Below are 57,671 nucleotides of genomic sequence, written 5' to 3'. Positions count from 1 at the left end.
GGTTTCAGCCAAGAAGAAACCAATGGTTCACCTGCTTCCTCACTGGAACTGGGAAGATCAAGACTTGGCAGACAATGTTGCAGATGCTGAAAATAAAATACCAGTCCGTGCATACTCCAATGCAGCTAGCGTCGAATTGTACTTGAACAACCAATCTTTGGGAGTTAAGAAATTTAATAAAAAAGAAACCAGCGATGGTCGTAGCTATCAAGAGGGAGCTAATCCTCAAGAACTCTACCTTGAGTGGAAAGTGGCTTATCAGCCGGGAACTTTGGAAGCTGTAGCTCGTGACGAGCAAGGTAAAGAAATTGCCCGCGACAAGATTGTCACAGCAGGTCAGCCAGCAGGTGTACGCTTGGTCAAGGAAGAACATGCTATCGCAGCAGATGGAAAAGACTTGACCTATATCTACTATGAAATCGTCGATCGTGACGGCAATGTCGTGCCAACTGCTAATAACCTTGTTCGCTTCAAGTTGCATGGACAAGGCCAGCTTGTCGGTGTAGACAATGGTGAGCAAGCCAGTCGTGAACGTTACAAGGAACAAGCAGACGGTTCTTGGATCCGCAAAGCCTTTAACGGTAAAGGAGTTGCCATTGTCAAATCAACAGACCAAGCAGGTAAATTCACGCTGACTGCCCATTCTGGTTTATTAAAATCAGACCAAGTGACGGTCTTTACTGGCAAAGACGATCAGAAAGAAAAGACTGTTTTGGGTACAGAAGTGCCAAAAGTTCGTACAGTTTTGGGACAAGCTCCAAGCTTGCCAGCGACAGTTCCTTTTGTTTACAGTGACGGTAGTCGTGCAGAACGCCCTGTAACTTGGTCACAAGCAGACGTTAGCCACTCAGGCATTGTAACCGTTAAAGGAGATGCAGACGGTCGCCAAGTAGAAGCACGTGTGGAAGTTTTAGCCGTTGAAAGAGAATTGCCAGTCATCAAACGAGTAGCTCCTGGAACGGACTTGAACAGTGTAGACAAGTCGATCCCTCTTGCTCTAACTGACGGCAGTGTCGAACATTATGATGTAGATAGATGGGAAATCGTGCCAGAAGATCAAGCTAAATTGTCTGTGGCAGGTTCTCGTATTCCAATGACAGGTCATCTAGCAGGCGATACCATTTCTGCTACCTTGCTCGTTGAAGAAGGGCAAGCAGCTGGACCTGTGACGCCACTAGTGACTGTGGGTGGTGAGGCAGTATCGGACCTGACTAGTCAAAAACCAGTCCATTATCAAAGCCTTGCCTATGGAGCGCAACTCCCTTCAGTGGCAGCTACATCTGAAAATGCGGATGTGACAGTGGTTCAAGCTAGTGCTTCAAACGGTATGCGCGCAAATATTTATGTCCAGCCAAAAGATGGTGGGGCCCTGCAAACTTATGCAGTGCAATTCTTAGAAGAAGCTCCTAAAATTGACCATTTGAGTCTCCAAGTTGAGCAAGCTGACGGTCTCAAAGAAGACCAGACTGCCCAATTAACTGTTTTGGCTCACTATCAAGATGGCACTCAGGCAATTTTGCAGGCAGATAAGGTGGCCTTCTCTACGAAAGGTGAAGGAGAAGTTGCCGTTCGTAAAGGAACTTTAGAACTGCACAAGCCAGGAAATGTGACTTTGAAAGCAGAGTATGATGGTGCTGAAGGGCAAGTGGAACTAGCGATTCAAGCCAATACGGAGAAAAAAGTGGTTCAAGCAGTCCGCCCAGTTCATGTGGTAACAGACTTGCATCAAGAACCAAAACTGCCAACAACCGTGACGGTTGAGTACGACAAAGGTTTCCCTAAAGTTCATAAGGTTACTTGGCAGGCTGTCGAAAAAGAAAAACTTAATCGCTACCACACTTTTGAAGTGGTCGGAAAAGTTGAAGGTATTGAGCAGGAAGCGCGTGCTAAGGTGTCTGTGGAAGGCATTGTCGCAGTAGAGGAAGTCAGCGTGACAACCCCACTTGCGGAAGCACCACACCTGCCAGAGAGTGTCCGGACTTACCATTCAAATGGGCAAGTTTCTTCAGCAAAAGTTGCTTGGGACGCTATTTCGCCAAGTCAATATCAAAAAGAAGGCGTCTTCACGGTCACTGGTCAGGTAGAAGGCACTCAGTTGCCAACCAAACTCTATGTCCGTGTCTCTGATAAGACCGAAAATGGAGCCAATATTTCGGACCAATGGACAGGTTCAGAATTGCCGCTGGCCTTTGCTTCGGACTCTAATCCAAGTGACCCAGTATCTTATGTTAATGATAAGGTGATTTCTTACAATGACCAACCAGCCAATCGTTGGACAAACTGGAACCGTCAAGATGAGGCTTCAGTTGGCGTTCTCTTTGGAGATTCTGGTATTATGACTAAGCGGGCAGTAGACAATCTGAACGTAGCCTTCCACGAAGATCACGGCGTTGGGGCTCCGAAATCCTACGTGATCGAGTATTATGCTGGCAAGGCCGTGCCGACCGCGCCTAAAAATCCTAGCTTTGTCGAAAGTGAGGAGCATGTCTTCAACGATGCTGCCAACTGGAAACCGGTGACCAACCTCAAAGCTCCAGATCAACTCAAAGCTGGGGAAATGAATCACTTCAACTTTGATAAAGTCGATACTTATGCCCTTCGGATTCGTATGGTAAGAGCGGATGACAAGTGGGGAACCTCTATCACAGAAGTCCAAATCTTCTCGAAACAAGTGGCTGCAGCGAAAGAGGCGGAAACCCGCATCCAAGTGGCTGGTCAAGACTTGCCAAACTTTAACCCAAGCTTGACTGACTATTATCTCCCAGCTAATGACGGAAAAGTACCAGCAGTAACTGCTAGTGTCAGCAATAATGGTCTGGCAACAGTCGTGCCAAGTGCCCATGAGGGAGATCCTGTCCGTGTTGTCGTGAAGGCTGAAAATGGGGATATCCTTGGAGAATACCGTCTCCACTTTACAAATGATAAAGACTTGCTGGCTCGTAGGCCAGTAGCAGCGGTGAAACAGTCTCGCTTGCTTCACCTAGGTCAAAGTCTAGACTTGCCAAACAAAGTTCCTGTTTACTTCACTGGTAAATCAGACTATGAAGTCAAAGACCTGACTGTTGAGTGGGAGCTAGTTCCAGCTGAAAATCTGGCAAAAGCTGGTGAATTTACTGTTCGAGGTCGCCTGCTAGGTAGTGGACTACCTGTCGAGCTCTCTGTCCGAGTGACCGACAAGCAGGGCGCGTCTGTGTCAGACAATCCATATTATGATGAAAATGGTAATCAAGCCTTTGCTTCAGCAACCAATGATATTGACCCAGGTTCTCATGACCGTGTGGACTATGTCAATGATGGGGATCATGATGACAGTCGTCGTTGGACCAACTGGTCTGCTACTCCGTCAGCGAATCCAGAAGTTTCAGCAGGTGTCATCTTCAAGAACCAAGGCAAGATTGTCAAGCGGACGGTCGTTCAAGCCAAACTGCGCTTCTTTGCCGATAGCGGAACAGACGCACCATCTAAACTTGTTTTAGAGCGCTATGTGGGACCGGATTTTGATGCTCCTGTCTATTACTCAAACTATCAAGCCTACGAGCCAAATCATCCGTTTAACAACCCTGACAACTGGGAAGTTGTTCCATATAACATCAACCAAGAAATCCAGGCAGGTACTGAACTTACAGCAAGCTTTAAGGCTGTCAAGTCGAAAGCAATGAGATGGCGAATGGAAAGAAAAGATAACAAGAATGGAGTTGCTCTGACGGAGATGACCTTCTTGGCACCAAGCGAATTGGCTAAGGAAAGTACAAATTCTAAGATTTTGGTAGATGGAAAAGAACTGCCAGACTTCTCTCATGAGCGTCAGAATTACCAAGTGACTTATATCGGTCAACGTCCGAAGATCACAGTAGCAGAAAGCGACCAAGTAGCTTCAACGGTTGTGGATAGTGGAGATGATTATTTGCCAGTCTTGGTGCGCCTTGTTTCAGAAAATGGTAAGCAGGTTAAGGAATACCGCATCCAATTGACCAAGGAAAAACCAGTGACTGGGAAAACTGCAGCCGCTGTCCAAGAGGAGCTTCCAAGTCTAGAAGTCCTCGAACAAGAGCTCAACTTCCAAACAGTTGAAAAAGAGGATCCGACGCTCAAACTAGGAGAAAGTCGTGTAGTTCAAGAAGGCCAAAATGGTCAGGAACGAGTTCTCACAGAAGTTTATCCAGATGGTAAGCGAGAAGAGAAGCTACGAGAAGTTCTCCAAGCTCCGACAGATAGAATCGTACTCGTCGGAACGAAGGAAGAGACTCCACAGAAATCACCTGAACATCATCATGTGACTCCTCAAAAATCAGAAGAGACTGGTAAGGGCGAAACTCGGATTGTAGAAGTTGAGAAAGGTCAAAGTCCGACTCAGTCAGCTGCAGAAAGACCTGCTCAAGCATCGGAAAAATCCGAAGAAGAACCAAAGGCTGAAGAAGCAAAACAAAAGACTGAAGAAACAAAATCGGAAGCTAGAAAAGCAAGTCAAACAGACAGTGATCGTTTGCCAAACACAGGAAACCGTTCTGCACAGCTAGCAGCGCTGGCAGGAATGGGACTGTTAGGCTTAGTAGCTAGTCTTGTAGCAAAACTAAAGAAAAAAGAAGATTAAGTCTCTAGAAGATTAATCTTGACAACTAAAGCTGTCGCATGAAAGACCAAGGTAGATGCCTTGGTCTTTTTTGCTGTTTTTCTAGGGAATTGTAGAAAATAGAGCAACTGAACTATCAATCGTCAAATTTTCTATTTAAGATGACAAAAATGTAAGTTTAAACACCAAAATGAAAGGTTATTCGATGGTAGCGGGACGAGGAATTTTATATCATATAGGTGTAAGGAAAAACAAATCACAAATAATATCCAAATAAAAGGAGGCCCACTATGAAAACAAATCTCTTCAACCATAAACAAAAAACACAAATGGCGCAAAAGATTTCTAAGGAAGAAATCGAAAAAACTAGATTGGGCTGTGCATCAAGCCAGTATTATTTCTGGTTACAATATAGTCATTAAGAAGCAGATGCAGTGAAGGGGCTGGAGAGTGGGACAGAAATCGGTCATTCGTTAGAATTCGATTTCGTCGTCCCACCTCCGCACAGTTGAGTAGGGCTGTAAAAGCTGATGAAATCAGCGTAGTAGAGCCCACTCAACCACTGCGTCTTGCTCGACAATCCAAAGACAATTGAGAGGCTAGGCCTTTTTTCCCAGTCCTACCACCTTTTTGTCCAAATGGAATTGAAAGTTTGGAGAGGCAAACTGGGAAGCAGCCTAAATCATACAGCCCTTTCCCTCTAATGGAAGTCAGGTATTTCCATAACGGGAAAATCGCTAAGTGACAAAAATGTAAGATTAGAGTCCAAAATGAAAGATTAGCTTATGGAAACTTATCGGACTTTTCGGTATGATAATAGTATCGTTTTTAGTTTGCTTTCAGTAGGGAGCAGTAGCTCAGGTAATCTTGGAGCAGAGCCAGCTAATAAAGCATTGGAAGCTAAGTTAAATAACTATTTTACACATAAATAAAAAAAGAGGTTCAAGTATGACATTATTAGATGTACAACACGTGAAAAAGATTTATAAAACTCGCTTTCAGGGTAGCCAAGTAGAGGCCTTGAAAGACATTCACTTTACAGTGGAGAAAGGCGAATATGTCGCCATCATGGGTGAGTCAGGATCTGGGAAGTCTACCTTGCTCAACATCTTAGCTATGTTGGACAAGCCAACTGAGGGCCGCGTCTTTCTAAATGGAACTGACACAGCAACCATCAAGAACAGCCAGGCTTCCAGCTTCCGCCGAGAAAAATTAGGCTTTGTCTTTCAGGACTTCAACCTGCTGGATACCCTGTCGGTCAAGGATAATATCCTCCTACCTCTGGTCCTTTCTCGCCGTCCCATTACTGAGATGATGCAAAAGCTGGTTACGACTTGCAACGAGCTGGGGATAAATAAACTGCAAGAGAAGTTTCCTTATGAAATATCCGGTGGTCAGAAGCAACGGGTGGCAGTAGCCCGCGCTATTATCACTGAGCCTGAGATTTTGTTGGCGGATGAGCCGACAGGAGCCTTGGATTCCAAGTCTTCGGCTGCTCTTTTGGATGTCTTTGATGACATCAATGACCGCGGCCAGACCATTCTCATGGTAACTCACTCGACTTCAGCGGCTAGCCGCGCCAAGCGGGTGCTCTTTATCAAGGACGGGATTCTCTACAATCAAATCTTCCGTGGCAACAAGACCGAGCGGCAGATGTTCCAAGAGATTTCCGATACTCTGACGGTCATGGCAAGTGAGGTGGAAGCTCATGCTTAGATTAACTAGTAAGCTTGCGCTTTCTAACTTAATCAAAAATCGTAAGCTTTATTATCCGTTCGCTCTGGCGACCTGTCTGGCTATCGCCATCTCCTACATCTTTTTCTCCCTGACTTTTAATCCCAATCTAGTAAAAATGACGGGGGCAAGCGCCGTTTCTATGGTGCTATCTTTTGGGATGGTGATTGTCAGCATCACGACCAGCATTATCGTCTTTTATGCTAATAGCTTTGTTTTCAAGAATCGCTCCAAAGAGCTGGGGCTCTACAGTGTGCTAGGGCTCAATAAATTCCACCTCTTTGTCATGGTGGTAATTGAATTACTGGTATTTGGTCTGGTCACTCTTATCCTTGGACTAGGGATTGGACTCTTATTTGACCAGTTGATCTATGCTCTCCTGCTGAAAATCATGGCGATAAAGGTCGTCTTGGTGTCAACTTTTCAGCCTACGGTAGTTATCGCAGTTGCTGTTTTCTACGCCTTTGTCTTTTTCTGCCTGATGATTAGCAATGGTCTGCGCCTGAGAAAGCTTGATGCGTTGCAATTGGTCAAAGAGAAGAATAGTGGAGAAAAGAAAAGTCGCTTTTTATTCCTACAAACGCTACTTGGGCTTGCAGCCTTGGCATATGGTTATTTCCTTGCACTAGGAGTGACCAATCCCTTGTCAGCAGTCGTTACCTTCTTTGTCGCAGTGCTCTTTGTGATTCTGGGAACCTATCTGCTCTTTAATGCTGGAATTACAGTCTTTCTGCAATTTTTGAAAAAGAGGAAGTCCTATTATTACCAACCCAATAACATGATTTCCGTTTCCAACCTGATTTTCCGCATGAAAAAAAATGCGGTGGGCTTGGCAACAATTGCCATCCTATCAACCATGGTTTTGGTAACCTTATCTGGCGGAGCTAATATCTATGCTGGTGGTGACTACATGCAAAAGGCTATGTTTCCTCATGATTTTAGCATTCAAGGAAAAGGAACCACAGGTGAGCAGATGGACCAAGTGCTGACAGAGTTTGTGAATGAGCAGCAGTTACCAGTCACAAAGAAAGGCGTCTATCCATACTATACGATGGGAGTGACAAGTCGTGCTGGCAACCAGCTCGATATCAATGCTGCCGCTCAAAAATTTGTCACACCGAAAACGTATATTTTGGTTATTTCAGAAGCGGATTATCAGAATATGACGGGGAAAACTCTGAATCTTGGGGATGACGAGGTGGCACTCTACCAGCAAGGAGTGAAACTGGATCCCAAGCAAGACTTGCAGCTGGCTGGTCAAACCTTTAAAATAAAAGAAGAACTCAAAGAAGACTTTATCTTTGGTCATTTACCCGATCAGATGAACATGATCGTTCCAGAGAAAATCTACATGGTTCTTAAAAATCCTGACCAAATTTTCTCTGCAATGATGGATAAATATGCTGTAAACCTTAATTATTATGGCTGGCTTGATACAAAGCTGTCAACGGAAGAACAGCGCAATCTGAGGGATGCTTACCAAGAAAAATTGCAGCAGTTTAATCAGACCTTGCCTGAAAATCAAGCGGTCTATGGTTCGGTAACAGCTTTTGATAAGCAAGAAATCAAAGGCATGCTGGGTGGCATGTTCTTCATCGGCATCTTCTTGTCAATCGTCTTTATGCTGGGAACCATCCTCATCATCTACTACAAGCAGATTTCAGAAGGGTACGAGGATCGGGATCGCTTTGTGATTCTACAAAAGGTTGGTCTGGATGAGAAGCAAATCAGACAAACCATTCGGAAACAGATCTTGATTGTTTTCTTCCTGCCGCTGGCCTTTGCCTTTATCCATCTGACCTTTGCCTATCATATGCTGAGCTTGATCTTGTCTGCTCTTGGTGTTCTTAACTCAGCTCTCATGCTGGCTGTGACACTGGGTGTCTGTGCAATCTTCTTTATCAGCTATGTGATTGTCTTCATGATTACTTCTCGCAGTTATCGTAAAATTGTCTCTATGTAAGAAGTTGGGATTTCCCAGCTTCTTATTTTGCATTTCTTTGCCAAACGATAAAGTGGCATTTTAAAAGAGACTTTGGTAAATCCAATAATCTATGATATAATAAACCATCTATGCTTTGGAGGGAGATTTTATGAATATTTTTCGAAAAAAAGATGCCAGTAAAAACAGGACGGGAATGCGGCGGCACCTGAAACTGATGGATTTGATTCTTTTAGGGATCGGTGCCATGGTTGGTACAGGGATTTTCACGGTTACAGGAATTGGAGCGGCGACTTATGCTGGTCCAGCTCTGATTGTGTCGATCGTGATTTCTGCCCTATGTGTCAGCATCTCTGCCCTATTTTATGCGGAATTTGCCTCTCGAGTTCCAGCTAATGGCGGAGCTTACAGCTATATTTACGCTGTTTTAGGGGAATTTCCGGCTTGGCTGGCTGGTTGGCTGACCATCATGGAATTTATGACAGCTATATCAGGTGTGGCTTCTGGCTGGGGTTCTTACTTGAAAGGGCTTTTGAGCGGCTTTCATATCCAGCTACCGACAGCCTTGAATGGCACATTCAATCCAAAAGCAGGTACTTATGTGGATCTGTTGCCTATTCTGGTTTTGGTCTTTGTGACAGGCGTAGTACTTCTAAACTCAAAAGCAGCCCTGCGCTTTAACTCAGCCTTGGTCGTCCTAAAATTCTCAGCTTTGGCTCTCTTTATTCTCGTTGGGCTTTTCCATCTTCGACCTGAGAATTGGTCTAATTTTGCGCCTTTCGGTTTTGGCCAGATCTATGGCGGACAGACGGGGATTATGGCTGGAGCTTCTCTGATGTTCTTTGCTTTTCTGGGCTTTGAGTCGATTTCTATGTCTGTGGATGAGATCAAAGAGCCTCAAAAAAATGTGCCGCGCGGCATTGTTCTTTCCCTTGGGATTGTGACCATACTCTATACCTTAGTAACCTTGGTCTTGACAGGCTTGGTCCACTATACCAAGCTAAATGTTCCAGATGCAGTAGCTTTCTCACTTCGCAGTATTGGGTTGGATTGGGCGGCCAATTATGTTTCTATCGTAGCGATTTTAACCTTGATTACCGTCTGCATCTCCATGACCTATGCCTTGTCTCGGATGATTTACAGTATAGCGCGCGACGGACTTTTACCGCGATCTTTCAAGGAATTAACTGCTACTAGCCGTGTGCCTCAAAATGCTACCATCTTAGTGGGGATTGCCTCAGCTATTTGTGCGGGTATCTTTCCTCTTGCTAGCATCGCCTCTTTCCTCAATATCTGTACCTTGACTTATCTGATTATGCTGGCCTTTGCCATTTTGAAGTTGCGGAAGGAAAAGGGACAGCCCAAGGCAGGAGAGTTTAAAACTCCGCTGGTGCCTCTAACTCCGATTTTATCTATTATCATCTGCCTTTCCTTTATGACTCAGTACACGTGGGATACTTGGTTGGCCTTTGGAATCGCTCTTCTTTTGGGAATTTTGATTTACTTTGGTTATGGTTACCGCCATTCAGAAATAGAAGTGAAAGAAAAATAGTGTAAAAAAGTTGTTCTGAACAGAACGTAGAGGGAGAAAAGAATGAAGAGTTTTAACCTAACGAAAAAGAAGAAAGTTTGGCTGTTTACGCTTGCTTTGCTTGCTCTTATCTTACTAGCGATTGTAATCAATATCCAGCTGAATCAACCTGAACATATGAGCGCTGACTATGTTGGTCTTTGGAAGTCAAGATGGCATGAGGAAAATAAAGACTGGCTCTATCCTCTGAAAAATATTTGTCTTCTTATTCTGGCAGTTCTAGCTGGTTCTGGTCTCATGATTGCATTTTCCAAGAGTGAAAGATGGAAATAAGCTTTTGAAAATATGGCATCCAGCCCGATGTCCTAACAGACCAGCCTTTAGAAGAGGCGGAGTCTTGGTTGAAGGGATAGATAGGAGAATAGTTTATTGAAAGCAGTCAAAGAGACTGCTTTTCTGCTATAATAAAGAGAAGAATGAGGTGACAGATGATTCGTAAAGTAAAACTAAGAGACGCCGCAGCCATTCAGCGGCTCAATGCTGAGTGCTTGGGTTATGATTTCGATAGGGACGCTACGGAGGCTCAACTGAAGAGGCTGCTAGAGAATGACCAGCATTTGATTTTGGTTGCTGAAGAAGACGGACAGGTCATAGGCTACGCCCATGCGGCTAGCTACGACTGTCTCTATTTCCCGTCCTTGCTCAATCTCTTGGCTTTGGCCGTCGCTCAGGATTTTCAAGGGCGGGGACACGGCAGAGCGATGATGCAAGCTTTGCGTGAAGAGGCAAAAGCGGCAGGCTACACAGGGATTCGCATTAATTCAGGCATTTCCCGCTCCGCAGCCCATGAATTTTACCGCAGCCTCGGCTGCAGCGAAAAAGCAGACCAGAAACGATTTTATTGGGGATTTTAGAGAAAAGAGGAGTAGATGATGATTGAACCACTAAGCCAGCAGCATGCTTTAGAAATTGCTAACGACTGGCATTACGAGACGCCTTATGACTTTTATGATATGGAAAATGATCTGGAGGATTATGAAGAAATAGTCTCCCCTGAAGCGCGTGGGGACCGTTATTATCAAGTCCTGAGAGAAGGGAAACTCTATGGATTTTTCTGCTTAGAGCAGAAAGGAGAGCGAACTTTGGAGCTTGGTTTGGGGATGAAGCCGGAGCACTGCGGAAAAGGTCAGGGCGCTGCATTTCTGAAGGAAATTTTAGACTTTATCATGGAAAATTTTGCGCCCCAAGTCCTAAGTCTATCCGTGGCTGACTTCAATCACCGAGCCCAGCAGCTTTATCTCAACATGGGCTTTGAAATGGTGAGGCGTATTCCGCAGGAAAGCAATGGCGATATTCATCTCTTTGTGGAGATGGAGAAAAAGGTCTAAAATACCTATGGCTACTAGTAGCAAATTTTGATAAGAGTATTAATAAACAAAAGGAGAAAACCATGACATTTGAAGAAATTTTACCAGGCCTTAAGGTCAAGAAAAAATATGTACGGACAGGCTGGGGTGGGGCAGAGAACTATGTCCAGCTCTTTGACACGATTGAGCAGAATGGAGTGGCTCTCGAGGTGACACCTTATTTCCTCATCAATGTTTCAGGCGAAGGGGAGGGATTCTCTATGTGGAGTCCGACTCCTTGTGATGTCCTCGCGACAGATTGGGTAGAAGTGGATGACTAAGACAGTACTGGTGACGGGAGCTAGCTCTGGCATCGGCCGAGCTCAGGCTCTGACCTTTTTAGAAAATGGCTACCGCGTTTATGGGGTAGATAAGGGTGAAAATCCGGGGTTTCTAAATGAATTACGTTTTTTTAAAATGGATTTGACAGGGGATTTGACACCGCTCTTTACTAGCTTGCCTGAGGTGGACATTCTCTGCAATACAGCAGGCATCTTGGACGATTATCGTCCCCTGCACGAGACCAGTGACGAGGACTGGGAGCAGATTTTCGCACTAAATCTGACCGCCACCATGAAAATCACCCGCTTTTACCTGCAGAAAATGCTGGAGAAAAAGTCCGGTATCATCATTAACATGTGCTCGATTGCTAGCTTTCTGGCTGGTGGCGGCGGTGCTGCCTATACAGCCTCTAAGCATGCTCTGGCTGGTCTGACCAAGCAGATAGCCCTGGACTATGCGGATCAAAATATCCAAGTCTTTGGCCTAGCGCCAGGTGCTGTCAAGACAGCTATGACTGCTGCGGATTTTGAGCCAGGCGGGCTGGCAGACTGGGTTGCTGAGGAAACGCCGATCAAGCGCTGGTTGGATCCTCAGGAAGTAGCTGATGTCAGCCTCTTTCTAGCCAGTGGCAAGACAGCTGCTATGCAGGGCGAGATTATCAAAATCGACGGTGGTTGGAGCTTGAAGTAGGGGATTTGCCGATTTTGAAATTCCTTCAGCGGCCAAATCTAAAAGAGGGAAGACGATTTTAAGAGCGTGGGCTGGAGACTAGAGAAGTTGACCATTGTTTAATAGATGAAAAATTTTTCTAACTTTTCTTGATAAAAATAAAAGAATTTCTAGCAGAATTGTCTGAATTGTGATACAATAAAGCGATTTGTGAAAGGAAATGATTGAATGAGTGAAAATGAGTTGAAAAATAATGAAAAAACAGAAAAGAATGGGATGGAACGTGGTTTACAAAATCGACATGTTCAGATTATAGCCATTGCTGGAACCATCGGCACGGGTCTTTTCTTGGGGGCGGGGCGTTCGATTAGTCTGACGGGTCCGTCCATTATCTTGATTTACATGCTGACGGGTCTTTTCATGTATCTGATGATGCGGGCGATTGGGGAAATGCTTTACTACGACCCTGACCAGCATACTTTTATCAACTTTATTACCAAATATTTGGGAACTGGCTGGGGGTATTTTTCCGGCTGGTCCTACTGGATTTCTCTGATTTTTATCGGAATGGCTGAGATTACGGCTGTTGCCCAGTATGTGCAGTACTGGTTTCCTGACTGGCCAGCTTGGCTGATTCAGCTCGTCTTTCTAGCCCTTCTTAGCTTGGTCAATCTGATAGCGGTTCGAGTTTTCGGCGAGGTCGAATTTTGGTTTGCCATGATAAAAATTGTGGCTATCATCGCCTTGATTGCAACGGCTGTCTTTATGATATTGACAGGCTTTGAAACGCCTCACGGAGTAGCCAGTCTTGGGAATATTGGTCGCGGTTTTCAGCTTTTCCCTAATGGCTTTGTAAGTTTTGTTATGGCTTTTCAGATGGTTTTCTTTGCCTATCAAGCCATTGAATTTATCGGAATTACTACTTCTGAAACGGCTAATCCACGAGCGGTATTGCCAAAGGCCATCAAAGAAATTCCTTTGCGGATTGTCTTGTTCTACGGGGGTTCTCTCCTTGCCATTATGGCTATCATTCCTTGGAAAGAGCTGGCAACGGCTGACTCTCCCTTTGTTATCGTTTTTCAGTTAGCTGGTCTCAAATGGGCGGCGGCCTTGATTAACTTTGTGGTTCTGACCTCAGCGGCTTCAGCACTGAACTCGACCCTTTACTCAACAGGTCGCCATTTGTATCAGATTGCCCACGATACGCCAAATCGTTTTCTAAAGAAAATAGGAGCTGGGAAGCTGTCTCGGCAAAACGTTCCGCAGAATGCGATTTTGGCGTCAGCGGCTGTTATTGCCTTTGCGGCCTTTATCAAGATTCTGCCGGGAGTATCGGATTCCTTTGCTCTAATTACGGCTTCCTCGTCTGGTGTCTACATCGCCATCTATGGTTTGACCATGCTGGCCCACCTCAAATATCGCAAGTCACCAGATTTTATGGCGGATGGTTACCTCATGCCAGCTTACAAGTTTCTCAATCCTTTGACCATGCTCTTCTTTGCCTTTGTCTTTGTCACTCTTTTCTTACAAGAGTCAACGGTAGTGGGAGCAATCGGATCAGCTGTCTGGATTGTCGTCTTTGGTCTTTACAGCCAGTTCAAATTCCGAAAATAATCCCTTTTTAGGAAAAACGTGTTTTCTCTCAGCCTAACTTGCTGAGAGATTTTGTTTTTAGTTACTCTATTCACTTTTTAGGGTATAGGTATTTGGTCGAGAAAATGTTATAATGAAGAAAGAAATAATGTAAAACGAGGCTGAAATGTTAAATATTCAAGAAATTAAGAAGAATGCTGGCGGCTTGCAGTTCGACCAAGACTTTGATTTGGCGCAAGAGCTACAAGAGCGTAATCGGGAAGTGTTAGATATCCAGAAGATCGTGGCCAGAGGTCAGGCTCAGTATGAAAATGGGCTTTATTTTTTGGATTACACCTTGACCTACAAGATTACCCTCGCTTCTAGTCGCAGTATGGCTCCAGTTGATAGGGAGGAAGCCTACGCGGTTCATGAAGTCTTTGCTTCTCTCGAAGATGGCTCTGTGCAAAAAGATTTGCTGGAAGATGATTTGGTTCTACCATTTGAGGGGGATTCGATCGATCTGGCAGCCAGTGTGGCGGACAATATTTTACTTCATATTCCGCTGAAAGTTTTGACTCCTGAAGAGGAGGCTGGTGCGAGTATGCCTACGGGAAATAACTGGCAGGTGTTGACGGAGGAAGACTACCAAAAGCAGCAAATGGAGAAGAAAGAAGCCAATAGTCCTTTCGCCAGTCTTCAAGGCTTATTTGATGAATAAAAGCGTCTAAAATCTAGCAGAATTCTGGAGGATTATCAGGGAAATCTCTTTGAATCTTCTTGAAATATGAGCGCAATTTTGTTACACTAGATAGAAAGATTGTGAAGGAGATATGATGACAGAACGAGGCTTGTTAATTGTCTTTTCTGGTCCCTCAGGCGTTGGAAAAGGAACAGTAAGACGGGAAATTTTTGAGAGTACGGAAAATCAGTTTCAGTATTCTGTATCTATGACGACTCGTCCGCAGCGTCCTGGAGAAGTTGATGGTGTTGATTATTTCTTTCGCACTCGTGAAGAGTTTGAGGAGTTGATCCGTCAAGGGCAGATGCTCGAGTATGCAGAGTATGTCGGCAATTATTACGGGACTCCGCTCACTTATGTCAATGAGACCTTGGATAAGGGGATAGATGTTTTCTTGGAAATCGAAGTCCAAGGAGCTCTCCAAGTCAAGAAAAAAGTGCCCGATGCTGTGTTTATCTTTCTGACTCCGCCAGACTTGGAAGAGTTGAAAGACCGTTTGGTTGGCCGTGGTACAGACAGTGCAGATGTTATTGCTCAGCGGATTGAGAAAGCAAAAGAAGAAATTGCCTTGATGCGGGAATATGACTACGCTATTGTCAATGACCAAGTGCCTTTGGCAGCTGAACGTGTAAAACGTGTGATTGAAGCCGAGCATTTTCGTGTGGACCGGGTCATCGGTCACTACCAAGACATGCTTCCTAAGGATGAAGCAGTCGTCCGTTAATAAAGTTAGAAATTAGGTAAATAGTTATGATGTTAAAACCGTCTATTGATACCTTGCTAGACAAGGTACCATCAAAATATTCTTTGGTTATTTTAGAAGCTAAGCGTGCCCATGAGCTAGAGGCTGGTGCTAAGCCAACTCAGGATTTCAAGTCAGTGAAATCAACGCTACGCGCTTTGGAAGAAATTGAATCTGGTAATGTTGTGATTCACCCAGATCCAGAAGGAAAACGCGAAGCAGTTCGCCGACGTGCGGAAGAAGAACGTTTGCGTAAAGAAGAAGAAGAGCGCAAGATCAAAGAACAAATTGCCAAAGAAAAAGAAGAGGGTGAGAAAATTTAAGGTTGGGGTTACTCAATCTTATTTTTCGTTTAGGGAAAGCGGGGTGAGAGTGTGAAAGTTGCCAAGATTATTGTCGATGTTCCTCTGATGCAGACGGATAAACCATACAGCTATGCGGTTCCAGAGGAGTTTTCTGGGATGCTAGAAGCTGGGATGAGGGTACATGTGCCTTTTGGTAAGGGCGGTCGGTTGATTCAGGGGCTGATTGTTGGCTTGGTTGATGAGGAAGCTGAAGATTTGGCGGTGCATATTGGAGAATTGAAAGATATTGCTGAAGTTCTTGACTTTAGGCCGGTTCTCAATGCGGAGCAGCTCTGGCTAGCTGACCAATTGCGCCAGTCTGTCTTTTCCTATAAAATTTCCATTCTGAAGGCCATGTTGCCGAGTCTTCTTAATTCCAGCTATGACAAGTTGCTTTATCCAACGGAGCAGCTTTCTTCCGAAGAGCGGCAGGCCATTTTTGGCCAGGAAGCTAGTCTTCGCTTTTCTGATTTGGACAAGAAAAGTCAGTCCAAGCTCATGCGCTTGACTCAGGCTGGTAAGATTCGCTTGGAATACCAAGCGACGGACCGTAAGCATATCAAGACAGAAACTTGGTATCAGGTGGATAGAGAGAAATTGACTCAGCTCCTGCCTTCTGCCCGAGCGAAAAAGCAGCAGGAACTTCAGACTTATCTGCTGGAAAATCCGCAATCAGGTCTCCTCAAAGACCTACGCAAACTGTTTTCGCCAGCAGTGGTCAGCATTTTCTTAGAAAAGGAGCTTCTTCACACAGAGGAGAGAGAGGTCAGCCGGTCTGCAGCGCATTTCCAAAAGGAGCGACAGGATAAAAAGCTGGTTCTCAATGAGGAGCAGGCAGCCGCGGTCACTGCGATTTGTGAAAAAATCGGTAAAGAAAAGGCTCAACCCGTTTTGCTAGAAGGAGTGACGGGGAGCGGCAAGACCGAAGTTTATCTCAAGGTGATTGAGGAGGCTCTAATCCAAGGAAAGACCGCGATTATGCTGGTGCCGGAAATTTCTCTGACTCCTCAGGTGACCGATCGCTTTATTTCGCGCTTTGGTGACAAGGTGGCTATTTTGCATTCTGGTCTATCTGACGGTGAGAAGTACGATGAGTGGCGCAAGGTGGAGCGGGGAGAAGCTCAGGTCGTTGTTGGTGCGCGCTCAGCCATCTTTGCTCCTCTGACAAATATCGGAGCCATCATCATTGATGAGGAGCATGAGTCCTCTTACAAGCAGGATTCCAACCCTCGCTACCATGCCAGAGATGTGGCTCTCCTGCGAGCTCGTTACAATCAGGCTGTCTTGGTTCTGGGTTCGGCGACTCCGAGTTTGGAAAGCAGGGCCAGAGCTAGTCGTGGCGTTTATGACTTTTTGCAGTTGACCAAGCGGGCCAATCCGCTGGCGCAGATTCCTCAGGTCCAAGTGGTGGATTTTCGAGATTACATTGGGCAAAATGAAGCTAGTAATTTCACTCCAGTCCTGCTAGAAGCTATTCAGGATCGTCTGAATAAGGGCGAGCAGACGGTTCTCATGCTCAACAGGCGAGGTTATTCCAGTTTTGTCATGTGTCGGGAATGCGGCACGGTGGACACCTGTCCCAACTGTGATATTTCTCTGACCCTGCATATGGATACCAAGACCATGAACTGCCACTACTGTGGCTTTGCCAAGGATATTCCGCAAACCTGCCCTAATTGTGCCAGTCGCAGCATTCGCTACTATGGTACGGGTACGCAGAAGGCCTATGATGAGCTGGCGACTCTCTTTCCAGAGGCTCGCATTCTGCGGATGGATGTGGATACGACCCGAAAAAAAGGCAGTCACGAAGAAATCCTAGAGGCTTTTGGTCAGGGGCGGGCAGATATTCTGCTGGGAACTCAGATGATTGCCAAAGGCTTGGATTTTCCTAATGTGACCTTGGTCGGTGTCCTTAATGCAGACACAGCGTTGAATTTGCCAGATTTTCGCTCTTCTGAGCGGACTTTTCAACTGCTGACTCAAGTAGCAGGTCGGGCAGGTCGGGCTGAAAAAGCTGGACAAGTCTTTATCCAGTCTTACAACCCGCATCACTATGCCATTGACTTTGCCAGAAAGCAGGATTACGAAGGCTTCTACGCTTATGAAATGGGAATACGTCGGCAGTTGGGCTATCCTCCTTATTACTATACAGTCGGGCTGACCCTATCACACAAGGATGAGGAAACGGTAGTCAAGAAATCTTATCAAGTTATGGATATTTTACGGAGTGGCTTGTCGGACAAGGTGCAAATTTTGGGTCCCACACCTAAACCCATTGCCCGAACCCACAATCTCTACCACTATCAAATTTTACTGAAGTATCGCTTTGAGGATGATCTGCAAGCTACACTCGATCGGGTCTTGGAACTAACGCAGCAAACGGAAAACAAGGACCTGCGGCTCAGTATTGATAATGAACCCCAGAATTTTATCTGATGGCAAAAGTGAGCGAGAGCTGTCAGCTTTGCTCGCTTTTTTGATATAATAGAAAGAAAAACAGTCGCAGGTGACGGGATTCTGCGACAGATTTGAGGAAATGACAGTGAAATTAATTTTTATGGGAACGCCTGACTTTTCAGCAACGGTTTTAAAAGGCCTGCTGGAGAGTGAACAGTATGAAATTTTAGCGGTAGTCACTCAGCCAGACCGAGCGGTGGGCCGCAAAAAGGAAATCCGCATGACACCGGTCAAGGAAGTGGCTTTAGCTAACGGCTTGCCAGTTTATCAGCCAGAAAAGTTAGCTAAAAGCGCTGACTTGGAACAGATTATGAACTTGGGAGCTGACGGCATCGTGACAGCAGCCTTTGGTCAATTTCTGCCTAGCCGCTTGCTGGACAGCGTTAACTTCGCAGTGAATGTCCATGCCTCTCTCTTGCCCAAATACCGTGGCGGAGCGCCTATTCATTATGCCTTGATAAATGGTGACCAAGAAGCGGGTGTGACCATTATGGAGATGGTCAAGGAGATGGACGCTGGTGATATGATTGCCAGTCGAGCGACAGCTATTGAAGAGTCTGATAATGTAGGAACTCTCTTTGAAAAATTAGCTGTAATTGGCCGCGACCTTCTTTTAGAAGTCTTGCCAGCCTATGTAGCGGGAGAAATTCAAGCTCAGCCTCAAGATCCAGAGCTGGTAACTTTTTCACCCAATATCAGCCCAGAACAAGAGCGGATTGATTGGACAAAGACCAGTCGTCAGATTTTCAATCAGGTTCGGGGCATGAATCCTTGGCCTGTGGCCCACACCTTGCTAGCTGGCCAGCGCTTCAAGATTTACGAACTTAGCCAAGTAGAAGGCAGCGGTCGTCCAGGTGAAATCTTGACAATCAGCAAGAAAGAATTAGTGGTCGCAGCGGGGGAGGGAGCTCTTTCTCTAAAGACGGTGCAGCCATTCGGCAAGCCTAAGATGGACATCAAGGACTTTCTTAACGGTCTGGGCCGGAACTTAGCGGTAGGTGATGAATTTGGAAAGTAAGCAAAAAAGAGCCCGAGAGCTTGCTCTTGAAATTCTAGAAGAAGTCTTTGAAGAGGGAGCTTATTCCAATATTGCCCTTAATAAGGCTCTGAAACAGAGTGCCCTCAGCTCAGCTGATAAAAGCTTGGTTACGGAGTTGGTCTATGGAACGGTCGCTCGCAAAATCACTCTGGAATGGCAACTGGCTCATTGGGTGGAAGACAGGGATAAACTAGATAACTGGCTTTATATTCTGCTTGAGCTCAGCCTCTATCAAATGCTCTATCTGGATAAAATCCCTCAGCATGCTGTTGTCAATGAAGCTGTTGAGATTGCAAAAGGCCGTAAGCGTGGCAGTGAAAAATATGTCAATGCAATCCTGCGGAAAATCGAGCGGGATAGTGCAGCTGATCCAACTACTATCAAACGCAAGAACAAGCGCTACTCGATCCAGTACTCTCTGCCAGTATGGCTGGTCAAGGTGTTGATTGACGAATACGGGGAAGAGCGCGCGGAAGCCATCTTTGCTAGTCTCTTTGAGCGCAACAAGGCCAGCATTCGAGTGACGGATTTGGCTCGAAAGGAAGAAATTAAAGCCGTTTTGGATGCGGACGATTCGCTCTTAGCCCCTTCAGCCTTGGTTAAGAAGCAAGGCCATTTTGCTGGTCATGAGTTCTTTGAAAAAGGCTTGATTACTATTCAAGACGAGTCTAGTCAGCTGGTTGCTCCGACCTTGCAGATTGAGGGCCATGAGCAGATTTTAGATGCCTGCAGTGCGCCGGGTGGCAAGGCTGTGCACATGGCTTCCTATTTGACGAGTGGTCAGATTACAGCCTTGGATCTTTACGACCATAAGCTGGACTTGATTCGTCAAAATGCAGAGCGTCTAGGCTTAGCAGATAAAATCACCACTAAAAAACTGGATGCGACCAAGGTGTTTGAGACTTTTGGACCTAATGCATTTGATAAAATCCTAGTGGACGCTCCCTGCTCTGGCATCGGCTTAATTCGCCGTAAACCAGACATTAAGTACAATAAAGAAAACGCTGATTTTGAAAATTTACAAAAAATTCAGCTGGATATATTAGACAGCGTTTGTCAAAGTCTACGTAAAGGTGGTATAATAACTTATAGTACTTGCACGATTGTGTCTGCAGAGAATTTTGAAGTAGTTAAGAAATTTCTAGAAAGACACCCAAATTTTGAGCAAGTTAGACTAGAACATGAAAGAGAAGATATCGTGAAAGACGGCTGTATTTTGATTACGCCGGAATTATACGGAAGCGATGGATTTTTTATCAGTCAATTTAGGAAGATATCAGACTAAGAGGAGGAAACTGACAGTATGGAAATTTCAATATTAACAGATGTTGGTCAAAAGCGGACAAATAATCAAGATTATGCCAATCTTTTTGTAAATCGGGCTGGCAAGACCATGATTATCTTGGCTGATGGTATGGGTGGTCATAGAGCTGGTAACATTGCCAGTGAAATGGCTGTAACAGACCTGGGTGCTGCATGGGTTGATACTCAGATTGACTCAGTGAACCAAGTCCGTGAATGGTTTGCAGAGCATTTGGAACAAGAAAATCAACGTATTCACCAATTTGGTCAGGATGAAGAATACAAGGGCATGGGCACAACGCTAGAGGCCTTAGCCATTATTGGTAATCAAGCCATCTATGCTCATATTGGTGATTCTCGCATTGGCTTGATTCGCGGTGAGGAGTATAGCCAATTAACCAGTGACCATTCACTTGTTAATGCTTTGCTCAAGGCTGGACAGATTACACAAGAAGAGGCGGAACGCCATCCGCAGAAAAATATTATTACTCAATCTATCGGTCAAAAAGACGAAGTGCAGCCTGACTACGGCATGATCACGTTAGAAGATGGTGATTACCTTCTGCTCAACAGTGACGGTCTGACCAATATGATTTCAGACAGCGAAATTTATGATATTGTCACTAGCGATATCAGCCTATCTGAAAAAACTGAAACCTTAATTCGCTTTGCCAACAATGCTGGAGGGCTGGATAATATCACAGTTGCTCTGGTTCGTTTTGACAAGGAGGAACAGGAATGATTCAAATCGGCAAGATCTTTGCCGGGCGGTATAAAATCATCAAACAGATTGGCCGTGGAGGCATGGCAGATGTCTATCTGGCCCGAGATCTGATACTTGATGGTGAGGAGGTTGCTGTAAAGGTTCTTAGAACCAATTATCAGACAGATCCTATTGCAGTTGCCCGCTTCCAAAGAGAAGCCAAAGCAATGGCGGACTTGGATCATCCTTACATTGTCCGGATTTCCGATATTGGAGAAGAAGATGGTCAGCAATATCTGGCCATGGAATATGTGTCTGGGCTTGACCTTAAGCGCTATATCAAAGAAAATTCTCCACTTTCAAACGAAGAAGCAGTTAGAATTATGGGGCAAATCCTACTGGCTATGCGCCTGGCGCATACACGAGGGATTGTCCACCGTGATCTAAAACCACAAAATGTCCTCTTGACACCAGATGGCGATGCTAAGGTAACAGACTTTGGAATTGCCGTGGCTTTCGCAGAGACCAGCCTGACCCAGACCAATTCGATGCTGGGGTCGGTGCATTATCTTTCGCCAGAGCAGGCGCGTGGTTCTAAAGCCACTGTTCAGAGCGATATTTATGCCATGGGGATTATTTTCTATGAGATGTTGACAGGGCATATCCCTTATGACGGAGATAGTGCTGTGACGATTGCTTTGCAGCATTTCCAAAAGCCCCTGCCTTCAATCATCGCAGAAAATCCGAATGTTCCTCAGGCCTTGGAAAATGTGGTCATTAAGGCAACGGCTAAAAAGCTGAGCGATCGCTATCAATCCGTTGCAGAGATGTATGTTGATTTGTCCAGTAGCTTATCTTATGACCGTCGAAATGAAAAGAAACTGGTTTTTGATGATGGGGCAAAGGCAGATACTAAAACTTTGCCAAAAGTTCCTCCAATTCCTCAGTCAGCTCCAAGTCCTGTCGCAGAAGCAGTGGCTCCTAAAGCTGCGGCTGATGTGAAGAGAGAGACCCCCGTTTTGAAAGCTCCAGTCAAAAAGCCGAAAAAACGTCATTTAAGAGCTAGATACAAAGTTATGTTTTTAGCTATTCTCTTGGTTTTTGCAGCCTTCTTCTTTCTGATCTACAAGAGTCCTGCTAATACTACAGTTCCAGATGTAGCAGGACAAACAGTGGCAGAAGCCCGTTCGACCATTACTGCTAAGGGTCTTGAGGTAGGAGAAATCAAGGAGGACTACAGTGATAAAGTGGCGGAAGGTAAGATCATCAAGACAGATCCACCAGCCAATAGTCAACGTCGTGAAAACAGTAAAGTAGATTTGATTGTCTCCAAAGGGGCGAAAACCTTTACAATAGAAAATTACGTTGGTAAGAAGTCCTCAGAGGCGATTGAAGATCTGAAAAGCACTTACAATATTCCTGAGAAGCTGATCAAGATTGTAGAAGAAGAAAGTTCTGATGCTGAAGAAGGAGTGGTCATCAGCCAAACCCCAGCTGCAGGATCTTCTTATGATGTGACGTCAAATAAACAGATTACTCTGACTGTTGCTAAAACAGTAACTACTATTCCAATGCCGGACTTTGGTCATCTCCAAGTTTCGTATGCCTATGCGCGGTCCTATCTGATGGAGATGGGAATCGCTTCGTCTCGTATTGAGCGAGTGATTGATCGCTCCGTGGAGTCCAGTCAAGCCGATTTAGTGACAGCCCAATCTCCAGCAGCTGGTCAAGGTATTAAATTGAAATCAAATACCAAGATTACTTTCTACGTAACAGACGGTACGGTAACAAGTTCTTCTAGTACAAGCGAACGTTCATCGTCGTCATCGCCTTCCAGCAGCACCACGAGTGAGAGTGAAAGTCACTCTAGCTCTTCCAGCAGCTCTACAACAGCATCTACGGACCATCAATAAGGCGACTAGCTACAGTTATCCTATCTAGTCTATTTTAGACTTTGTAGAGAAATAGAAGTATATCCCTTGATTTTCAAGGCAGACTATGCTATAATCATTTTAGTGAATATAAAAGAGAGGCGAGGAAGTATCTTCGCCTCTTGTCTGTGAGGAGGTGCAGTCTTATCGCAACGATTGTTGAATTAGTAAGAGAAGTCATTGAGCCAGCCATCCAAGAACCCTATGAATTAGTAGATATTGAATACGGCAAGATGGGCGGTGACTATGTTCTCAGTGTTTTTGTAGACAAGCCCGAGGGGATTACGGTCAATGATACAGCAGATTTGACTGATATTATCAGTCCTCTGTTGGACTCTATCAAGCCCGATCCTTTTCCTGACCAGTATTTTCTGGAAGTGACTAGCCCAGGCTTGGAGCGTCCGCTGAAGACCAAGGAAGCTGTGGCAGCTGCAGTTGGAAGCTATATCCATGTCAGTCTTTATAAGGCACTGGATAAAAATAAGGTTTTCGAAGGAACTTTGCTTGGATTTGAAGACGACGTCTTGCTCATGGAATATATGGATAAAACACGCAAAAAAGAAGTTGAAATTCCATATAATCTAGTGTCAAAAGCAAGACTGGCCGTTAAATTTTAGTAACAGATCGCAATAATATAATGAAGAAAGGAATACTTTTGCTTCGGCAAAAGTTACATGAAGATGAGTAAAGAAATGCTAGAGGCCTTCCGTATTTTGGAAGAGGACAAAGGTATTAAAAAAGAAGATATTATCGAAGCAGTGACAGAATCCCTTCGCTCTGCTTATCGTCGTCGCTACGGTCAGGCAGACAGCGCAGCCATTGAGTTTAATGAAAAAACAGGTGATTTCCATGTCTATACTGTCCGTGAAGTCGTGGACGAGGTCTTTGACAGCCGCTTGGAAATCAGCCTCAAGGATGCCTTGGCTATCAGCTCTGCCTATGAGCTAGGAGACAAGATCAAGTTTGAAGAAGCGCCAGCTGAATTTGGCCGAGTAGCAGCTCAATCTGCCAAGCAGACCATCATGGAAAAGATGCGTAAGCAAACCCGTGCCATCACTTACAATACCTACAAAGAACATGAAAATGAAATTATGTCAGGAACTGTGGAGCGCTTTGATAATCGCTTTATCTATGTCAATCTGGGCACTATTGAAGCACAATTATCTAAACAAGACCAGATTCCTGGTGAGGTCTTTGCCTCTCATGACCGCATCGAGGTTTTTGTCTACAAGGTAGAAGACAATCCGCGTGGTGTCAATGTCTTCGTTAGCCGTAGCCATCCAGAGATGATCAAGCGCTTGATGGAGCAGGAAATTCCTGAGGTTTACGACGGAACTGTTGAAATCATGAGCGTATCTCGTGAAGCGGGCGATCGGACCAAGGTAGCGGTTCGCAGCCACAATCCAAACGTGGATGCGATCGGAACCATCGTCGGACGTGGTGGTGCCAATATCAAGAAGATTACCAGCAAATTCCACCCAGCCAAATATGATGCCAAAAGTGGGCGTATGATTCCGACTGAAGAGAATATCGATGTCATCGAATGGGTTGCCGATCCAGCCGAGTATATCTATAATGCTATTGCTCCAGCTGAGGTCGATCAAGTTATCTTCCATGCAGAAGACAACAAGCGAGCTTTGGTTGTTGTGCCAGATAATAAGCTTTCTCTAGCTATTGGCCGTCGTGGTCAAAACGTTCGCTTGGCAGCTCATTTGACTGGTTTCAGAATTGATATCAAGTCAGCTAGCGAATTTGAAGCAATGGAAGCAGCCAACGAGCTTGGTGGATTTGGCCAAGATTACGTACCAACCGAAGTAGATGCTGCTTCAGCAGAATTTGAAGCGGAAGAGCTGAATGATACAGAAGTGGCAACTGAAATCGAACTCGAAGAAAGTGAAGCAGTAGTCGCAGAATAAGGGAGGCAGATATGGCAAAAACAAGAAAAATCCCTTTAAGAAAATCAGTTGTGTCAAATGAAGTGATTGACAAGCGTGATTTGTTGCGCATCGTCAAGAATAAAGAAGGTCAGGTCTTCATTGATCCGACAGGCAAGGCCAATGGGCGAGGTGCTTATATCAAGCTAGATAATGAAGAAGCTCAGCAGGCCAAGAAAAAACGGGTCTTTAATCGTAGTTTCAGTATGGAAGTAGAAGAAAGTTTCTACGACGAGCTGATTGCCTATGTCGATCACAAGGTCAAGAGAAGAGAGTTGGGTCTTGAATAAAGAAAAACTAGCAAACTTGCTGGGTTTGGCCCAGCGAGCTGGCCGCATCATTTCAGGAGAAGAATTGGTCATCAAAGCCATCCAAGAAGGAAAGGCTCATCTGATCTTTCTAGCTGAGGATGCCGGACCAAATCTGATGAAAAAGATTACTGATAAAAGCCATTATTACAAGATAGAAGTGTCAACCGTGTTTTCAACACTGGAATTAAGCACTGCGATTGGCAAGGCTCGTAAAGTAGCCGCCATCACAGATGCTGGTTTTACAAAGAAAATGAGGTCTCTTATGCAATAGAAGAGGAGGACAAGAATTGTCTAGAATTAGATTGTACGAAATCGCAAAAGAATTGGGGAAGGAAAGTAAAGAGGTAGTAGCTCGGGCAAAGGAATTGGGCCTAGAAGTCAAAAGCCATTCTTCCAGCGTAGAAGAAGAAGTAAGCCAGCGCATCAAGGCTAGCTTCTCGACTAAAGAAGTTGCTAAGCCTCTTCCAAAGAAAGAAGCGGCTGTCCAGCCAGCACCAAATAAAGTAGCTGAAAAACCAGCTGCTCCAGTCCAAAAAGAAGTGGCCCCTGTTAAAAAAGAAGAGCCCAAAGTAGCTGACGCACCGGCAGCTGAAGCTCCTGCTAAACCGACTCCAGCTCGGCCACAAAGTCGAAATTTTAAGGCAGAGCGTGAAGCACGTGCCAAGGAACAAGCAGAGCGTCGTAAGCAGCAACAAAATCGGAAACCACAAAATCTTGACCAGAAGGAAAGCAATGAGCGTGATCGTCATGACCGCAAGGCCAACAACGATCGCCAAGAGCGCCGTAATGACCGTCGTGATAATCGTGGTCAAGATGGCCGTCGGAATGGTCAGAATCATCAAGGATTTAACGGTCAAAACCGCCAACAACCTCAAGGTCCGAAAATTGACTTTAAGGCTCGGGCAGCAGCTCTGAAAGCGGAGCAAAATGCGGAGTATGCACGTTCTAGTGAGGAGCGTTTCAAGCAGGCTCAAGCAGCTAAAGAAGCGCAGGAACGCCAGAATAGACGAAAAGAGCCAGTCCAAGCAGAGACAACAACTGCTGAAGTATTTAAAGCTACTCCGGCTGAAACAGTCCAACCGGCTGCTCCTGCACCAGCACAAGCTGCGGTAGATACTCGTCGTAAAAAGCAAGCTCGACCAGATAAGAAGCGCGATGATTTTGATCGCGAAGAAGAAGGTCCAAGAAAACAACAAAGGAATCGAAATAGTCAAAATCAAGTGAGAAATCAAAGAAACAGTAACTGGAATAACAATAAGAAAAATAAAAAAGGAAAAGGTAACCAGAATCAGGTTCCAAAACCTGTTACAGAACGCAAGTTCCATGAGTTGCCAAGCGAATTCGAATACACAGATGGCATGACCGTTGCGGAAATCGCAAAACGGATCAAGCGCGAGCCAGCTGAAATTGTTAAGAAGCTCTTTATGATGGGCGTGATGGCAACACAAAACCAATCTCTTGACGGTGATACTATTGAGCTCCTCATGGTGGATTACGGTATCGAAGCTAAGAAGAAGGTAGAAGTGGATACAGCTGATATTGAGCGCTTCTTTGTCGAAGAAGGCTACATCAATCCAGACGAATTAGTAGAACGTCCGCCAGTTGTTACCATCATGGGACACGTTGACCATGGTAAAACAACCCTCTTGGATACTCTACGTAACTCTCGCGTTGCGACAGGTGAAGCGGGTGGGATCACTCAGCATATCGGTGCCTACCAGATTGAGGAAAATGGCAAGAAGATTACTTTCTTGGATACGCCTGGACACGCGGCCTTTACTTCGATGCGTGCGCGTGGTGCTTCTGTTACCGATATTACCATCTTGGTCGTAGCAGCTGATGACGGTGTTATGCCTCAGACTATTGAAGCGATCAACCACTCTAAAGCCGCTAATGTGCCAATTATTGTGGCCATCAACAAGATCGATAAGCCAGGTGCCAATCCTGAGCGCGTGATTGGTGAATTGGCTGAGCATGGTGTTATGTCAACTGCTTGGGGTGGAGATTCTGAGTTTGTTGAAATCTCTGCGAAATTCAACCAGAATATCGATGAGCTTTTGGAAACAGTTCTGCTTGTAGCAGAAATTCAAGAACTCAAGGCAGATCCGACTGTTCGCGCTATCGGTACGGTTATCGAAGCCCGTTTGGATAAAGGAAAAGGTGCAGTTGCAACCCTTCTTGTTCAACAAGGTACGCTGAATGTCCAAGATCCAATCGTTGTCGGAAATACCTTCGGACGTGTCCGTGCTATGACCAATGACTTAGGTCGTCGTGTCAAAGTAGCAGGTCCATCTACGCCAGTTTCTATCACAGGTCTTAATGAAACTCCGATGGCAGGTGACCACTTTGCCGTCTATGAAGATGAAAAAGCTGCGCGTGCAGCCGGTGAAGAACGTGCTAAACGTGCCCTTCTCAAGCAACGTCAAGCTACTCATCGTGTCAGTCTGGAAAATCTCTTTGATACCCTCAAAGCTGGTGAAGTTAAGTCTGTTAACGTCATTATCAAAGCCGATGTACAAGGTTCTGTAGAAGCCTTGGCTGCTTCCTTGCAGAAGATTGAAGTGGAAGGCGTTAAGATTACCATTGTCCACTCAGCAGTTGGTGCTATCAATGAGTCTGATGTAACATTGGCAGAAGCTTCAAATGCCTTTATCATTGGATTTAACGTTCGCCCTACACCGCAAGCTCGCCAGCAAGCAGAAGCTGATGATGTAGAAATCCGTCTCCACAGCATTATCTATAAGGTTATCGAAGAAATGGAAGATGCCATGAAAGGAATGCTGGACCCAGAATACCAAGAAAAAATCATCGGGGAAGCCCTTATCCGCGAAACTTTCAAAGTTTCCAAGGTTGGTACTATCGGTGGATTTATGGTTATCAATGGTAAAGTTACCCGTGATTCCAAGGTTCGTGTCATCCGTGATGGTGTCGTAATTTACGATGGTCAGTTGGCTAGCTTGAAACACTTCAAGGATGATGTAAAAGAAGTCACTAACGGCCGCGAAGGTGGTCTCATGATTGACGGCTATAACGATATCCAAGTGGATGATACGATTGAAGCCTATATCATGGAAGAAATCAAGAAATAAGAGAATTCCTCCGAAAACTCTCAGTGAAAAGCATATTGGATGGAAATTGATCCTTTTTATCTCAAGCATCTTTTTACAAAGAGTTTAGAGCGACTTTCATTCAACTAAAACTAAAAATATGAGAGTGGGACAGAAATCGGTAATTCGTTAGAATTCGATTTCGTCGTCCCACCTCCGCACAGTTGAGTAGGGCTGTAAAAGCTGATGAAATCAGCGTAATAGAGCCCACTCAACCACTGCGTCTTGCTCGATAATCCAAAGACAATTGAGAGGCTAGGACTTTTGTCCCAGCCTCATATTGCAGAAGAAAAAATTAGAAAGGAAATTCTATGGCAAATCATTTTCGTACCGACCGTGTAGGAATGGAAATCAAGCGTGAAGTCAATGAGATTTTGCAAAAGAAAGTCCGTGATCCACGTGTCCAAGGTGTGACCATTACCGATGTCCAAATGCTGGGCGATCTGTCTATGGCCAAGGTCTACTATAGCATCATGAGTGACTTGGCTTCAGATAATCAAAAGGCACAGCTGGGCTTGGAAAAGGCAACCGGTACCATTAAGCGTGAACTGGGCCGAAACCTCAAGATGTATAAGATTCCAGATTTGACCTTCGTCAAAGATGAGTCTATTGAGTACGGTAATAAGATTGATCAGATGTTGCGTAATTTAGAAAAACATTAATGAAAAGAGTGAGATGGGGCAGTGTTTACGAGCCCTGTCTCATTTTTATTTTTGAAAATACTTTTTAAAAGTTTTGAAAAAAGGTGTTGACAAGTGGAGATTATCCTGTTATACTAGTAAAGTACTCAATCGCGGGGATGGCGGAATTGGCAGACGCGCAGGACTAAGGATCCTGTGACCGCTTTAGGTCGTGAGGGTTCAAGTCCCTCTCTCCGCATAGGATTAGCTGACTTCGGTCAGTTTTTTTGTTTTCTCAAAGAAGCTGAAGATGCCTGAATTCAAAAATTGCTTGGGAATTACTTAAAATTTCAGGAAAAACTAGCAATTTTAATGAAAAAGTGATAAAATAAACAATGTAAGTGGTTCATTCCACAAAAAATAAGAGGAGGCCTATTACAAATGGCAATCGTTTCAGCAGAAAAATTTGTCCAAGCAGCTCGTGACAATGGTTATGCAGTTGGTGGATTTAACACAAATAACCTTGAGTGGACTCAAGCTATCTTGCGCGCAGCAGAAGCTAAAAAAGCACCAGTTTTGATCCAAACTTCAATGGGTGCTGCTAAATATATGGGTGGGTACAAAGTTGCTCGCAACTTGATCGCTAACCTTGTTGAATCAATGGGTATCACTGTACCAGTAGCGATCCACCTTGACCATGGTCACTACGAAGATGCACTTGAGTGTATCCGAGTTGGCTATACTTCAGTTATGTTTGATGGTTCACACCTTCCAGTTGAAGAAAACCTTGAAAAAGCACGTAAAGTTGTAGAGTTTGCTCATGCAAACGGCGTGTCAGTAGAAGCTGAAGTTGGTACTATCGGTGGTGAAGAAGATGGAATCATCGGTGATGGTGAATTGGCTCCAATCGAAGATGCTAAAGCAATGGTTGCAACTGGTATCGACTTCTTGGCAGCTGGTATCGGTAACATCCACGGTCCATACCCTGCAAACTGGAAAGGTCTTCACCTTGACCACTTGCAAAAATTGACTGAAGCTGTACCAGGATTCCCAATCGTATTGCACGGTGGTTCAGGTATCCCTGATGACCAAATCCAAGCAGCGATCAAACTTGGTGTTGCGAAAGTTAACGTTAACACTGAATGCCAAATCGCATTCGCTAACGCAACTCGTAAATTTGCTCGTGACTATGAAGCAAACGAAGCAGAATACGACAAGAAGAAACTCTTCGACCCACGTAAATTCTTGGCTGACGGTGTCAAAGCTATCCAAGCATCAGTTGAAGAACGTATTGACGTATTCGGTTCAGAAGGTAAAGCATAAGAAGCTTGTAAAAGCTTAATATAACAGGGTTTATCCAAATTGGATAAACCTTTTTTCTTTGTTTTGTCCTTGAATTGTCAAATTGAGTACACAATTTCACCACAAAATACTTTATAAGGAGTTTTCCAGTTGAGACACATTCGTGGCCTATTATTTAGTTTATCCTCCCACAGCGTATCTCTTCAGTGTTGACCTGAACAAATGATCTATCGGGATTTCGTTGTGTGCGATCTTCTTCAAAAATAATATCGGGTCCTTCGATACCACGGAAAGTCAGTTTTCCAAGAATCTCTGGGATGTTCAGACCGTCTGTAATAACGCGATAGGTTTTATCCACAATTTGTAGTTTTTCTCCATAGTTTAATCCAATTTTAGCCATATAATTTATCCTTTCATTTCTTATTTTTTAAGTACTAATTTTTCAGCAAAGACATTGAGGGGCAGGAGCAACAGAGCTGCCGTTTAGCACAACCAGTTCACTTTACTATTCGGAAAAGTGCAGAAGTCCGAAATGCGTGGAAGCCCACAAATACTTGTTTTAAATCTTCACTTCAACCATCAACGGATTTGACTTTTCCTGTCAAAGCATTTACAATAAAGGTACGAAGTTTATGTGATGTTCTGATGATCAGTCCTCTGGTTGTCAGACGCACCTTCTATTTAATTGTCAATGATCGTAATGCCGAAAGCTAGGCGTTATTATTTTTAAAAATGATATAACTATCAGCTATATTTGTCAAGGGATTATTTTGGAAAAATAAAAAATTTTTTTAGAGGTTTAAAATGGAATTTTCAGATCGCTTAAAAGACCTTAGGAGACAAGCAGGGCTAACCCAAGTAGAGGTAGCGGAAAAACTAGGAATTTCGCAACCAGCATACGCTTCATGGGAACGTGGAGTAAAAAAACCAACACAGGATAATTTAGTCAAGATTGCACAGATTTTGAATGTGTCAGTTGACTATCTAGTCGGAAACTCAGAAGAAAAATCAGATGAACTAGATAATATTGAATTACTTTTCCGTATGAATTCAAAAGGATTGACTGATGAAGAAAAAGCAGTCTTCAAGAAAGAGTTGATTGAGTTTATGGAAGAACGGAAGAAGTTGTTTGGAAAACAAAAATAACTATTCAAATGAATTTTTTGAGAAAGTAATTTACTGTTGTTAATAGATATTATATAGTTTGTTAAAGTATATGGAGATAAGTTAAGAGGTGTTTAATTGAATCAAAAGCTAACAAAACAGATACAAGAAATTAACTCGAATATTGATCTTTTAGGTGCTATTTCTTTTTTCGTGGCAAATATAGCAGTGCTCGCAAAGATACACGGTCATTTTGATTGTGCAAAGTTTATATTGCTAATTTTACAAATAGTGGCCACTTTTTGGTTATTATATATAATCTTTAATATATTACCCAAATATCATGATGAAAATAAGGATAAGGCTGATGGAAAAGGACAATATGGTAAAAGTGTTTTCTTATTTTCAAGAATCAATTTAGTCAAGCTACTTGAACGACTTATTTCGGTAGTTACAGCAGATATATTGCTTTTTATTTCAGAAAAAGAAACTTTCACAGATCTATGGAAAACAATACTTTTTTGGTTGATATCCGCTGATCTTGTAATCTGGTTTATTCTTAAATTTATGAACCTGGATAATCAAAAATTTGTTTGTGTGAAATATTGCTTTATATGTCTATTACTTACTTTGATGCTCGGGAATTTATATATTCCAGCCTTCTTATTTATTAATACAATCAAAAATTATTATATGATTGGTGCACTTGCTTTTGCTTTTATATATATTTTCTATCTTTTTTCAAAGAAATCAAAAAAACAGTAATTAGTCTTGGATGTAACGATACTTCTTAGGTATTTTACGAGAGTACTGATTTTTAAGCTTAGAAATCAGTATTTATTCAAGATTATATTATATTGTAGTTCACAAAGAATATTAAGATATTTCATGAAGAAAAAGTGGACAATAGTCTACTTTTTTTATATAATAAATTCAACCAAATAGGTTTAAATTTGTAAATCATACTTAAGGGAGGTATTATTCTTTGGATGAATTGTATACAAGAGTAAGTAGTGCAACAAAACAAGTGTTATACCAGTACATGAAGAATAATAATATCTCGTTACTAAATTATAATTTCATTTATTTTTTTCAACATTGTATTCAGAAGAACCAAATTAAAGTGATTAGTCACCACTTCTCGAATCACAAGATAGAAGGTTTGACAGTAGTTGATGAGTTAGGTGTTAGTTTTTCTTATGAGCGAGATAATCCAAAAGTAAAACAAAATTTCACACTTTGTCATGAGTTAGGGCATTTTATTCTTGGACACGAAAGAAATTATTTTACAGAATCGATAGATAATCAGGAAAATTTACTAGAACGGGAGGCTAATATCTTTTCAGCTGTGGTATTAATGCCAGATATTGTTCTTTTATCAAAAATCTATTATAGTTGTGAGAATTTTAAACAAGTTCAAGAGAGTCTTGAAGTCTAGAAACAAGCATTATTCTTTCGTCTTTTAGATTTGCTAAGAGAATATTGTCCTGATAAAGAGAGTGAAATTAAGCAAGCGATCGATCTATACATTGACGGGAAGAATTTTTCAATCCTCCTCTTATTTCAAAATATAAAAGAACAAATTATCGAGGAATTTAATCAATATGAATCTTCTCGTATTATTCATATTAAGCAAGCTGTTAATAAAACAGGTTTTGCGACTAGCCAAGATTTTCCAGAATTATTGGATCAGAAAAATTGGAAGAAAATTAAGGAAAATAGTATCAATCTAAAAACGTGGCTTGTCTATAATAAAGGAAAGTCGATCGCCTATGTTTGGGATAAGGAAAAATTTTCAGATGAAGAGGCTAAGAAAAAAGCAGAATTGCAATTATTACTAATGTGAGGTGAATTATGTATCAACCAGAAAAATTGAAAGCTCGTAGAAAAGAGTTAAAAATGACCCAAAAAGAGATCGCAGATCAATTAGGAATTAGCTACCAAGCCTATTCAGCCTGGGAACGTGGAGTAAAAGCACCTTCTAAGGGAAAAGTAAGGCAGTTGGAACAAATCCTTAGTGTACCCAAAGGTTATTTTACAGAAATTGAGATAGTTCGTTTGTATAATACACTGTCGAGTAAAGGTAAAGATCAAGTAGTTACTTATGCTAGAGATTTAGTTCAAAAAGAGCAGTCACAAAAGGTTATGTCGATATCAAGAAAACTTTACGAATACCATGTTTATGAAAAAATGTCTGCTGGTATCGGAGCTTCCGTTTATGATGATCGAAATTATGATACTGTTTATTTCGATGAAGAGTTGGCCCATGATTTTGCTTCATGGGTATCTGGAGACTCAATGGAACCTAAATATCAAAATGGTTCGGTAGCTCTTATTCGTGAGACAGGTTTTGATTACGATGGAGCAGTTTATGCAGTTGTCTGCAATAATCAGACATATATCAAACGAGTCTATCGTGAAGAAGGCGGCTTACGATTAGTTTCTATTAACCCGAAATATAAGGATATTTTCATTTCTTATGACGAAGATCCAAGAGTAGTTGGGATTATTGTAGGAAACTTTGTGCCATTGGAGGACTAATTTATGGGCTATTTTGATTATTCAAGGGAGCCCAAAAGTGATATTGCTTTTATAGATATGAAGTCCTTCTATGCTAGCGTAGAGTGTGTATCAAGAGGTTTGCATCCTCTCAAGACTTCCTTATGTGTCATGAGCCGAGCGGATAACTCAGCAGGTCTTATTCTAGCATCTTCTCCCATGTTCAAGAAGGTATTTGGTAAGTCCAATGTAGGGCGTTCTTATGATTTGCCATTTGATATTAATACCAGAAGGTTCTCTTATTACAACGCTAAAAAACAAGGATTGAGAACAGATCCTGAATATGTTAGATATATCGAGGAGTGGGCAAAATCAACCCTTATAGTTCCGCCTAGGATGGATGAATACATAGCTGTAAATATGGAAATTCAAAGAATATTTCAAAATTATGGAAGTCCTGACGATGTTTATCCCTATTCCATTGATGAAGGTTTTATTGATCTTACAAGTTCATTAAACTATTTTATTTCAGACAAAACTATTTCTAGGAAAGATAAGCTAGATGCCATTTCTGCAAAAATTCAAAGGGATATTTGGAGAGAAACAGGGATCTATTCAACAATAGGAATGTCGAATGCAAATCCACTGCTCGCAAAGTTAGCTTTAGATAATGAAGCAAAGAGAACACCTACAATGAGAGCAAATTGGTCTTACCAAGATGTTGAAAGGAAAGTTTGGAATATCCCCAATATGACAGATTTTTGGGGGATTGGTAAACGCATGGAAAAACGTCTGAATGGTTTAGGGATTTATTCAATCAAAGAGTTGGCCAATACTAATCCAGACATGTTAAAGCAAAATTTGGGAGTGGCAGGGCTTCGCTTGTGGTTCCATGCTAATGGAGTGGATGAAAGTAATGTTCATATCCCCTATAAACCAAAGTCTAAATGTTTAGGAAATTCTCAGGTTTTACCACGGGATTATGTGGATCAAAGAGAAATTGAGATTGTACTACGAGAAATGGCGGAACAAGTCGCTATTCGTCTAAGACGAGCAGGAAAGAAAGCAACTGTAGTTGCAATACATTTAGGTTACTCTAAACAAGAAAACAAACATTCTATCAATACTCAAATGAAGATAGAACCAACGAATAATACGGATATGCTCACAAACTATGTATTGAAGTTATTTCATAACAAATACACTTCAGGAGCGATCCGAAATGTCGCGGTCAGCTATTCAGGATTTGTGGATGGATCCTATGGATTGATTTCACTATTTGATGATGTTGACAAAGAAGAAAAAGAAGAAAAAGAAGAAAGGCTCCAGGTAGCTATTGACTCTGTTAGAAATCAGTTTGGCTTCACCTCTCTATTAAAGGCGAATTCATTAGATAAAGCATCAAGAAGTATTGCGAGAAGTAAACTGATAGGAGGTCATTCTGCTGGAGGATTGGATGGATTAAAATGATTGATCGTTCTTACTTACCATTTCAATCAGCACGAGAATATCAAGATCCTGGCATGCAAAAGTGGATGGGCTTCTTTTTATCTGAACATACTACCTCGCTAGGTGAAGAGAAAAATCGTATTGATTTATCTAGTGATTTGGACAAGGCTGAAAGGCTCTTGTTGCTTTCTCAGCTTTATGTTGGACAGCTAAAAGGGCGACTTACCGTCAAACACAAAGCTCAAAAACTCACCATCATAGGAGAAGTTAGAGAATTATCTAGAAAAGAAATATCCGTCAAAACGAGTGACGGATATAAGTTGGTTCAGGTAGATGATATCCTACAAATTCATCTTTTGGAGGAAGTAGACTATGAGTAGAAAAGAGCTCTATGAGAATAAATTACAGATAGATTATTTTTCAGAGGACTATATCTGATTTGAAGAAGATTTCCAAAAATATTCAGCGATGGATGTGCCATTGACATTCTTAATTGATGATATACTTCGAACAATGGCTATTAATCAGAAGAACTACTTCAAGCTTAATAAAGAAAATGCCAAGGATGGAAGGGATCATTATTTTTATTTTAAAGTGATGAAAGAAAAATAATCTTTGGTTCGATATTTTAAATATAGGAAAAATAAATTTTAAAAATACTAATTAAGAAAATATTGAAATAATAGTAATTGAACATATGGTATAATAAAATGAAATCAAGTGATGGCAACTCATCTAACCTAAATCTAAACAGTATAAAATTACGAGGAGATGATAAGATGAACGATTATATAAAATTCAATGAAGATAGATGGAATAATGTAAAAAATGACTATACTGAGCCATTGACACATGAAGAATTAGAAGAAGTTAGAAAACATCCAATTTCTGTTGCCTTAACTGTTGGAAAAAAAGTTCCGAAAGAATGGTTTGAAAAAGCCAACGGAAAAAAGATATTAGGGTTAGCTTGTGGTGGTGGACAGCAGGGACCAGTTTTTGCTATAAAAGGTTATGATGTAACCATAATGGATTTTTCTAAATCACAATTACAAAGAGATGAGTTGGTTGCTAAAAGAGAAGGCTTAAAAATCAATACCGTTCAAGGCGATATGACAAAACCATTTCCATTTGAAAATGAAACTTTTGATATTATTTTTAATCCAGTTTCAAATGTATATATAGAAGATTTAGAAAACATGTACAAAGAAGCTTCTCGAGTATTAAAAAAGGGTGGATTGTTAATGGTCGGATTTATGAATCCTTGGATATACATGTATGATGCTGACACTGTATGGGACAAACCTGATGAGGAATTACTTTTAAAGTTTTCAATACCTTTTAATTCAAAAGAGCTTGAAGAGGAAGGCAAGATAACCATCAATCCAGAATATGGATATGAATTTAGCCATACCTTAGAAACTCAGATTAGAGGACAACTTAAAAATGGTCTCGCTATGATAGATTTTTATGAATCATGTGATAAAAGAAATAGATTATCACGTTATGGAAATGACTATATAGCTACACTTTGCATTAAATTATAATATTATAGAACATACTTTAGGAGAATAGCCCGTTTTATTTTCCGTAAGGGTTAAAATCTAAAAATCCCAGTTTGTCGAAATAAAATAATTAAATAAAATGATAGAGAGGAAGTAAAAGCAAATTACCTATACTTCCTTTTTTGTTGTCAAACATTCAAAAACGGAAAAGAGAATTTATGAAAGAACTGAAAAACACAGATAAAAAAGTATTGGCGCAAAGAGAAAGATTGGAAAGACCACCTATGAGGTTGTTGACCATTTCAATGAAAATGCAACTGAAACAATGCAAGATAAACTTACAAGAATAATGCTGAGGGAGCTTAGGAGAAAATCAGACGAAAAAAAGATGATTTTGATTAAAAATCCTTGACAAGTAGCAACAGGAAAAACAGCGAAGTCTATGTCAGCTGAATACTACAAGATGGTAAGTCACGAAAAAAATCGCATGGATGAAACTGAAATGATTTGTCCATGCGATTTTTATATTTAAGGAGCTATCGTGAGCAAAGCTCTATCTAGCAGAATAGAAATGTTTACGCTTCTTTCTTTTTAAGTAAGAAGAGACCACCGCTTGTAGCCAGAAGAATCGTTGCAACTGTAAAGAGAGCAGAGTTTTCCTTGCTTCCTGTTTGTGGGAGCTGGGCCTGCTGAGTATTTGTTACTTTTTGAGCTGTAGTGATAGACTGTGTTTCGCTTGTTTTCTGAGCAAGGCTTTCTAATTGCTCTTCTTTCGCTTTTGGAGCTGTCGGTTTGTCGGCTGGTTTGCCTGCTTGTTTTGGCTGAGGTTTTTGGTTCAAAATTTCAACAATTTCGACACTTGGTTTATGAGTGACAGGCATATCTTTCAGCTCAGCCAATTGATCGCCAAAGACAGCGTTCGATACCCAACGGTAGAAGTGAATGGTATGCAGACGATTGGTTGGATTTCCAGCATATACGAAGAGTGGATGTTCCTTGTAATTACCAGAAATAGCAACGATTTTATTGGCTAATTTTTCGTTGCCTGGCCACCAGCCTGCAATGTAGTAGTCACTGTCTGCAATAGTCGCCAAAGTCTTGAAGTTGGCAGGAGCTTTTGCGATCCAGTTTCCAGAGTTAGAATAGAAGAGATCATTCTTCTTATAGCCGCTAGTCAATGGATCTTTATCGTCTATAATAGCCTTCATCAGACCTTCAAAATCGCTGCCGCCAGAGAATCTTTCCGCATCAAATCCATCTAGAACACCAAGCTTCTCAAGGCGTTGCATAGCAGAGCCCCCCACTACAATGGTTGGTTTGCGACCAAGAATAGACTTGTCAAAGTTGTTGCTTTCAAGGACGATGACATCAGCTTCCTCAGGTGTATCGACAATATCAAAGCCTAGATTTTTCAGTGCCAGAGCGGTATGAGTAGGTGAGTCCACTCCTGCCCAGTAGAATTGATGAGGAGGTGCATAGACCTTCAGTGCTTTCAAGCTTGGCCCTTCCGGAACCTTATACAAGGCATCTCCATAAATAGCATAATCACCTAAGAGATTTGCAAAGGTTGATGTATCAACGATATAACCATCTTCTGTCAGATAGACCTTCTTACCTTGGCGAATGGCTTGGTTGACAGCTTTGACTGCGCTGTCAGATGTATTGGCGATGACATAGTAAGGTGCTGAGTAGTTGATATCGCGCGTCCGAGTAGCACGGAGAGCAGTGACTTCGCCGAGTTTGCCATCAAAGAGTTTGTCTTTAAAGATAGGCTCAGCTTTAAAGCCTCTCATATCTGGGAAGTTTACCAAAAGCTCAGCATACATGGCAGTCCAGGCAGATTCGTTTGATCCTTTGTAGAGGATATGGTTGGCATAGCCACGCTTAGCTTGAGCCATATCAACAACTAGGTCGCCCTTCTTATAGTTGCCAACATCTTCCTTCAATTCTTGAATGACAACACCATTTCTCTTGAAGTATTCAATCATATTAAAGGCTTGTTGGGAATCATTGTCTTTTTCGAGCCCCATAGGGATGACATAATAGTCAGGGAAGAATTTTTTCTGACCGTTTTTCACCCGTCCAACAACCTTGCCGTCAGGTCCGACCAACTCATTTTCAGCTTTTGGATCTTCAACCTTGTTGATGCCACGGAGATAGAAGTTAAGGCGCATTTCCATGAGCTTGTCAGGATTTTGGGACAGGTAAGAGATACCTCCAAGGACAGCGTGGTAGCCAGCCTTGTAGGATTCCTGATTTCCCTCAGGGATTTCAATGGTATGTCCTAATATGCCGTGGTACATGGCATAAACACCAGTGTAGCCGGAGAAGGAGTCATCCCAGCCATCGCCCCAGTCTAGTTTAGGGATGATATAGCTGTCATACTTAGAGTTAGCGACGCCAGCACGTCCCATGTGGTGGGCGTTTTCCAGCATATTTTCAGACAGAAGGTCGTATTCAAAGTTTGGATCGTGTGGCGGTGTCGCTGGCTCGATCAAGAATTCTTTAACGAATCCATGAATGTCATAAAGAGCAATTGGATTCCATTTGTTAATGAGTCCAGCTACGGTACGGGTTTCTGGGTTAGCCTGATAGCTAGTGTCGCGGTTTGGATCAATTCCGTTGGCAAGAGCACGCGTATTGGCAACATCTCCGTCAGGATTTTCAGTAAAGTCAAAGAGGAAGATGAATTTCTTGAGGAGTTCTTTGATATTGAGGGTGATATTTTTAGCAGCACCGTTAGCGTCAGTTGTTTGGAAGGAAATTTGCTCCTTGGTCGCAAAAGTATTGAAGAGCCCAGTGATGATGTCGATGGCTGGCTGTTCGTCAGCGTGGGTGTTATTGATAAAAACTGGAAGTTTGTAGTCCAGCGTACCATTTTTTAGCGCAGCTAACATTTCAGCTGGTTTAGTAAGGGCAACTTTGTTGGTTGTGTTGAGATAGTCGTCAATGCTTTTTTGGTCGGAGCTGATGATACCGAGCTTGACATCACGACCTTGGGCACTCTTTCCGATGTTCTCAATCTGTACCAAGCGATCCGTTTTAGCATCTTGTCGACTCTTTTCGATAGCTGCCAGCATTTCATCGTGGGTATGGAAATCTTCGTAAGGTCGCAGAACGATGTTCTTGCGAATAGTCAGGCCAAGATCTTCGCTGGTTCCGACTAATTCATGACTTCCCATAAAGTTGCGATAGGTTCTACGGATATTGTTTGGTGTGCGCAGGCTTAAGTCTTGCCCAAATAGTTCATTAAATTTGAGGGAAACTTTGAGGTCATTTCCATCAGCTTTTTCTTCGACAGTGACAAACGGGTCGCCAGTGAAGGTGCCGTCCTCCATCTTCCAAGTTTTCCACTCGTTAATAGGCTTGTTGTCTAGTGTCCAAGTGATTTTACCAGCTTGAGCGCCCTGTTCTTGAATAGTTTCTTCAATGCTGGCTTTTTCGGACATGTAAACCTTACTGTCGGCAAGCTGAACCTTGTTTTCTTGGGTGCTAGCTGCGCGGACTTCTGTTTTAGTTGTAGTATCCAGTTTTTGGGTAGTTTCAGCTGCTTTTTCCTCTGACGCTGTGGAAGGAAGACTTGGAGACTTGCTGTCGGCTTTATCAGATGAAGCTTCAGATGGGCTGCTTTTCTCTAGTGGTTCAGCTTGTGGAGTATCCGAAGTTTCTTCAGCCTTCTCTGTACTTGCAGGTGTAGGCTGTTCCACAAAAGTACTGATTTTGCTGCTGTCTTGCGGAGGTTCAGCAGGGTTAAGCGTATCAGCTGCCGCATTTCCTTGAGTTAAAACGGCCAATAGAACCGCAGCGGATAGGCTGAGGACTTGTGTATATAAGCGTTTCTTATAAGAATTTTTCATAAGAAACCTCCTTTTTAATATGTTCTTAAATTCAGTATAACAAAGTTTGAAATCGTTTACAAACAAAAACATAGATAAAAAATAAACTTCTAACGAAAGGATGAGATATGTGTAATTTCTGAAGAGTATTTGAGTCTGATATTTAAACAGCACGCAATATTCGCAGTTTGGATTTTTGCAATTTCATGCAAAAAACAGGCATTTATGCTACAATATTAGCAATAAAGATGATTGGAGCAAACGATGAAAGCGATTATTACGGTTGTTGGAAAAGATAAGGCAGGGATTGTGGCTGGTGTAGCTAGTAAAATTGCCGAGCTGGGGCTCAATATTGACGATATTTCTCAAACTGTTTTGGATGAATTTTTTACCATGATGGCTGTCGTTTCTAGCGACGAAAAGCAGGATTTTGCAGCACTTCGTAGTGAATTTGAGGCCTTTGGTCAGACCCTCAATGTCAAAATCAATATTCAAAGCGCAGCGATTTTTGACGCTATGTACAATATCTAAGGAGAGGGCACATGGATATTAGACAAGTTACAGAAACCATTGCCATGATTGAGGAGCAGAATTTTGATATTCGGACCATCACCATGGGCATTTCTCTCTTAGACTGCATTGACTCGGACATTGATCGGGCTGCTGAGAAGATTTACCAAAAAATCACGACCAAGGCTAAAAATTTGGTGGCAGTTGGGGACGAAATTGCTGCAGAGCTCGGGATTCCTATCGTCAACAAGCGCGTCTCCGTGACTCCGATTTCTCTGATTGGGGCAGCTACCGATGCTACGGATTATCTGCCTCTGGCTCATGCTCTGGATCGGGCAGCAAAAGAAATCGGTGTGGACTTTATCGGTGGCTTCTCTGCTTTGGTCCAAAAGGGTTATCAAAAAGGAGACGAAATCCTCATTAATTCCATTCCACGCGCTTTGGCTGAGACGGACAAGGTCTGCTCCTCTGTCAATATCGGCTCAACCAAGACCGGCATCAATATGACGGCAGTTGCGGATATGGGGCGCATTATCAAGGAAACAGCTCAGCTTTCTGACATGGGGGCGGCCAAGCTGGTTGTATTTGCCAATGCGGTAGAAGACAATCCCTTCATGGCGGGCGCCTTTCATGGTGTCGGTGAAGCAGATGTGGTCATCAATGTTGGTGTTTCTGGGCCTGGTGTTGTCAAACGGGCCTTGGAAAAGGTCCGTGGTGAGAGCTTTGACGTGGTCGCTGAAACGGTCAAGAAAACGGCCTTCAAAATCACTCGTATCGGTCAGTTGGTCGGTCAGATGGCCAGCGAGCGTCTGGGCGTCAAGTTCGGGATTGTTGACTTGAGTCTGGCTCCGACGCCAGCAGTCGGGGACTCAGTGGCCCGTGTCTTGGAAGAAATGGGCTTAGAAACAGTCGGTACCCACGGTACGACAGCGGCGCTTGCCCTGCTCAATGACCAAGTCAAAAAAGGCGGTGTCATGGCCTGCAATCAGGTGGGCGGACTATCTGGTGCATTCATTCCTGTTTCTGAAGATGAGGGCATGATTGCAGCTGTGCAAAATGGCTCGCTCAATCTAGAAAAGCTAGAAGCTATGACAGCTATCTGCTCGGTCGGTTTGGATATGATTGCCATTCCAGAGGAAACGCCGGCTGAAACCATCGCAGCTATGATTGCGGATGAAGCAGCGATTGGCGTTATCAATCAAAAGACGACAGCTGTGCGGATTATTCCGAAGGGCAAGGAAGGCGATATGATCGAATTTGGCGGTCTCTTGGGAACAGCCCCGGTCATGAAGGTTAATCAGGCTTCGTCAGCTGCCTTTATCGCGCGGGGCGGTCAGATTCCTGCGCCAATTCACAGTTTCAAAAACTAAGTAATAGAGGGTCTGTTTAGACAGACCCTTTCCCTCTGTCTTGCTCAGTCAAGTGCGAGACAAATAAGCCACTCCTTATCCGAGTGGCCTTAATTAAAAAGGAGACATTCATGGCAAAAACAAAATTATACATCATCCGGCATGGTAAGACTATGTTTAATACCATTGGTCGGGCTCAGGGTTGGTCGGACACTCCCTTAACTGAAGAAGGCGAACGTGGTATCCGTGAACTAGGGATTGGGCTGAGAGAGTCTGGCTTGGAATTTACCAAGGCATTTTCGAGCGACTCTGGTCGAACCATTCAGACCATGGGGATTATCCTAGAAGAGCTGGATTTGGTAGGGAAGATTCCTTATAAGTTTGACAAGCGTATTCGAGAGTGGTGCTTCGGGAGCTTTGACGGGGCTTATGGTGGTGATCTTTTCCGTGGAGTGATTCCAAGGGTGCGTGATACTGACAATTATAAAGAGCTGACTTTCCCAGAATTGGCTGACGGTTTGGTTGAAGTGGATACGGCTGGCTGGGCTGAACCATGGGAGCAACTCAGTGGGCGGATTTTAGCTGGATTTACAGCTATTGCTCAAGAAGTGGAAGCTGCTGGTGGAGGCAATGCTTTGGTCGTCAGCCATAGTATGACCATCGGGACTTTTGCTTATCTGATTGATAAAGCCATTAGCAAAAATCCTGAGGTTGACAACGGCAGTGTGACAGTTGTTGAATATGAAAAAGGGCAATTTACGATTCAGATCTTGGGAGATGTGTCCTATCGTGAAGTTGGTGCCAAAATTTTGGACGCTAAATAAACGGTTGAAAGAAAATATGGCAATAATTCAGCTTTCTTGAGCTGCTTTCTCTCAATCTTAGAAACTACTTTTTTTCAGAAACGTGATATAATGAGAGGAGAATAAGGGGGGAAGTGTATGGCAAAAACAAGATTATACCTGATCCGGCATGGCAAAACGATGTTTAATACAATCGGACGAGCTCAGGGCTGGAGTGATAGTCCATTGACGGCAGAAGGCGAACGTGGCATCCATGAACTAGGAATAGGTTTGCGAAAAGCGGGTATTGATTTTAAACTAGCTAGATCCAGTGATTCAGGTCGAACCATTCAGACTATGGGAATTATTCTGGAAGAGCTGGGCTTGACTGGAAAGATTCCTTACAGGTTTGACAAGCGCATTCGAGAGTGGTGTTTTGGCAGCTTTGATGGTGGCTATGATGGTGAGCTCTTTATGGGGGTCATGCCTAGGGTTTTTAATATCGACCATGTCCATCAACTCAGCTATGCCGAGCTGGCAGAAGGTTTAGTAGAAGTCGACACGGCTGGCTGGGCTGAGAATTGGGAAAAACTCAGCGGCCGAATTTGGCAAGGCTTCTCAGAGATTGCTGAGGAGCTGGAGGCTGCGGGCGGTGGCAATGCTTTGGTAGTTAGTCATGGCATGACCATCGGAACCTTTGTCTACCTAATTAATCGCATGCAACCTCATGGCCTAGGCAATGGTAGTGTGACCATCGTAGACTATGAAGATAGACAATTTTCAGTTGCTTCCATCGGTGATATGTCCTATCGTTAAGTTGGAGCGAAAGAGCTGGAGGACAAGGCTTGAGAAGAGGTCGCCACGAAAGAAGGAGAAAACTCTCTCTGTTTCGACTAATAAATAGACTCTTATTTTTAGGAATTGGGATCAGTTTGCTGTTTGCTCTATTGCGAGTGCAAGATATGGATGAAGACTTGCCAACTTTTATTAATCATGGTCTTAAAGCCCAGAGTTCTGACTTGCCCAAGGTGTCAGTTGATGATTGGGAATTGACTTTAATCAATCGTAGCCATTTACAGGAAGAGTCTCATCCTAAGTTGACCCAAATCGATGATATTCAGGTAGATAGTCGTATTGCTGAAAATACTAGACAATTTTTAGCTGCAGCTCGGGCCATTGCGCCGGGAGAAACCTTGATTTCGGGCTATCGTAGCCGAGCGGAGCAGACAGAGCTATATGAAGAAGCCCTAGCTTTGGCCGAAGAAGAAGGCCTGTCTCGGCAAGAAGCGGAGCAAGAAGTGCAAAAGCGGATCCAGCTGCCAGGTGCCAGTGAGCATCAGACAGGCTTGGCGATTGATATGAGCGAGCCAGAAGGTCAGAATGATGAGGTAGCAAATAAGATTGCGGAAATTGCCCCTAAATACGGCTTTATTCTGCGCTATCCTGAAGGGAAAAGCGATATTACTGGTGTGAATTTTGAAAATTGGCACTATCGTTATGTTGGCGTAGAGTCGGCCCAATACATGCAAAAACATCATCTAGTTTTAGAGGAATTTCTGGCCCTTTTGAAAGAGTCGGATCGGTAAATCGTTACAATCCATTGATAGACAAAAAATCAGCTGCTCAAATGAGCAAGCTGATTTTTAAATAAACAATAGTTCTGGAGTTTGGTCTAATGCTTTTAATACATGTTAAGAGATAAAAAGTAATCTCGCTTTAATTAAGAACCTGATTATTTAAGCAATCTATAGAAATACAAGTGCGTAGCTTGAAATATTTGGGAAATGAGCGTATAATCGCAATATGATTGAGCGCTCACTCAATTTATAGATAAACAAAGGAGTTCATGAAATGATTGTTCAAGCAATACAATATAGTCGTTTCGGTGATGAAGAAGTGCTAGATTTGGTGAACGTTAAATCTGATGCTTTAGAAGCGAATCAAGTTAGGGTAGAAGTTTATGCAGCTGGTTTAAATCCCATTGATTTTAAGACTTTTGAGGGTGCAAAGCCACTTCGTTTTCTATCTTTTATGACAAAACTAAGGAAGCCAAGTCGTTGGTTTGAGTCAAAATCATCTCTCTTTCCAAGAGGTGTTGGTCGGGATTTTGCTGGAGTTATCACAGAAATCGGTGAAGGAGTAAGTAGGTTTGCAGTAGGGGATAAGGTTTTTGGAACAATGATCAGTGACCCTGGATTGGGGACCAAGAGGGGAGCTTTAGCCACAGAAATTTGTGTCAATGAATCGGAAATTGTACTAAAGCCAGAGATGATTGATATGAAGCATGCTGCTACTATGGGTGTAGCCTCTCTAACAGTGGGAGGTGCTTTCAGAAAGATTGAGCTAAACTCTAAAGATGTTGTAGTTATTTCAGCAGCAGCAGGAGGTATTGGAAGTATCGCAATACAGTATGCGGTTGCTAAGGGTGCAACAGTTATCGGAATTGCAAGTAAGAAAAATTCAGAATATCTGAAGTCTTTAGGTGCGATTCCAGTAGCTTACGAAGAGAACATCCAGAATGCTCTTCTATCAGCAAGTCCAAAGCCGATTACAAAATTCTTGGATTGCTATGGAAGTGATTATGTTAAATTGGCTTTCAGTTTGGGATTGAAGGGAACGGCTATTGGAACGCTAGTACCTTCACCCTATGTTATGATAAGAGGAGCTCAGTTCACGGGTCCGAGACATTCCACATATGATGATTTTAAAGTTCTAGCGGAAATGGTCTCAGATGGGAAGGTTCGGCTGAATATTGATCAGGTTTATGATTTTTCTCTAAAGTCAGTTAGAGAGGCATATCGTAGTCTGAAGTCGGGACACACTCGAGGTAAGAAAGTTGTAAAAGTAAGAGAGTAGCAGAGAGGTGCCAGCAATGGAAAGTTTAGAAGAAAAGTATGCTCAGACATTAGAAAATAGCAACCTGAGTTTAAAACAACGTCAAGTATTATTATCAAGCCTAAAGTTATTTTCAGAAATTGGCTTTGAAAATACAACAGCAAGCCTTATTGCTAAGGAGGCTGGAGTTTCAGAAGGGACAGTTTTTAGTTACTTTAAAACCAAGGAAGGCATCTTAGAAGCAATTTTATCGACTTTTCTTGAGCAAGTTATTCCAGATGTGATTGCTGATTTTTCTGAGAAGAAATTTACAGCAAACCAAGAGTCTTTTCCACTATTTTTAAGAAGCATTGTTCGAGATAGACTAGTTTTCATTCAGGAGAATCAAATGCGGGTTAAAATTATCTTGAGCCGTTCTTTTATTGATAAAAATATTTCTGATCAGTTAGGGAATGTTATTGTTCACTCTATCATTAAGCCAATTAGTCCAGTTCTGAATCAGTTTAAAGAAAATGGCGTTATCCGAGATTGGTCAAATGAAAGAATTGTTCGTTATATTCTAGCCTTGAGTCTTTCTTATGTTATTCCAATGATGTTAAATGATAAGGAAGATGTGAACATAGATGAAGCAGTAAATGAAATAGTTGAATGCCTATCTTTTGCCTTATTAGAAATAAAGTGAATTTTGATTTTTAAGCTTACTATTAAAAATAGTGAGCTTTTTTAAAACCAATATAAAAATCCCCAATCAGAGCGATTGAGGATTGAAAAATAAATTGAAACAATACCTTAACTATCATAGCCTTGGCTACATTTTTAAAAGTTATTTTAGCTGTTTTGAGGATCTTGGTCATGATGTCCCCGAGACGGTCAGAGTATACTGACATCTATTCATCTGATAAGAGAGACTTTATCATCCAGATATTCATAGCTGGGTGGCCAACGGCGTTAGTAAGTGGTTGTTGCAATGCTGTAAAACCATAGTGCTGATAGACGGCCACAGCCGTAGCCAGCTCAGTAGCGGTTTCTAGATAAAGCTGTTCATAACCAGCTAGACAGGCTTCCTGGAATATCCGCTTTATCAGACGGCTGGAATAACCTTTGCCACGACTATTTTTAGTGACATACAATTTTTGTAATTCAGCAATTTTATCAGAAACAGGTGCAAAGCCACCACAGCCAACCAGCTGACCTTCGTCTTCCAGGACAAAGTAAGCTGCTCTCTCTTGCTGTTGATAGTAGTCGGCCAAATGATCTAGATGAGAATCAAAGTAGACAGTTCCTGGTTTGTCAAGCCCGAATTCTTCTAGGCTAGCTCGAATGAGTTGTGCTACAGCTGGATTGTCTCTTACTTCCATTGGCCGTAAGTTCATCAATTGTCCTCCGATAGGATGTATCGACTAATTAAACAATACCTTGTGCAATCATAGCGTTTGCTACGTTTTCGAAGGCAGCGATATTTGCTCCTGCAAGGTAATCAGTACCAAGTCCGTATGTTTCAGCAGTTGTTTTAGCTGTGTTGAAGATGTTGGTCATGATGTTTTTGAGACGGCCGTCCACTTCTTCACGAGTCCATGAGAGGCGAAGGCTGTTTTGGCTCATTTCAAGCGCTGATACAGCTACACCACCAGCGTTGGCAGCTTTGGCAGGTCCGTAAAGGATTCCGTTTTCTTTGTAGACTTTAATCGCATCAAGGTCACTAGGCATATTAGCACCTTCTGATACGCAGATAACTCCTTGAGAAACCAAACGTTTAGCTGCGTCACCATTGATTTCGTTTTGAGTCGCACATGGAAGAGCGATATCGTAGTTACCAGCGTAAGTCCATACAGAACCTTCATGGTAAGTAGCAGTTGCTTTCTCAGCTGCATATTCAGTCAAACGAGCACGGCGTTTTTCTTTAACATCAACCAAAAGATCGAAGTCAATACCGTTTTCATCGATGACATAACCGTTTGAGTCAGATACAGAGATAACAGTTGCACCAAGTTCAGTAGCTTTTTGAAGAGCGTATTGAGCTACGTTACCAGAACCGGAAATCACCACTTTTTTACCAGCAAAGCCGTTACTGTTAGCTTTGAGCATTTCTTCAGTATAGTAAACCAAACCGTAACCAGTTGCTTCTGGACGGATCAAGCTACCACCAAATCCAAGAGGTTTACCAGTCAAGACACCCGCATCAAATTGGTTAAGACGTTTGTATTGACCGTAAAGGTAACCAATTTCACGTCCACCAACACCGATATCGCCAGCTGGGACGTCAAGTGATGGTCCGATGTATTTTTGCAATTCAGTCATGAAGCTTTGGCAGAAGCGCATAACTTCAGCGTCAGTCTTTCCTTTAGGATCGAAGTCTGATCCCCCTTTACCTCCACCGATTGGAAGTCCAGTCAAGACGTTTTTAAAGATTTGCTCAAATCCGAGGAATTTCAAGATCCCTTGGTTTACAGTTGGGTGGAAACGAAGGCCGCCTTTATATGGTCCAACAGCTGAGTTGAATTGAACACGGTAACCACGGTTCAATTGGACTTTTCCATCACGGTCAACCCAAGGAACACGGAAAGAAATCACGCGCTCAGGCTCGGTGATACGTGCCAAGATGTTTTCTTCGATATACTCAGGGTGTTTTTCAAATACAGGTTCCAAAGTGCTGAAGAATTCTTCAACTGCCTGAAGAAATTCAGCCTCGTGCCCATTACGAGCTTTTACAGTTTCAAACACGCTTTGGATATATTCTTTAGCAGATGTCATATCGTTCTCCTTTTGTTGTTATATTTTATTACACGAGCCATTATAGCAGAATTTTTTTAGGGTGTAAAGAAAAAAGTTGAATTTTCTGAAAATTTCCATAATATTTTTTTGAAGATTCTAGGTGGAAATGCCGAACCTTTTGCTAGAAAATTAGGATAAATTCTTTATAGGAAGAATTTTAATGATATAATAGAGAAAATTAAGGAATAAGAGGTCAAAATAATGACGACAACCAAGACAAAAATTGCAGGTTTTGAATTTGACAACTGTCTGATGAATGCAGCAGGGGTGGCTTGTATGACAGTGGAAGAGTTAGAAGAAGTCAAAAACTCTGCTGCTGGAACCTTTGTGACCAAGACGGCGACGCTGAACTTTCGTCAGGGCAATCCAGAACCTCGCTATCAGGATGTGCCACTGGGCTCCATCAACTCTATGGGCCTGCCTAATAATGGTTTAGATTATTATCTTGACTACTTGCTGGAGCTGCAAGAAAGCGAGCCAAATCGCACCTTCTTCCTTTCTTTGGTCGGAATGTCGCCAGAAGAAACCCACACCATTCTTAAGAAAGTGCAGGCAAGCGACTTTAAAGGGATTACTGAGCTCAATCTCTCCTGTCCCAACGTTCCGGGTAAGCCACAGATTGCTTATGATTTTGAAACGACAGAAAAAATCTTGTCAGAAGTTTTTGCTTATTTCACCAAGCCGCTGGGTATCAAGCTACCTCCTTACTTTGATATTGTGCATTTTGATCAAGCCGCTGCGATTTTTAACAACTACCCGCTCAAGTTTGTCAACTGTGTCAACTCTATCGGAAACGGTCTTTATATAGAAGATGAGTCAGTGGTCATTCGTCCCAAAAATGGTTTTGGCGGTATTGGTGGCCAGTATATCAAGCCAACGGCTCTGGCTAATGTCCATGCCTTTTACCAACGCCTGAAACCAGAAATCCAAATCATAGGAACTGGGGGTGTCTTGACAGGGCGCGATGCCTTTGAGCATATCCTCTGTGGAGCCAGTATGGTGCAGGTAGGAACAACCCTTCATAGAGAAGGAGTGGCAGCCTTTGAGCGCATCACCGCAGAACTCAAGGAGATTATGGAAGAAAAAGGCTATGAAAGCTTGGAAGATTTCCGTGGAAAGTTGAAGTATATTGATTAAAAGTTTAAGAAAGAGAGAGTGGGACACAAATCGCTAATTCGTTAGAATTCGATTTCGTCGTCCCACCTCCGCACAGTTGAGTAGGGCTGTAAAAGCTGATGAAATCAGCGTAGTAGAGACCACTCAACCACTGCGTCTTGCTCGACAATCCAAAGACAATTGAGAGGCTAGGACTTTTGTCCCAGCCTCTCTTTTAGTATTATTAGGGTGAGCAGTAAAAAAGCCCTCCAAGATTAGATAGGAAACCTCAGAGGGAAATGGATAGTTTATTTATCTAGAACGTTGTTTACCAGCGTTGCGATTCTTTTTCTTTTTATTGTTTTGAGTGATTGCTTGGCTCGCTTTTGGTGTCACATCTTTGATGCGACCTGCATTGCTCATAGCTTTCGGAGGATTCTTTTTGTATTCTTCTGCTACTTGCTTTCTAATCCGCGGACGCATTAAGTAGTTAATGATGAATTGTTGGATAATTTGAACGAAACCACCGACTACCCAGTAGAGGGTCACAGCTGCTGGTGACATGAAAGAGAAGACTACGATCATAATCGGGCTCATGTAAGTTGCACGCTTCATCTGTTCTTTTTGGGTCTCATCTTCGATACCATGTAGGGAGAGAAGTGACTGGATGTAATAGAGTACACCGACAATGAGAGTCAAGGCTAGACTAGGTTTTCCAAGATTGATGCCAAGGAATGTACTGCTGGCTACACCGTTTGTGTATTGGGCAGCAAAGAAGAGGGCTGAGAAGAAAGGCATTTGAATGAGTAGAGGGAGGCAGCCGATACCGCCAAACATACTCAGACCATTTTCTCTTTGAGCAGCCATAAGTTCTTGCTGCGCTTCTAGTTTTTCTTCTTGAGTTTCGGCATTATTGATTCGTTCTTGGATAGGGGCAAAGATGGGCTTGAAGTAGTTCATCTTTTCTGACTGAAGAGTAGCCTTCCAAGACTGATAGATTCCCAGTGGGAAAATAATCAGCCGCACGATGAGTGTAACGATAATAATCGCTAGACCATAACCAAGGCCTGAATTCTTAGCAAAGAACTGGATGCTATCTGCCATAGGCTGACCAAGCACGTCCCAAATAATACCAGAAGGATTACCGGCCTTGTCTCGTCCGACACACCCTGTCAATAATAGAAGGAGGGACAAGCTCATTCCAGAGAATAAAATACGTTTAAATGTTTTCACGAGTTCATTTCCTTTGTTTCTAAAAAAATAATACCTATCTATTCTACTGTTTTTTAGGGAAATATACAATAGTTCTCCAGACCTAATTTGCAATTTTAAAGTCAGTATAGGACTCAAAATTGGCCATGGTGACATCTAAATAGCTGACTTTTGAAAAAGGAGTTGGTCCCTTGCGGATTTCTTGAATGAACTTAGCCATGAGGGCAGAGCTTTCTGCTTGAGCCAAAATTTCGACTGTACCGTCGTCATTATTCCAGACACGACCTGTAATCCCGCCGATTTGCAGAGCGAGGGAGTAAACGCCCCAACGAAAGCCGACGCCTTGGACTCGTCCTTGCGCAATCATTCTTACTTTTTGCATCGTTACCTCCTTTTGTAGCGGTTTGAAACTCGCTTTTCAGCCTATAGCGTAGCGAGCAGTTGCTTGCTGAAGACAAGATTTTCTCTGAAGCTAAGTCTAGAGGATGAGTTCAAAACTGCTAGATTGTGTTATAATGTATTTATGAATATTATAACCTCAAAAGCCAATAATGTGGTAAAAAAAGCTAAAAAGCTGCATCAAAAAAAATATCGTAGCGAGTCGTATTTGATTGAGGGCTGGCATCTTTTTGAGGAGGCTCTGGCCAGTCAGGCACGGATTTTGCGAATTTTTGCCTTGGCAGAGTACGAAGAGCGTTTGGCAGCATTTTCTCAGACGATTTTTGTCAGTCCTGAGATTCTGAGTGATTTGGCAGATAGTAAGACACCTCAGGGAATCGTTGCAGAATTAGCCTTTGAGGAGCAGAATATTCCAGAAAAGCTGGAAGGTGCCTATCTCTTTTTAGAAGATGTGCAGGATCCTGGTAATGTCGGAACCATCATCCGAACAGCGGATGCGGCGGGTTATCAAGGAGTTTTCATCTCTAGCCACTCCGCTGACATTTACAATCTCAAAACCTTGCGTTCTATGCAGGGCAGCCATTTTCATCTGCCCATTTATCGCGTGAGCAGAGAGGATATGCTGGCCCTAGCTCGTCAAAGTGACTTGCAAATTTTGGCTTCGACTTTATCAGAAGATTCTGTGGATTATCAAAAGGTCGAAAAACATGAAGATTTCCTCTTAGTCACGGGTAATGAAGGGCAAGGAATCAGCCAAGAAATGACGGATGCGGCTGATGTTCTGGTTCACATTTCCATGAAGGGGCAGGCTGAAAGTCTTAACGTTGCTGTGGCAGCCGGCATTCTGATGTTTGCTTTAAGCTAGCTTTTAGAAATCTCTCTATAATAAAACTAAATGGAGGTGATGATATGCCTTACAGAGAAGATGATGAATTTATGGCCTATGTGGGGCATTTGATCGAGAAGCCCAGCGTCCAACGCTTAAAAGGAATTACGCATCATATTCATTCCAATCGGCTTGAACATTCGATCAATGTCAGTTATACTAGTTATAAGATTGCTAAAAAATTTGGCTGGAATGCCCGCAGTACAGCACGGGGCGCTCTATTGCATGATTTATTTTATTATGACTGGCGCGAAACCAAGTTTAAAAAGAGTCATGCTTGGGTACATCCCCGCCTAGCAGTCCGAAATGCCCGTAAGATTACCAAGCTCAATCGAGTTGAGGAAGATATTATCATCAAGCACATGTGGGGAGCGACCTTAGCACCACCCCGCTACAAGGAGTCCTTCATTGTAACTATGGTGGACAAGTATTGGGCGATCAAAGAGGCGACGGCACCTTGGCGACAAAGGCTGAGTGGGCGTAAAAAGTATCATCGAAAGATGATGAAAAGTTAAAATATAAAAAGGAGACATTATGAACAATACAATTATTCAAGAAAACAGTGGACTTTCTAGTTTTTATTCTAAGGTCTACGGATTTGTCGGGATGGGAATTGCCATCTCTGCTCTGGTTTCAGGCTTAATGCTGACGACCTTCCAGACAGCTCTAGTTGAGATTTTGCTCCATTATAGCTGGATTTACTATGGAGCTATCTTCATTGAGCTTGCCTTGGTTTGGTCAGCTTCCAGCAGAGGCCTCCGCAATAGTCCAGCTGCTCTTCCTCTTTTTTTGAGCTACTCAGCTCTAAACGGATTTACTATGAGTTTCATTGTGGCCATGTACACAGGAGGCGTGGTCTTCAAAGCATTTGCAGTTAGTGCGGCCGTTTTCCTTGTCATGGCAGCCATGGGCGTCATCATTAAAAAAGATTTATCTGGCATGGGCCGAGCTATGATTGCAGGTTTGATTGGGATTGTGATCGCAAGTTTTGTCAATATTTTCCTAGGTAGCGACATGATAGACTATATTGTCAGCTACGTCAGTGTTGTCATTTTCGCAGGGTTGATTGCTTGGGACAATCAAAAAATCCGCTATGTCTATGAGCAGACAGGGGGACAAGCTGGACTTGGTTGGGCCCTTTCTCTGGCTTTGAGCCTTTATCTCGACTTTATCAATCTCTTCCTCAGCATCCTTCGTATTTTTGGAAGAAATGACTAATAAAAGATGGATAGCTTCCTCGATAAATGAGGAGCTATCTTTTTGTTTGAAGGGGCATTTGGGAAGTTGAATAGGATTAGCAGTAAAAGTTTTGCAAACTGTTAATTTTTTGATATACTAACTAAAAATATATTTGGGCAATGCATTCGTCTATTGCTCTGGAAAAAGAAAGGAAGTTTCTATGGATATGTTATTTATCCCAGGCTGGTTGATTTTTGCAATCGTTGCAGCCATCGTGCTTATTATTCTTTTGGCTAAGGGGTATGTCAATGCTAAGCCAAATGAAGTAGTCGTTATTACTGGTCTGCGTAAGCAGCGCCATTTGAGAGGTAAGGCTGGCTTCATGATTCCTTTTGTAGAGCAGCGCTCTTATCTGGATATTGAGCAGTTTTCTACAGACGTCCGTACTTCTGAGTCTGTGCCGACACTTGATTTTATCAACGTTCGTGCGGATGCGGCTGTTAAGTTGAAGATTGGTACTACGGACGAAATGATTGATCGTGCGGCAGAAAACTTCCTTAATTGGAATACCACTGATATTTCCAACTCTGTCCAAGATGTCCTCGAAGGGAACCTTCGTGAAGTAATCGGCCAGATGGAATTGCGCAAGATGGTCAATGACCGTCAGGAATTTGCCTCTAAAGTGCAAGATAACGTAGCACCAGATTTGGCTAAGATGGGTCTGGAAGTCATTGCCTTTACCGTTCAATCCTTCTCTGACGAAGGTGGCGTTATTGACAACCTCGGTATTGAAAATGTCGAAACGATCAAGAAAGACGCCCTGATTGCCAAGGCTAAGGCTGAACGTGAGCGTAAGGAAGTTGAAGCTGAGCAGGACAAGCTGGCTAACGACAAGCGCGTGGCTGCTGACTTGGAAATTGCTCAAAAGCAAAATGAACTCAAACTGAAACAAGCTGCCCTCAAGCAGGAAGCAGATATTGCGCAAGCTAAAGCGGACGCAGCCAAAGGGATTGAGGCTGAGATCCAGCGTCGTGAACAAGAACGTGTGGCTGCAGAAGCCAACATCATGAAGCAGGAAAAAGAAGCTGAAGTCAAAGAACGGGAAGTTAAGGTTCGTGAGCAGGAATTGGATGCCAATATCCGCAAGCAAGCCGAAGCTGAAAAATATGCCCGTCAACAGGCCGCAGAAGCGCAATTGATTGAACGTCAACGTCAGGCCGAAGCAGAACTCTTTGAAACGCAGAAAGAAGCGGAAGCCCGCAAGGCTCAAGCTGAGGCTGAAAAATTTGCGCAACTGCAAGAAGCTGAGGCTATTGAAGCAAAGGGACGTGCGGAGGCGGAAGCCATTCGTCTTAAACTAGAAGCGGAAGCAGAAGGTTTGGACAAGAAAGCCGAAGCCATGAAGAAGATGCAGGAAGCTGCGATTACGGAAATGATTGTCGATAAACTACCAGAAATCGCCCGCGCGGTAGCAGAGCCATTGACCAAGGTAGACAAGATTACCATGTATGGTGAAGGTAACGCGTCTAAAATGGTCGGCGACATCATGCAGAGCATTGATCAAGTTTCCCAAGGAGCAGGCTTTGACATTCGTCAACTGTTAGCTGGAGCACTTGGCGTCAATATGACTGTCAACAAGCTCAAACAAGATGAACAAGCAGTCATCGAAGTTGATGAGAAATAAAGGCTCTTTGTCAACTGTAGTGGGTTAACGAAAAGTCATACCCTGGAGAGGACCGAATTGGTTCTCTCCTTTTTGATATTCAAAGCAACGAGAATTCTAGTTTTAAAGTTATCAAAGTTCCGAAATCCAAAAGCATTGCGCTTGATGACTTTGATGAGGTTGTTAGTAGCCTCTAGTTTTGCGTTTGAGTAGGGAAGTTCCAGTGCGTTAATGATCTTATCCTGATCTCTCAAAAAAGTCCTAAAAATGGTCTGGAAGATAGGATTGACAGAAGAAATGGTATCTTCAATGAGTCCAAAGAAATGCTCAGCCTGTTTCTCTTGGAAATGAAAGAGTAAGAGCTGGTAGAGCTCATAGTGTTCTCGTAGTTCTTGGGAGAAAGAGAGCGGCTTTTCCAGAATCTTTTTGTTGGTCAAATGCATGCGAAAAGTCGGGCGATAAAAGCGTTTATCGCTGAGTTTCCGGCTATCCTGTTGAATGAGTTTCCAGTAGCGTTTGATGGCCTTGTATTCGTGCGATTTTCGATCCAATTGCTTCATGATTTGAACACGAACACGACTCATAGCTCGACTTAGATGTTGTACAATGTGAAAGCGATCCAAAACGATTTTAGCAGAAGGAAAGAGCTGTCTGGCGATGTCGTAGTAGGGGCTAAACATGTCCATAGTAATGACTTTAACGCCGTTTCGGACCTGTCTAGAATAACGAAGGAGATGATTGCGAATGGTTGCTTGCGTTCGTCCGTCGAGGATTGTTACGATCTTGAGCGAGTCAAAATCCTGCGCAATGAAGTTCATCTTGCCCTTCTTGAAGCTGTATTCATCCCAAGACATGTGAGTTGGAAGGTAGTTGAGGTTCGTTTTAAACTCGAATTCTTTCAATTTACGAATAACTGTGGATGTGGAGTCAGCTAAGCTTTCAGCGATAGCAGTCATGGGGACTTTCTCAATCAAATTTTGAGCGATTTTCTGCTTGACGATGGTCGCGATTTGATGGTTTTTCTTGACTAAGGAAGTCTCTGCGACAGCTACTTTCCCACAGACTTTACATCGGAAACGGCGTTTCTTTAAGCGAATGAGGGTCTTGTATCCCGTACACTCTAAATAGGGAATTTTGGATTCTTTCTGGAAGTCATATTTAGCCATCTGGCCTTGGCAGTGAGGGCATTTAGGTGCTGGATAATCTAGCTTAGCCATGATTTCTTTATGCGTTCCCGAATTTAGAACATCCAAAATCGTAATGTTAGGGTCTTTAATTCCCAGTAAGTTTGTGATAAAATTGAACTGTTCCATAAGATTCTTTCTAATGATGGTTTGGTTGCTTTTCATTATAGGTCTTATGGGACTTTTTTTCTACAACAAAAGAAGCTCCATCATTCCTACAGTGGTGTTACCCACTACAGAAATTATAGAGCCGAAATAAATCTAAATGTGTATAAGATATACAAACAGCTGGGAGTTGAAACTTCTGGCTGTTTGTTTATCATCCATCAGAAAAGCATTTCTATCAGCTAAATACTTTTCATTACCATGTAAAAATGTTAAAATATAACAGATTAAACAACTAAGTCTATAGGAGTAGAAAATGACAAAAGCAAACTTTGGTGTTGTCGGTATGGCCGTAATGGGTCGTAACCTTGCCCTAAATATCGAATCTCGTGGTTATACAGTTGCCATTTACAACCGTAGCAAAGAAAAAACAGAAGACGTGATTGCTTGCCATCCAGAAAAGAAATTTGTACCTAGCTACGATGTAGAGTCTTTCGTTCAATCAATCGAAAAACCTCGCCGTATCATGCTTATGGTTCAAGCTGGACCTGGTACAGATGCAACCATCCAAGCCCTTCTTCCACACCTTGACAAGGGTGATATCTTGATCGACGGAGGAAATACTTTCTACAAAGATACGATCCGTCGTAATGAAGAATTGGCAAACTCAGGCATCAACTTTATCGGAACTGGTGTTTCTGGTGGTGAAAAAGGTGCCCTTGAAGGACCGTCTATCATGCCTGGTGGACAAAAAGAAGCCTACGAATTGGTAGCTGACGTTCTCGAAGAAATCTCAGCTAAAGCACCTGAAGATGGCAAACCATGTGTGACTTACATCGGTCCTGACGGAGCTGGTCACTATGTGAAGATGGTCCACAACGGTATCGAGTACGGTGACATGCAATTAATCGCAGAAAGCTATGACCTCATGCAACACTTGCTTGGTCTTTCTGCAGAAGACATGGCTGAAATTTTCACTGAGTGGAACAAAGGCGAGCTTGATAGCTACTTGATTGAGATTACAGCAGATATTTTGAGTCGCAAAGACGATGAAGGTCAAGACGGCCCAA

Annotated in this window: 52 protein-coding genes, 1 tRNA gene and 4 pseudogenes (2 of these 57 cut by a window edge); 50 read left to right on the top strand and 7 right to left on the bottom strand. The window is 42.9% G+C overall.

What is annotated here, in order from left to right; genetic code table 11:
- The 27 genes from bgaA to PAN94_RS07295 all read left to right on the top strand — a co-directional run.
- On the top strand, positions 1-4,591 hold the 3' portion of the coding sequence (bgaA, locus tag PAN94_RS07425) for an LPXTG-anchored adhesin/beta-galactosidase BgaA (protein ID WP_285875323.1). The gene continues 2,231 nt to the left of window position 1, outside the view; only the last 4,591 of its 6,822 coding nucleotides appear in the window; its start codon lies beyond the left edge, outside the window; its stop codon occupies positions 4,589-4,591.
- A gap of 269 nt (positions 4,592-4,860) precedes the next feature.
- Positions 4,861-4,992 (top strand): hypothetical protein, encoded by a 132-nt coding sequence (locus tag PAN94_RS07420; protein WP_005590956.1) that lies wholly within the window; start codon positions 4,861-4,863, stop codon positions 4,990-4,992.
- A 526-nt stretch (positions 4,993-5,518) separates the two neighbouring features.
- Positions 5,519-6,286, top strand: a complete 768-nt coding sequence (locus tag PAN94_RS07415) for an ABC transporter ATP-binding protein (protein WP_005590953.1) — start codon at positions 5,519-5,521, stop codon at positions 6,284-6,286.
- The gene (locus tag PAN94_RS07410) at positions 6,279-8,267 is read left to right on the top strand and encodes an FtsX-like permease family protein (RefSeq protein ID WP_285875320.1); all 1,989 of its coding nucleotides are present in this window, start codon (positions 6,279-6,281) and stop codon (positions 8,265-8,267) included. Before PAN94_RS07415 ends, PAN94_RS07410 begins: the two co-directional genes overlap by 8 nt.
- A gap of 130 nt (positions 8,268-8,397) precedes the next feature.
- Positions 8,398-9,798 (top strand): amino acid permease, encoded by a 1,401-nt coding sequence (locus PAN94_RS07405; protein WP_285875319.1) that lies wholly within the window; start codon positions 8,398-8,400, stop codon positions 9,796-9,798.
- 42 nt (positions 9,799-9,840) lie between these two features.
- Entirely contained in the window at positions 9,841-10,110 is a 270-nt protein-coding gene (locus PAN94_RS07400) for a hypothetical protein (protein WP_005590946.1), read from the top strand.
- 155 nt (positions 10,111-10,265) lie between these two features.
- The gene (locus PAN94_RS07395; protein ID WP_005590945.1) at positions 10,266-10,691 is read left to right on the top strand and encodes a GNAT family N-acetyltransferase; all 426 of its coding nucleotides are present in this window, start codon (positions 10,266-10,268) and stop codon (positions 10,689-10,691) included.
- Positions 10,692-10,706: 15 nt separating this feature from the next.
- Positions 10,707-11,165 carry a GNAT family N-acetyltransferase gene (locus PAN94_RS07390; RefSeq protein WP_285875316.1) on the top strand — a complete coding sequence of 153 codons (459 nt, stop codon included), beginning with the start codon at positions 10,707-10,709 and terminating at the stop codon, positions 11,163-11,165.
- Between the two features lie 62 nt (positions 11,166-11,227).
- Positions 11,228-11,464 carry a DUF2829 domain-containing protein gene (locus tag PAN94_RS07385; protein WP_125446161.1) on the top strand — a complete coding sequence of 79 codons (237 nt, stop codon included), beginning with the start codon at positions 11,228-11,230 and terminating at the stop codon, positions 11,462-11,464.
- Positions 11,457-12,155 (top strand): 3-oxoacyl-ACP reductase, encoded by a 699-nt coding sequence (locus tag PAN94_RS07380; protein ID WP_285875315.1) that lies wholly within the window; start codon positions 11,457-11,459, stop codon positions 12,153-12,155. Before PAN94_RS07385 ends, PAN94_RS07380 begins: the two co-directional genes overlap by 8 nt.
- A gap of 207 nt (positions 12,156-12,362) precedes the next feature.
- Positions 12,363-13,748, top strand: a complete 1,386-nt coding sequence (locus tag PAN94_RS07375) for an amino acid permease (RefSeq protein ID WP_285875314.1) — start codon at positions 12,363-12,365, stop codon at positions 13,746-13,748.
- A gap of 145 nt (positions 13,749-13,893) precedes the next feature.
- The gene (locus tag PAN94_RS07370; RefSeq protein ID WP_285875312.1) at positions 13,894-14,427 is read left to right on the top strand and encodes a YceD family protein; all 534 of its coding nucleotides are present in this window, start codon (positions 13,894-13,896) and stop codon (positions 14,425-14,427) included.
- Positions 14,428-14,539: 112 nt separating this feature from the next.
- The gene (gene gmk / locus PAN94_RS07365) at positions 14,540-15,172 is read left to right on the top strand and encodes a guanylate kinase (protein WP_285875311.1); all 633 of its coding nucleotides are present in this window, start codon (positions 14,540-14,542) and stop codon (positions 15,170-15,172) included.
- Positions 15,173-15,198: 26 nt separating this feature from the next.
- On the top strand, positions 15,199-15,513 hold the full coding sequence (gene rpoZ, locus PAN94_RS07360) for a DNA-directed RNA polymerase subunit omega (protein WP_005590937.1): 315 nt from the start codon (positions 15,199-15,201) through the stop codon (positions 15,511-15,513).
- Positions 15,514-15,564: 51 nt separating this feature from the next.
- Positions 15,565-17,970: a primosomal protein N' gene (locus PAN94_RS07355; RefSeq protein WP_285875310.1), complete on the top strand. Its 2,406-nt coding sequence runs from the start codon at positions 15,565-15,567 to the stop codon at positions 17,968-17,970.
- 100 nt (positions 17,971-18,070) lie between these two features.
- On the top strand, positions 18,071-19,009 hold the full coding sequence (gene fmt / locus PAN94_RS07350) for a methionyl-tRNA formyltransferase (protein WP_285875309.1): 939 nt from the start codon (positions 18,071-18,073) through the stop codon (positions 19,007-19,009).
- On the top strand, positions 18,999-20,315 hold the full coding sequence (rsmB, locus tag PAN94_RS07345) for a 16S rRNA (cytosine(967)-C(5))-methyltransferase RsmB (protein WP_285875307.1): 1,317 nt from the start codon (positions 18,999-19,001) through the stop codon (positions 20,313-20,315). The genes fmt and rsmB overlap by 11 nt, the downstream gene beginning before the upstream one ends.
- A gap of 18 nt (positions 20,316-20,333) precedes the next feature.
- On the top strand, positions 20,334-21,074 hold the full coding sequence (locus PAN94_RS07340) for a Stp1/IreP family PP2C-type Ser/Thr phosphatase (RefSeq protein WP_005590932.1): 741 nt from the start codon (positions 20,334-20,336) through the stop codon (positions 21,072-21,074).
- Positions 21,071-22,948 carry a Stk1 family PASTA domain-containing Ser/Thr kinase gene (pknB, locus tag PAN94_RS07335; RefSeq protein ID WP_285875306.1) on the top strand — a complete coding sequence of 626 codons (1,878 nt, stop codon included), beginning with the start codon at positions 21,071-21,073 and terminating at the stop codon, positions 22,946-22,948. Before PAN94_RS07340 ends, pknB begins: the two co-directional genes overlap by 4 nt.
- Positions 22,949-23,094: 146 nt before the next feature.
- Entirely contained in the window at positions 23,095-23,583 is a 489-nt protein-coding gene (rimP, locus tag PAN94_RS07330) for a ribosome maturation factor RimP (RefSeq protein WP_037586333.1), read from the top strand.
- A gap of 63 nt (positions 23,584-23,646) precedes the next feature.
- Positions 23,647-24,882 carry a transcription termination factor NusA gene (gene nusA / locus PAN94_RS07325; RefSeq protein ID WP_285875305.1) on the top strand — a complete coding sequence of 412 codons (1,236 nt, stop codon included), beginning with the start codon at positions 23,647-23,649 and terminating at the stop codon, positions 24,880-24,882.
- A gap of 11 nt (positions 24,883-24,893) precedes the next feature.
- Complete coding sequence (gene rnpM, locus PAN94_RS07320; protein WP_045498837.1) at positions 24,894-25,190, top strand: RNase P modulator RnpM; 297 nt, start codon at positions 24,894-24,896, stop codon at positions 25,188-25,190.
- Positions 25,183-25,482, top strand: a complete 300-nt coding sequence (locus tag PAN94_RS07315) for a YlxQ-related RNA-binding protein (RefSeq protein WP_125390167.1) — start codon at positions 25,183-25,185, stop codon at positions 25,480-25,482. The genes rnpM and PAN94_RS07315 overlap by 8 nt, the downstream gene beginning before the upstream one ends.
- A 16-nt stretch (positions 25,483-25,498) precedes the next feature.
- A complete protein-coding gene (infB, locus tag PAN94_RS07310) occupies positions 25,499-28,300 on the top strand; it encodes a translation initiation factor IF-2 (RefSeq protein ID WP_285875304.1) in 2,802 nt (933 codons plus the stop codon).
- A gap of 329 nt (positions 28,301-28,629) precedes the next feature.
- Complete coding sequence (gene rbfA, locus PAN94_RS07305; RefSeq protein WP_005590924.1) at positions 28,630-28,980, top strand: 30S ribosome-binding factor RbfA; 351 nt, start codon at positions 28,630-28,632, stop codon at positions 28,978-28,980.
- Positions 28,981-29,111: 131 nt separating this feature from the next.
- Positions 29,112-29,197 (top strand) — tRNA-Leu (locus PAN94_RS07300).
- Between the two features lie 182 nt (positions 29,198-29,379).
- Entirely contained in the window at positions 29,380-30,261 is an 882-nt protein-coding gene (locus PAN94_RS07295; protein ID WP_125378845.1) for a class II fructose-bisphosphate aldolase, read from the top strand.
- 172 nt (positions 30,262-30,433) lie between these two features.
- Here the strand turns inward: PAN94_RS07295 and PAN94_RS07290 are convergent.
- Positions 30,434-30,640 (bottom strand): annotated as a pseudogene (locus PAN94_RS07290) (conjugal transfer protein); the annotation flags it as partial.
- 404 nt (positions 30,641-31,044) lie between these two features.
- Between PAN94_RS07290 and PAN94_RS07285 the strand changes: the two are divergent.
- The 10 genes and pseudogenes from PAN94_RS07285 to PAN94_RS07240 all read left to right on the top strand — a co-directional run.
- The gene (locus PAN94_RS07285; RefSeq protein WP_285875303.1) at positions 31,045-31,386 is read left to right on the top strand and encodes a helix-turn-helix domain-containing protein; all 342 of its coding nucleotides are present in this window, start codon (positions 31,045-31,047) and stop codon (positions 31,384-31,386) included.
- A 96-nt stretch (positions 31,387-31,482) separates the two neighbouring features.
- A complete protein-coding gene (locus PAN94_RS07280) occupies positions 31,483-32,109 on the top strand; it encodes a hypothetical protein (protein ID WP_285875302.1) in 627 nt (208 codons plus the stop codon).
- A 220-nt stretch (positions 32,110-32,329) separates the two neighbouring features.
- Positions 32,330-33,190: pseudogene (locus PAN94_RS07275) on the top strand (ImmA/IrrE family metallo-endopeptidase).
- 8 nt (positions 33,191-33,198) lie between these two features.
- The gene (locus tag PAN94_RS07270; RefSeq protein WP_285875301.1) at positions 33,199-33,885 is read left to right on the top strand and encodes a helix-turn-helix domain-containing protein; all 687 of its coding nucleotides are present in this window, start codon (positions 33,199-33,201) and stop codon (positions 33,883-33,885) included.
- A gap of 3 nt (positions 33,886-33,888) precedes the next feature.
- Positions 33,889-35,313, top strand: coding sequence for a Y-family DNA polymerase (locus PAN94_RS07265; protein ID WP_285875299.1), 1,425 nt, complete (start codon positions 33,889-33,891; stop codon positions 35,311-35,313).
- Positions 35,310-35,672: a hypothetical protein gene (locus PAN94_RS07260; RefSeq protein WP_285875298.1), complete on the top strand. Its 363-nt coding sequence runs from the start codon at positions 35,310-35,312 to the stop codon at positions 35,670-35,672. The genes PAN94_RS07265 and PAN94_RS07260 overlap by 4 nt, the downstream gene beginning before the upstream one ends.
- Positions 35,665-35,904 (top strand): annotated as a pseudogene (locus tag PAN94_RS07255) (DUF5960 family protein). The gene PAN94_RS07260 and the pseudogene PAN94_RS07255 overlap by 8 nt, the downstream one beginning before the upstream one ends.
- 167 nt (positions 35,905-36,071) lie before the next feature.
- Entirely contained in the window at positions 36,072-36,836 is a 765-nt protein-coding gene (locus tag PAN94_RS07250) for a class I SAM-dependent methyltransferase (protein WP_285875297.1), read from the top strand.
- 176 nt (positions 36,837-37,012) lie between these two features.
- On the top strand, positions 37,013-37,144 hold the full coding sequence (locus PAN94_RS07245; protein WP_259273761.1) for a hypothetical protein: 132 nt from the start codon (positions 37,013-37,015) through the stop codon (positions 37,142-37,144).
- A pseudogene (locus PAN94_RS07240) lies at positions 37,102-37,206 on the top strand (TnpW family protein); the annotation flags it as partial. The gene PAN94_RS07245 and the pseudogene PAN94_RS07240, both read left to right, overlap by 43 nt.
- Before the next feature lie 163 nt (positions 37,207-37,369).
- On the opposite strand, the gene PAN94_RS07235 reads toward PAN94_RS07240, so the two are convergent.
- A complete protein-coding gene (locus PAN94_RS07235; protein ID WP_285875296.1) occupies positions 37,370-40,651 on the bottom strand; it encodes an LPXTG-anchored zinc carboxypeptidase in 3,282 nt (1,093 codons plus the stop codon).
- A 243-nt stretch (positions 40,652-40,894) separates the two neighbouring features.
- Here PAN94_RS07235 and PAN94_RS07230 point away from each other — a divergent pair, with 243 nt between their 5' ends.
- The 7 genes from PAN94_RS07230 to PAN94_RS07200 all read left to right on the top strand — a co-directional run bounded on the left by PAN94_RS07230 (position 40,895) and on the right by PAN94_RS07200 (position 46,788).
- Positions 40,895-41,161 (top strand): ACT domain-containing protein, encoded by a 267-nt coding sequence (locus PAN94_RS07230; protein WP_005590918.1) that lies wholly within the window; start codon positions 40,895-40,897, stop codon positions 41,159-41,161.
- 11 nt (positions 41,162-41,172) lie between these two features.
- Positions 41,173-42,510 (top strand): PFL family protein, encoded by a 1,338-nt coding sequence (locus PAN94_RS07225; protein ID WP_285875295.1) that lies wholly within the window; start codon positions 41,173-41,175, stop codon positions 42,508-42,510.
- A 110-nt stretch (positions 42,511-42,620) separates the two neighbouring features.
- Positions 42,621-43,313: a histidine phosphatase family protein gene (locus PAN94_RS07220; RefSeq protein ID WP_062004998.1), complete on the top strand. Its 693-nt coding sequence runs from the start codon at positions 42,621-42,623 to the stop codon at positions 43,311-43,313.
- A 117-nt stretch (positions 43,314-43,430) separates the two neighbouring features.
- On the top strand, positions 43,431-44,087 hold the full coding sequence (locus tag PAN94_RS07215) for a histidine phosphatase family protein (protein ID WP_285875294.1): 657 nt from the start codon (positions 43,431-43,433) through the stop codon (positions 44,085-44,087).
- A gap of 29 nt (positions 44,088-44,116) precedes the next feature.
- On the top strand, positions 44,117-44,857 hold the full coding sequence (locus tag PAN94_RS07210; RefSeq protein ID WP_353048976.1) for a M15 family metallopeptidase: 741 nt from the start codon (positions 44,117-44,119) through the stop codon (positions 44,855-44,857).
- A 265-nt stretch (positions 44,858-45,122) separates the two neighbouring features.
- Positions 45,123-46,127, top strand: a complete 1,005-nt coding sequence (locus tag PAN94_RS07205) for an NADP-dependent oxidoreductase (RefSeq protein WP_285875293.1) — start codon at positions 45,123-45,125, stop codon at positions 46,125-46,127.
- Between the two features lie 16 nt (positions 46,128-46,143).
- Positions 46,144-46,788 (top strand): TetR/AcrR family transcriptional regulator, encoded by a 645-nt coding sequence (locus PAN94_RS07200; RefSeq protein WP_285875292.1) that lies wholly within the window; start codon positions 46,144-46,146, stop codon positions 46,786-46,788.
- A 205-nt stretch (positions 46,789-46,993) separates the two neighbouring features.
- Here the strand turns inward: PAN94_RS07200 and PAN94_RS07195 are convergent, their stop codons facing one another.
- A complete protein-coding gene (locus PAN94_RS07195) occupies positions 46,994-47,479 on the bottom strand; it encodes a GNAT family N-acetyltransferase (RefSeq protein ID WP_285875291.1) in 486 nt (161 codons plus the stop codon).
- Positions 47,480-47,510: 31 nt separating this feature from the next.
- Positions 47,511-48,857, bottom strand: a complete 1,347-nt coding sequence (gene gdhA / locus PAN94_RS07190) for an NADP-specific glutamate dehydrogenase (protein WP_285875290.1) — start codon at positions 48,855-48,857, stop codon at positions 47,511-47,513.
- Between the two features lie 222 nt (positions 48,858-49,079).
- Here gdhA and PAN94_RS07185 point away from each other — a divergent pair, with 222 nt between their 5' ends.
- Positions 49,080-50,015 (top strand): dihydroorotate oxidase, encoded by a 936-nt coding sequence (locus PAN94_RS07185; protein ID WP_285875289.1) that lies wholly within the window; start codon positions 49,080-49,082, stop codon positions 50,013-50,015.
- A 270-nt stretch (positions 50,016-50,285) separates the two neighbouring features.
- On the opposite strand, the gene yidC is transcribed toward PAN94_RS07185, so the two are convergent.
- Both yidC and PAN94_RS07175 read right to left on the bottom strand, forming a co-directional pair.
- Positions 50,286-51,206, bottom strand: coding sequence for a membrane protein insertase YidC (gene yidC, locus PAN94_RS07180; protein ID WP_285875288.1), 921 nt, complete (start codon positions 51,204-51,206; stop codon positions 50,286-50,288).
- An 82-nt stretch (positions 51,207-51,288) separates the two neighbouring features.
- Complete coding sequence (locus PAN94_RS07175; RefSeq protein WP_125373777.1) at positions 51,289-51,567, bottom strand: acylphosphatase; 279 nt, start codon at positions 51,565-51,567, stop codon at positions 51,289-51,291.
- A gap of 141 nt (positions 51,568-51,708) precedes the next feature.
- On the opposite strand from PAN94_RS07175, the gene PAN94_RS07170 reads away from it, so the two are divergent.
- From PAN94_RS07170 to PAN94_RS07155, 4 genes are all read left to right on the top strand, one after another.
- Complete coding sequence (locus PAN94_RS07170; protein ID WP_285875287.1) at positions 51,709-52,449, top strand: TrmH family RNA methyltransferase; 741 nt, start codon at positions 51,709-51,711, stop codon at positions 52,447-52,449.
- A gap of 44 nt (positions 52,450-52,493) precedes the next feature.
- A complete protein-coding gene (locus PAN94_RS07165; protein WP_149556090.1) occupies positions 52,494-52,985 on the top strand; it encodes an HDIG domain-containing metalloprotein in 492 nt (163 codons plus the stop codon).
- Positions 52,986-53,004: 19 nt separating this feature from the next.
- Complete coding sequence (locus tag PAN94_RS07160) at positions 53,005-53,688, top strand: Bax inhibitor-1/YccA family protein (RefSeq protein ID WP_148887137.1); 684 nt, start codon at positions 53,005-53,007, stop codon at positions 53,686-53,688.
- A gap of 181 nt (positions 53,689-53,869) precedes the next feature.
- The gene (locus PAN94_RS07155; RefSeq protein ID WP_005592424.1) at positions 53,870-55,333 is read left to right on the top strand and encodes a flotillin family protein; all 1,464 of its coding nucleotides are present in this window, start codon (positions 53,870-53,872) and stop codon (positions 55,331-55,333) included.
- Positions 55,334-55,368: 35 nt separating this feature from the next.
- On the opposite strand, the gene PAN94_RS07150 is transcribed toward PAN94_RS07155, so the two are convergent.
- Positions 55,369-56,625: an ISL3 family transposase gene (locus PAN94_RS07150; protein WP_285875286.1), complete on the bottom strand. Its 1,257-nt coding sequence runs from the start codon at positions 56,623-56,625 to the stop codon at positions 55,369-55,371.
- 292 nt (positions 56,626-56,917) lie between these two features.
- Between PAN94_RS07150 and gnd the strand changes: the two genes are divergently transcribed.
- A protein-coding gene (gnd, locus tag PAN94_RS07145; RefSeq protein WP_285875285.1) for an NADP-dependent phosphogluconate dehydrogenase crosses the window boundary here: on the top strand, positions 56,918-57,671 show its 5' portion. 671 nt of this gene lie beyond the right edge of the window; 754 of the gene's 1,425 nt are visible here — the first part of the coding sequence; it begins with the start codon at positions 56,918-56,920; its stop codon lies off the right edge, out of view.

Source organism: Streptococcus sp. SC1 (genome assembly GCF_030272855.1).
Lineage (GTDB): Bacteria > Bacillota > Bacilli > Lactobacillales > Streptococcaceae > Streptococcus.
This window is presented reverse-complemented; position numbering and strand designations above follow the sequence as displayed.

Excerpts from the sequence above, each read along its gene's own strand:
- PAN94_RS07420 (WP_005590956.1), top strand. The coding sequence starts at position 4,861 with ATGAAAACAAATCTCTTCAACCATAAACAAAAAACACAAATGGCGCAA.
- PAN94_RS07415 (WP_005590953.1), top strand. The coding sequence starts at position 5,519 with ATGACATTATTAGATGTACAACACGTGAAAAAGATTTATAAAACTCGC.
- PAN94_RS07410 (WP_285875320.1), top strand. The coding sequence starts at position 6,279 with ATGCTTAGATTAACTAGTAAGCTTGCGCTTTCTAACTTAATCAAAAAT.
- PAN94_RS07405 (WP_285875319.1), top strand. The coding sequence starts at position 8,398 with ATGAATATTTTTCGAAAAAAAGATGCCAGTAAAAACAGGACGGGAATG.
- PAN94_RS07400 (WP_005590946.1), top strand. The coding sequence starts at position 9,841 with ATGAAGAGTTTTAACCTAACGAAAAAGAAGAAAGTTTGGCTGTTTACG.
- PAN94_RS07395 (WP_005590945.1), top strand. The coding sequence starts at position 10,266 with ATGATTCGTAAAGTAAAACTAAGAGACGCCGCAGCCATTCAGCGGCTC.
- PAN94_RS07390 (WP_285875316.1), top strand. The coding sequence starts at position 10,707 with ATGATGATTGAACCACTAAGCCAGCAGCATGCTTTAGAAATTGCTAAC.
- PAN94_RS07385 (WP_125446161.1), top strand. The coding sequence starts at position 11,228 with ATGACATTTGAAGAAATTTTACCAGGCCTTAAGGTCAAGAAAAAATAT.
- PAN94_RS07380 (WP_285875315.1), top strand. The coding sequence starts at position 11,457 with ATGACTAAGACAGTACTGGTGACGGGAGCTAGCTCTGGCATCGGCCGA.
- PAN94_RS07375 (WP_285875314.1), top strand. The coding sequence starts at position 12,363 with ATGAGTGAAAATGAGTTGAAAAATAATGAAAAAACAGAAAAGAATGGG.
- PAN94_RS07370 (WP_285875312.1), top strand. The coding sequence starts at position 13,894 with ATGTTAAATATTCAAGAAATTAAGAAGAATGCTGGCGGCTTGCAGTTC.
- gmk (WP_285875311.1), top strand. The coding sequence starts at position 14,540 with ATGATGACAGAACGAGGCTTGTTAATTGTCTTTTCTGGTCCCTCAGGC.
- rpoZ (WP_005590937.1), top strand. The coding sequence starts at position 15,199 with ATGATGTTAAAACCGTCTATTGATACCTTGCTAGACAAGGTACCATCA.
- fmt (WP_285875309.1), top strand. The coding sequence starts at position 18,071 with ATGACAGTGAAATTAATTTTTATGGGAACGCCTGACTTTTCAGCAACG.
- PAN94_RS07340 (WP_005590932.1), top strand. The coding sequence starts at position 20,334 with ATGGAAATTTCAATATTAACAGATGTTGGTCAAAAGCGGACAAATAAT.
- pknB (WP_285875306.1), top strand. The coding sequence starts at position 21,071 with ATGATTCAAATCGGCAAGATCTTTGCCGGGCGGTATAAAATCATCAAA.
- nusA (WP_285875305.1), top strand. The coding sequence starts at position 23,647 with ATGAGTAAAGAAATGCTAGAGGCCTTCCGTATTTTGGAAGAGGACAAA.
- rnpM (WP_045498837.1), top strand. The coding sequence starts at position 24,894 with ATGGCAAAAACAAGAAAAATCCCTTTAAGAAAATCAGTTGTGTCAAAT.
- rbfA (WP_005590924.1), top strand. The coding sequence starts at position 28,630 with ATGGCAAATCATTTTCGTACCGACCGTGTAGGAATGGAAATCAAGCGT.
- PAN94_RS07295 (WP_125378845.1), top strand. The coding sequence starts at position 29,380 with ATGGCAATCGTTTCAGCAGAAAAATTTGTCCAAGCAGCTCGTGACAAT.
- PAN94_RS07285 (WP_285875303.1), top strand. The coding sequence starts at position 31,045 with ATGGAATTTTCAGATCGCTTAAAAGACCTTAGGAGACAAGCAGGGCTA.
- PAN94_RS07270 (WP_285875301.1), top strand. The coding sequence starts at position 33,199 with ATGTATCAACCAGAAAAATTGAAAGCTCGTAGAAAAGAGTTAAAAATG.
- PAN94_RS07265 (WP_285875299.1), top strand. The coding sequence starts at position 33,889 with ATGGGCTATTTTGATTATTCAAGGGAGCCCAAAAGTGATATTGCTTTT.
- PAN94_RS07260 (WP_285875298.1), top strand. The coding sequence starts at position 35,310 with ATGATTGATCGTTCTTACTTACCATTTCAATCAGCACGAGAATATCAA.
- PAN94_RS07250 (WP_285875297.1), top strand. The coding sequence starts at position 36,072 with ATGAACGATTATATAAAATTCAATGAAGATAGATGGAATAATGTAAAA.
- PAN94_RS07245 (WP_259273761.1), top strand. The coding sequence starts at position 37,013 with ATGAAAGAACTGAAAAACACAGATAAAAAAGTATTGGCGCAAAGAGAA.
- PAN94_RS07235 (WP_285875296.1), bottom strand. The coding sequence starts at position 40,651 with ATGAAAAATTCTTATAAGAAACGCTTATATACACAAGTCCTCAGCCTA.
- PAN94_RS07230 (WP_005590918.1), top strand. The coding sequence starts at position 40,895 with ATGAAAGCGATTATTACGGTTGTTGGAAAAGATAAGGCAGGGATTGTG.
- PAN94_RS07225 (WP_285875295.1), top strand. The coding sequence starts at position 41,173 with ATGGATATTAGACAAGTTACAGAAACCATTGCCATGATTGAGGAGCAG.
- PAN94_RS07220 (WP_062004998.1), top strand. The coding sequence starts at position 42,621 with ATGGCAAAAACAAAATTATACATCATCCGGCATGGTAAGACTATGTTT.
- PAN94_RS07215 (WP_285875294.1), top strand. The coding sequence starts at position 43,431 with ATGGCAAAAACAAGATTATACCTGATCCGGCATGGCAAAACGATGTTT.
- PAN94_RS07205 (WP_285875293.1), top strand. The coding sequence starts at position 45,123 with ATGATTGTTCAAGCAATACAATATAGTCGTTTCGGTGATGAAGAAGTG.
- PAN94_RS07200 (WP_285875292.1), top strand. The coding sequence starts at position 46,144 with ATGGAAAGTTTAGAAGAAAAGTATGCTCAGACATTAGAAAATAGCAAC.
- PAN94_RS07195 (WP_285875291.1), bottom strand. The coding sequence starts at position 47,479 with ATGAACTTACGGCCAATGGAAGTAAGAGACAATCCAGCTGTAGCACAA.
- gdhA (WP_285875290.1), bottom strand. The coding sequence starts at position 48,857 with ATGACATCTGCTAAAGAATATATCCAAAGCGTGTTTGAAACTGTAAAA.
- PAN94_RS07185 (WP_285875289.1), top strand. The coding sequence starts at position 49,080 with ATGACGACAACCAAGACAAAAATTGCAGGTTTTGAATTTGACAACTGT.
- PAN94_RS07175 (WP_125373777.1), bottom strand. The coding sequence starts at position 51,567 with ATGCAAAAAGTAAGAATGATTGCGCAAGGACGAGTCCAAGGCGTCGGC.
- PAN94_RS07170 (WP_285875287.1), top strand. The coding sequence starts at position 51,709 with ATGAATATTATAACCTCAAAAGCCAATAATGTGGTAAAAAAAGCTAAA.
- PAN94_RS07165 (WP_149556090.1), top strand. The coding sequence starts at position 52,494 with ATGCCTTACAGAGAAGATGATGAATTTATGGCCTATGTGGGGCATTTG.
- PAN94_RS07160 (WP_148887137.1), top strand. The coding sequence starts at position 53,005 with ATGAACAATACAATTATTCAAGAAAACAGTGGACTTTCTAGTTTTTAT.
- PAN94_RS07155 (WP_005592424.1), top strand. The coding sequence starts at position 53,870 with ATGGATATGTTATTTATCCCAGGCTGGTTGATTTTTGCAATCGTTGCA.
- PAN94_RS07150 (WP_285875286.1), bottom strand. The coding sequence starts at position 56,625 with ATGGAACAGTTCAATTTTATCACAAACTTACTGGGAATTAAAGACCCT.